The organism is Tolypothrix sp. FACHB-123 (genome assembly GCF_014697075.1).
GTDB lineage: Bacteria > Cyanobacteriota > Cyanobacteriia > Cyanobacteriales > Nostocaceae > Aulosira.
Map to the genome: position 1 here is coordinate 173,014 of NZ_JACJRE010000004.1, position 57,671 is coordinate 230,684.

48 protein-coding genes, 1 tRNA gene and 1 riboswitch (2 of these 50 only partly in view) are annotated in these 57,671 nt (G+C 39.8%); of the genes, 23 read left to right on the forward strand and 26 right to left on the reverse strand.

Annotated elements, in window-relative coordinates; genetic code table 11:
- Both cruG and cruF read right to left on the reverse strand, forming a co-directional pair.
- Nucleotides 1-643, reverse strand: the 5' portion of a protein-coding gene (cruG, locus tag H6G41_RS04550; protein WP_190743974.1) for a 2'-O-glycosyltransferase CruG. Its footprint begins 599 nt before the window's first position; only the first 643 of its 1,242 coding nucleotides appear in the window; its start codon is at nucleotides 641-643; the stop codon falls past the left edge of the window.
- 73 nt (nucleotides 644-716) lie between these two features.
- Complete coding sequence (gene cruF / locus H6G41_RS04555; RefSeq protein ID WP_190743977.1) at nucleotides 717-1,622, reverse strand: gamma-carotene 1'-hydroxylase CruF; 906 nt, start codon at nucleotides 1,620-1,622, stop codon at nucleotides 717-719.
- Between the two features lie 397 nt (nucleotides 1,623-2,019).
- Here cruF and H6G41_RS04560 point away from each other — a divergent pair, with 397 nt between their 5' ends.
- Nucleotides 2,020-2,466: a hypothetical protein gene (locus tag H6G41_RS04560; protein ID WP_190743979.1), complete on the forward strand. Its 447-nt coding sequence runs from the start codon at nucleotides 2,020-2,022 to the stop codon at nucleotides 2,464-2,466.
- Between the two features lie 66 nt (nucleotides 2,467-2,532).
- Here H6G41_RS04560 and rpmA read toward each other — a convergent pair whose 3' ends face one another.
- Entirely contained in the window at nucleotides 2,533-2,811 is a 279-nt protein-coding gene (gene rpmA, locus H6G41_RS04565) for a 50S ribosomal protein L27 (protein ID WP_190743981.1), read from the reverse strand.
- A 30-nt stretch (nucleotides 2,812-2,841) separates the two neighbouring features.
- Nucleotides 2,842-3,225 carry a 50S ribosomal protein L21 gene (gene rplU, locus H6G41_RS04570; RefSeq protein ID WP_190743983.1) on the reverse strand — a complete coding sequence of 128 codons (384 nt, stop codon included), beginning with the start codon at nucleotides 3,223-3,225 and terminating at the stop codon, nucleotides 2,842-2,844.
- A gap of 149 nt (nucleotides 3,226-3,374) precedes the next feature.
- Between rplU and H6G41_RS35650 the strand changes: the two genes are divergently transcribed.
- The 3 genes from H6G41_RS35650 (at nucleotide 3,375) to hetR (ending at nucleotide 6,717) form a co-directional block, all read left to right on the forward strand.
- Nucleotides 3,375-3,509, forward strand: a complete 135-nt coding sequence (locus H6G41_RS35650) for a hypothetical protein (RefSeq protein ID WP_277878024.1) — start codon at nucleotides 3,375-3,377, stop codon at nucleotides 3,507-3,509.
- Nucleotides 3,510-3,758: 249 nt separating this feature from the next.
- Entirely contained in the window at nucleotides 3,759-4,847 is a 1,089-nt protein-coding gene (locus tag H6G41_RS04575; RefSeq protein WP_190743985.1) for a DNA polymerase beta superfamily protein, read from the forward strand.
- Nucleotides 4,848-5,817: 970 nt separating this feature from the next.
- Nucleotides 5,818-6,717: a heterocyst differentiation master regulator HetR gene (gene hetR / locus H6G41_RS04580; protein ID WP_096642223.1), complete on the forward strand. Its 900-nt coding sequence runs from the start codon at nucleotides 5,818-5,820 to the stop codon at nucleotides 6,715-6,717.
- An 89-nt stretch (nucleotides 6,718-6,806) separates the two neighbouring features.
- Here hetR and H6G41_RS04585 read toward each other — a convergent pair whose 3' ends face one another.
- Nucleotides 6,807-7,406: a hypothetical protein gene (locus H6G41_RS04585; RefSeq protein WP_190743986.1), complete on the reverse strand. Its 600-nt coding sequence runs from the start codon at nucleotides 7,404-7,406 to the stop codon at nucleotides 6,807-6,809.
- Nucleotides 7,407-8,081: 675 nt separating this feature from the next.
- Here H6G41_RS04585 and rpsD point away from each other — a divergent pair.
- Nucleotides 8,082-8,690 carry a 30S ribosomal protein S4 gene (rpsD, locus tag H6G41_RS04590; RefSeq protein ID WP_190743988.1) on the forward strand — a complete coding sequence of 203 codons (609 nt, stop codon included), beginning with the start codon at nucleotides 8,082-8,084 and terminating at the stop codon, nucleotides 8,688-8,690.
- A 59-nt stretch (nucleotides 8,691-8,749) separates the two neighbouring features.
- On the opposite strand, the gene moaA is transcribed toward rpsD, so the two are convergent.
- Entirely contained in the window at nucleotides 8,750-9,736 is a 987-nt protein-coding gene (moaA, locus tag H6G41_RS04595; protein ID WP_190743990.1) for a GTP 3',8-cyclase MoaA, read from the reverse strand.
- 295 nt (nucleotides 9,737-10,031) lie between these two features.
- Between moaA and H6G41_RS04600 the strand changes: the two genes are divergently transcribed.
- A complete protein-coding gene (locus tag H6G41_RS04600) occupies nucleotides 10,032-10,817 on the forward strand; it encodes an ABC transporter permease (protein WP_190743992.1) in 786 nt (261 codons plus the stop codon).
- A gap of 108 nt (nucleotides 10,818-10,925) precedes the next feature.
- Here H6G41_RS04600 and H6G41_RS04605 read toward each other — a convergent pair whose 3' ends face one another.
- Together H6G41_RS04605 and hetF are read right to left on the reverse strand one after the other, a co-directional pair.
- Complete coding sequence (locus tag H6G41_RS04605; RefSeq protein ID WP_190743994.1) at nucleotides 10,926-11,720, reverse strand: DUF2993 domain-containing protein; 795 nt, start codon at nucleotides 11,718-11,720, stop codon at nucleotides 10,926-10,928.
- A gap of 272 nt (nucleotides 11,721-11,992) precedes the next feature.
- On the reverse strand, nucleotides 11,993-14,485 hold the full coding sequence (gene hetF, locus H6G41_RS04610) for a cell division protein HetF (RefSeq protein ID WP_190743996.1): 2,493 nt from the start codon (nucleotides 14,483-14,485) through the stop codon (nucleotides 11,993-11,995).
- 2,310 nt (nucleotides 14,486-16,795) lie between these two features.
- On the opposite strand from hetF, the gene H6G41_RS04615 reads away from it, so the two are divergent.
- Nucleotides 16,796-17,119 carry a thioredoxin family protein gene (locus tag H6G41_RS04615; RefSeq protein ID WP_190547382.1) on the forward strand — a complete coding sequence of 108 codons (324 nt, stop codon included), beginning with the start codon at nucleotides 16,796-16,798 and terminating at the stop codon, nucleotides 17,117-17,119.
- Here the strand turns inward: H6G41_RS04615 and H6G41_RS04620 are convergent.
- Together H6G41_RS04620 and H6G41_RS04625 are read right to left on the reverse strand one after the other, a co-directional pair.
- Nucleotides 17,106-17,339 carry a hypothetical protein gene (locus H6G41_RS04620; RefSeq protein WP_190743998.1) on the reverse strand — a complete coding sequence of 78 codons (234 nt, stop codon included), beginning with the start codon at nucleotides 17,337-17,339 and terminating at the stop codon, nucleotides 17,106-17,108. The two genes, H6G41_RS04615 and H6G41_RS04620, sit on opposite strands and share 14 nt — an antisense overlap.
- A 79-nt stretch (nucleotides 17,340-17,418) precedes the next feature.
- The gene (locus H6G41_RS04625; RefSeq protein WP_190743999.1) at nucleotides 17,419-19,272 is read right to left on the reverse strand and encodes a S8 family peptidase; all 1,854 of its coding nucleotides are present in this window, start codon (nucleotides 19,270-19,272) and stop codon (nucleotides 17,419-17,421) included.
- A gap of 109 nt (nucleotides 19,273-19,381) precedes the next feature.
- Here H6G41_RS04625 and H6G41_RS04630 point away from each other — a divergent pair, with 109 nt between their 5' ends.
- Nucleotides 19,382-19,789 carry a hypothetical protein gene (locus H6G41_RS04630; protein WP_190744001.1) on the forward strand — a complete coding sequence of 136 codons (408 nt, stop codon included), beginning with the start codon at nucleotides 19,382-19,384 and terminating at the stop codon, nucleotides 19,787-19,789.
- Nucleotides 19,790-19,873: 84 nt separating this feature from the next.
- Here H6G41_RS04630 and H6G41_RS04635 read toward each other — a convergent pair whose 3' ends face one another.
- Nucleotides 19,874-22,102 carry a PAS domain S-box protein gene (locus H6G41_RS04635; protein ID WP_190744003.1) on the reverse strand — a complete coding sequence of 743 codons (2,229 nt, stop codon included), beginning with the start codon at nucleotides 22,100-22,102 and terminating at the stop codon, nucleotides 19,874-19,876.
- A 293-nt stretch (nucleotides 22,103-22,395) separates the two neighbouring features.
- Between H6G41_RS04635 and thiD the strand changes: the two genes are divergently transcribed.
- From thiD to H6G41_RS04650, 3 genes are all read left to right on the forward strand, one after another.
- Nucleotides 22,396-23,223, forward strand: coding sequence for a bifunctional hydroxymethylpyrimidine kinase/phosphomethylpyrimidine kinase (gene thiD / locus H6G41_RS04640; protein ID WP_190744005.1), 828 nt, complete (start codon nucleotides 22,396-22,398; stop codon nucleotides 23,221-23,223).
- A gap of 213 nt (nucleotides 23,224-23,436) precedes the next feature.
- Complete coding sequence (locus tag H6G41_RS04645) at nucleotides 23,437-24,051, forward strand: hypothetical protein (protein ID WP_190744007.1); 615 nt, start codon at nucleotides 23,437-23,439, stop codon at nucleotides 24,049-24,051.
- 336 nt (nucleotides 24,052-24,387) lie between these two features.
- Nucleotides 24,388-24,726, forward strand: coding sequence for a P-II family nitrogen regulator (locus H6G41_RS04650; protein WP_017749852.1), 339 nt, complete (start codon nucleotides 24,388-24,390; stop codon nucleotides 24,724-24,726).
- A 169-nt stretch (nucleotides 24,727-24,895) separates the two neighbouring features.
- Here H6G41_RS04650 and rdgB read toward each other — a convergent pair whose 3' ends face one another.
- The 6 genes from rdgB to H6G41_RS04680 form a co-directional block, all read right to left on the reverse strand.
- Nucleotides 24,896-25,480 (reverse strand): RdgB/HAM1 family non-canonical purine NTP pyrophosphatase, encoded by a 585-nt coding sequence (rdgB, locus tag H6G41_RS04655; protein WP_190744009.1) that lies wholly within the window; start codon nucleotides 25,478-25,480, stop codon nucleotides 24,896-24,898.
- Nucleotides 25,481-25,713: 233 nt separating this feature from the next.
- On the reverse strand, nucleotides 25,714-27,150 hold the full coding sequence (locus H6G41_RS04660; protein ID WP_190744011.1) for a phosphoglucomutase/phosphomannomutase family protein: 1,437 nt from the start codon (nucleotides 27,148-27,150) through the stop codon (nucleotides 25,714-25,716).
- Between the two features lie 227 nt (nucleotides 27,151-27,377).
- The gene (locus H6G41_RS04665; protein WP_190744013.1) at nucleotides 27,378-27,878 is read right to left on the reverse strand and encodes a plasmid segregation centromere-binding protein ParR; all 501 of its coding nucleotides are present in this window, start codon (nucleotides 27,876-27,878) and stop codon (nucleotides 27,378-27,380) included.
- A 5-nt stretch (nucleotides 27,879-27,883) separates the two neighbouring features.
- Nucleotides 27,884-29,035: a ParM/StbA family protein gene (locus H6G41_RS04670; RefSeq protein ID WP_190744015.1), complete on the reverse strand. Its 1,152-nt coding sequence runs from the start codon at nucleotides 29,033-29,035 to the stop codon at nucleotides 27,884-27,886.
- Nucleotides 29,036-29,244: 209 nt separating this feature from the next.
- Nucleotides 29,245-29,868 (reverse strand): DedA family protein, encoded by a 624-nt coding sequence (locus H6G41_RS04675; RefSeq protein ID WP_190744017.1) that lies wholly within the window; start codon nucleotides 29,866-29,868, stop codon nucleotides 29,245-29,247.
- A gap of 207 nt (nucleotides 29,869-30,075) precedes the next feature.
- On the reverse strand, nucleotides 30,076-31,158 hold the full coding sequence (locus H6G41_RS04680; protein WP_190744019.1) for a Gfo/Idh/MocA family oxidoreductase: 1,083 nt from the start codon (nucleotides 31,156-31,158) through the stop codon (nucleotides 30,076-30,078).
- Between the two features lie 618 nt (nucleotides 31,159-31,776).
- On the opposite strand from H6G41_RS04680, the gene queC reads away from it, so the two are divergent.
- On the forward strand, nucleotides 31,777-32,451 hold the full coding sequence (queC, locus tag H6G41_RS04685) for a 7-cyano-7-deazaguanine synthase QueC (RefSeq protein WP_190744021.1): 675 nt from the start codon (nucleotides 31,777-31,779) through the stop codon (nucleotides 32,449-32,451).
- Between the two features lie 169 nt (nucleotides 32,452-32,620).
- Here queC and H6G41_RS04690 read toward each other — a convergent pair whose 3' ends face one another.
- Nucleotides 32,621-33,979 carry a hemolysin family protein gene (locus H6G41_RS04690; RefSeq protein ID WP_190744023.1) on the reverse strand — a complete coding sequence of 453 codons (1,359 nt, stop codon included), beginning with the start codon at nucleotides 33,977-33,979 and terminating at the stop codon, nucleotides 32,621-32,623.
- Between the two features lie 205 nt (nucleotides 33,980-34,184).
- Nucleotides 34,185-34,886, reverse strand: a complete 702-nt coding sequence (locus H6G41_RS04695; protein WP_190744025.1) for a hypothetical protein — start codon at nucleotides 34,884-34,886, stop codon at nucleotides 34,185-34,187.
- A gap of 350 nt (nucleotides 34,887-35,236) precedes the next feature.
- Between H6G41_RS04695 and H6G41_RS04700 the strand changes: the two genes are divergently transcribed.
- Nucleotides 35,237-35,309 (forward strand) — tRNA-Ile (locus H6G41_RS04700).
- A gap of 91 nt (nucleotides 35,310-35,400) precedes the next feature.
- Here H6G41_RS04700 and H6G41_RS04705 read toward each other — a convergent pair.
- Nucleotides 35,401-35,814 carry a hypothetical protein gene (locus tag H6G41_RS04705; protein ID WP_190744027.1) on the reverse strand — a complete coding sequence of 138 codons (414 nt, stop codon included), beginning with the start codon at nucleotides 35,812-35,814 and terminating at the stop codon, nucleotides 35,401-35,403.
- 101 nt (nucleotides 35,815-35,915) lie between these two features.
- On the opposite strand from H6G41_RS04705, the gene pyrE reads away from it, so the two are divergent.
- Nucleotides 35,916-36,536, forward strand: coding sequence for an orotate phosphoribosyltransferase (gene pyrE, locus H6G41_RS04710; protein WP_190744029.1), 621 nt, complete (start codon nucleotides 35,916-35,918; stop codon nucleotides 36,534-36,536).
- A 108-nt stretch (nucleotides 36,537-36,644) separates the two neighbouring features.
- Complete coding sequence (locus tag H6G41_RS04715) at nucleotides 36,645-37,490, forward strand: Rpn family recombination-promoting nuclease/putative transposase (protein WP_190744031.1); 846 nt, start codon at nucleotides 36,645-36,647, stop codon at nucleotides 37,488-37,490.
- A 45-nt stretch (nucleotides 37,491-37,535) separates the two neighbouring features.
- Here the strand turns inward: H6G41_RS04715 and H6G41_RS04720 are convergent, their stop codons facing one another.
- From H6G41_RS04720 to thiC, 3 genes are all read right to left on the reverse strand, one after another.
- Entirely contained in the window at nucleotides 37,536-38,240 is a 705-nt protein-coding gene (locus H6G41_RS04720) for a DUF4058 family protein (protein WP_190744033.1), read from the reverse strand.
- A gap of 245 nt (nucleotides 38,241-38,485) precedes the next feature.
- On the reverse strand, nucleotides 38,486-38,665 hold the full coding sequence (locus H6G41_RS04725; protein WP_190744035.1) for a PCP reductase family protein: 180 nt from the start codon (nucleotides 38,663-38,665) through the stop codon (nucleotides 38,486-38,488).
- Nucleotides 38,666-38,802: 137 nt separating this feature from the next.
- Nucleotides 38,803-40,176, reverse strand: coding sequence for a phosphomethylpyrimidine synthase (gene thiC / locus H6G41_RS04730; RefSeq protein ID WP_190744037.1), 1,374 nt, complete (start codon nucleotides 40,174-40,176; stop codon nucleotides 38,803-38,805).
- A gap of 6 nt (nucleotides 40,177-40,182) precedes the next feature.
- Nucleotides 40,183-40,280, reverse strand: a riboswitch (TPP riboswitch).
- Between the two features lie 559 nt (nucleotides 40,281-40,839).
- Between thiC and H6G41_RS04735 the strand changes: the two genes are divergently transcribed.
- From H6G41_RS04735 to H6G41_RS04755, 5 genes are all read left to right on the forward strand, one after another.
- A complete protein-coding gene (locus H6G41_RS04735) occupies nucleotides 40,840-41,424 on the forward strand; it encodes an rRNA large subunit pseudouridine synthase E (RefSeq protein WP_190744039.1) in 585 nt (194 codons plus the stop codon).
- A 375-nt stretch (nucleotides 41,425-41,799) separates the two neighbouring features.
- Nucleotides 41,800-43,530, forward strand: coding sequence for a PAS domain-containing sensor histidine kinase (locus H6G41_RS04740; RefSeq protein ID WP_190744041.1), 1,731 nt, complete (start codon nucleotides 41,800-41,802; stop codon nucleotides 43,528-43,530).
- 263 nt (nucleotides 43,531-43,793) lie between these two features.
- Nucleotides 43,794-45,797 (forward strand): serine/threonine phosphatase, encoded by a 2,004-nt coding sequence (locus tag H6G41_RS04745; protein ID WP_190744042.1) that lies wholly within the window; start codon nucleotides 43,794-43,796, stop codon nucleotides 45,795-45,797.
- 53 nt (nucleotides 45,798-45,850) lie between these two features.
- A complete protein-coding gene (locus H6G41_RS04750; RefSeq protein ID WP_190744043.1) occupies nucleotides 45,851-46,063 on the forward strand; it encodes a hypothetical protein in 213 nt (70 codons plus the stop codon).
- Nucleotides 46,002-47,255: a protein kinase gene (locus H6G41_RS04755; protein ID WP_190744044.1), complete on the forward strand. Its 1,254-nt coding sequence runs from the start codon at nucleotides 46,002-46,004 to the stop codon at nucleotides 47,253-47,255. The genes H6G41_RS04750 and H6G41_RS04755 overlap by 62 nt, the downstream gene beginning before the upstream one ends.
- Before the next feature lie 53 nt (nucleotides 47,256-47,308).
- On the opposite strand, the gene H6G41_RS04760 is transcribed toward H6G41_RS04755, so the two are convergent.
- Nucleotides 47,309-47,527, reverse strand: coding sequence for a DUF4327 family protein (locus H6G41_RS04760; protein WP_096642191.1), 219 nt, complete (start codon nucleotides 47,525-47,527; stop codon nucleotides 47,309-47,311).
- A 1,122-nt stretch (nucleotides 47,528-48,649) separates the two neighbouring features.
- Between H6G41_RS04760 and H6G41_RS04765 the strand changes: the two genes are divergently transcribed.
- Together H6G41_RS04765 and H6G41_RS04770 are read left to right on the forward strand one after the other, a co-directional pair.
- Nucleotides 48,650-49,039: a M48 family metallopeptidase gene (locus H6G41_RS04765; RefSeq protein WP_190744045.1), complete on the forward strand. Its 390-nt coding sequence runs from the start codon at nucleotides 48,650-48,652 to the stop codon at nucleotides 49,037-49,039.
- 314 nt (nucleotides 49,040-49,353) lie between these two features.
- A complete protein-coding gene (locus tag H6G41_RS04770) occupies nucleotides 49,354-53,382 on the forward strand; it encodes a glycosyltransferase (RefSeq protein ID WP_190744046.1) in 4,029 nt (1,342 codons plus the stop codon).
- A gap of 145 nt (nucleotides 53,383-53,527) precedes the next feature.
- On the opposite strand, the gene H6G41_RS04775 is transcribed toward H6G41_RS04770, so the two are convergent.
- Complete coding sequence (locus H6G41_RS04775) at nucleotides 53,528-55,750, reverse strand: O-linked N-acetylglucosamine transferase, SPINDLY family protein (RefSeq protein ID WP_190744047.1); 2,223 nt, start codon at nucleotides 55,748-55,750, stop codon at nucleotides 53,528-53,530.
- 336 nt (nucleotides 55,751-56,086) lie between these two features.
- Nucleotides 56,087-56,623: a type IV pilin-like G/H family protein gene (locus tag H6G41_RS04780; protein WP_190744049.1), complete on the reverse strand. Its 537-nt coding sequence runs from the start codon at nucleotides 56,621-56,623 to the stop codon at nucleotides 56,087-56,089.
- Nucleotides 56,624-56,909: 286 nt separating this feature from the next.
- On the opposite strand from H6G41_RS04780, the gene trxB reads away from it, so the two are divergent.
- A protein-coding gene (trxB, locus tag H6G41_RS04785) for a thioredoxin-disulfide reductase (RefSeq protein ID WP_190744051.1) crosses the window boundary here: on the forward strand, nucleotides 56,910-57,671 show its 5' portion. The gene runs 612 nt beyond the window's last position; 762 of the gene's 1,374 nt are visible here — the first part of the coding sequence; its start codon is at nucleotides 56,910-56,912; its stop codon lies off the right edge, out of view.

Here is a 57,671-nt window from a genome sequence, read left to right on the forward strand (position 1 = left end):
CAAATCGATACAGCAAAGTCATCAACAAAGCCGGTTGTAGCCAACATTCCCCTGGATACTTCAGAATAAATTGAGGTGACAAAGATACCAAATCATAGCCTTCTGTTTGGGCTGTCTGTACTAAACCTGCAATTAAACCAGGATGGGGTAAAGTATCTGCATCCATCCCTAAAAACCACTCACTATCTGGGGAAATCTGCAAAAAGCCATTATGTAAAGCCCAAGGACGACCCACCCATCCAGCGGGTAAGGGGTCATCTGTAAATACGCGAAAGCGAGGATCTTTTTGTTGTGCAGCCTTTACCAAATCAGGTGTACCATCTTGCGACCTGCTGTCTACAACAATTGCTTCCCGCATTTCATAACTTTGCTGGCTTAAGCCTTGCAAAAGTGGGCTAATCCGCAAAGCTTCATTTAATGTTGGCACCACCACGCTGACACTACCTAAAATTTCCGGTGTCGGTTGTTGGGGTTGAATCGGCCGTTGGCGTGTTGGCCCCTTAAATAGCCTGGAAAGTAAAATCGCTGTTGCTGGTATTTGCAGTAATAGTAATAAAAGCGATAAGCTGCTAGCTAATATCAAAGCATCATCCACTGTAATAAAAATATTATTTTCTTGAATTGGGCATTGGGCATTGGGCATTGGGCATTGGGCAATTATTATTTGTCCCTAGTCCCGTTCGGCTTCGCTCAGCCTAGCCCCTAGCCCCTAACCCCTACTTCAAAGCCACCTTGACTTTTGCTACGGAAATTTCCCCAGTTCCAGCATCGACAGCTACAGCTTGTCCATTTGTACCTTGCCACCACAGTGCAACAGCAGGAGCCACACCTAGCAACAAACCCAGTAATACAGGGATAGAGAAGCCAGCAGCCAAACTCATAACAGTAGCGAAACCAAAGTTGCTTAAGTAAACTATCAAAGGTAAATTGAGCTGCGATCGCTCTAATTTAATAGGGTTATTTTTCCACAACAATGCAGCCACAGTCATAAATACTGATCCGGTACCCATCCAGCCAGCAAAATTTTGATAAGGCATACCAAAGAAAGCACCAGGCTGTTGCCAATACCAGAAGGGGAGGGATGTTTGACTCATCGCTGGGTCAAGTACAAAATCCCAAGAAGTTAATAATAAAGCACCTAGGGCGATCGCACCTACATGACGCCATAAGCTGGGTTTTTTGTCTACTTCTAAACCAGCACGGGCCAAGAGGTAAGAAACACATCCCACGTAAAACCACGACAAAGGAATTGTAAACGGAACTAAACCAGCAATTTTATAGCCCAGTCCACTTAGATAACTATAGTGACCAAAAGGAAAGCCAGTGCTGGTTCCCGACAGTTCACTTCCTAAGGAGATAAACACTGAGGGTAGCATAAATGCCAAAGCGCGACCCAATCCCAAAGTCCGGTAGGCATACAAAAATACAGCCGTCGCACCCAAAATCATATAAACCACACCGCCTCCAGCCATACTCCACTGCATGGCGGTTTGTCCAACCTCAGTCAGGTTCATAATGATTTCCGCATTTGGCACGACTAGTAGTATACCTACAAGTCCAAATACCATCGACACGATATGACCAATCAGGCATACGCGCTCAGCAATAACAAGTTGTCTCATGATCATTCCTTAACAAGATGTGACACTCGGCTACTCGGCTGCTAACAGTTTACAAATGTTTAAGAAAAAATTTAACTAGTTATCTACAAATTCTCTGTAAACTTGTTGAACTGTTTCGCCAAGAGCATAATCAACGATTGCAAGAACCTAGAAAATATAAGATGATAAAGTAATAGTCTAAGGCATGAAATGAAAAATCTATACCTCTGACTCAGACCTGACAAAACGCAGCCATCAGCTCCTAGCTATAGTAAAATCAAGTCCTAGCATCAAGGAGCAAATATACAGGTCATAAGGGTTATGTATAAAAAACATTGAACAACCCCATTCACTAATGCCTTTATTTACCCTATATAGTTGGGGAATCACAGTTTAAATTGCTACAAAAATCTAACCCATGTCGATTTGGCAACGCATTCCTTGGGTTTCTCTCACACTGCTACTACTAAGCTACACTACCCTAGGCTGGGTAATATCCGAGACAAAAGCCCCTTTATTTGTCTGGGGAATTACTGTACTTGCTATCTTGCTGTTTGTAGGCAGTTTAACTGTCCCTTGGACGCGGATGACACAAGTATCTAGTACCGTTTTTAAATCAAGTACTAGGACTTTTTTGTTTTCAGTTTTTGCAGCTTTCTTATTTTTTGTAATGCTTGCTTGGTTTCGGATGTTTCTTGACGCCTTGCTAATTGTAGCAGCCGCCATTTTAGCGAGAATAGACTTTCAAGCCGCGGGTTTTAAGGAAGGACAAGCTTTTTGGATTACATCTGCACTTTCATTAGCTGGTGTAGGCTTAGGTGCAATAATGCAAATGCTATTTCTGGGCTACTTCTTTATCGGTTAATTTGGCTTTGCTTCTTCAAAACCAAAAAATAGGGTGGTATTGTCCACCCCATTTTTTAGCTATTTTTTAGCTAGCAGCTGACTCAGCCGCAGCAGGTGCGTAAACACTAACTTTTTTACGAGTTTTACCCTTTCTTTCAAAGGTAACAACACCGTCGATTAAAGCAAATAAAGTGTCATCACTACCAATACCAACATTGTTACCTGGGTGAAATTTGGTACCGCGCTGACGCACAAGAATATTTCCTGCGCGCACAACTTGACCGCCATAGCGTTTTACACCTAGACGTTGAGCGTTAGAGTCACGACCGTTACGTGTACTACCTGTTCCTTTCTTATGAGCCATAATTTCCTTTTTTGACCTATCTTTTATTGATTATTCAGCAGCAGTTTCTTCAGGGGAAGCTTCAGCGGTTGCTACTTCTTCCACAGCTAGGACTGAACCATTGAGGTTAATAGAATTAATCAACAGTCTAGTGATTTCCTGGCGATGTCCGCGTTTTTTGCGGGTTTTCTTCTTTGGCTTCATCTTGTATACCAGGACTTTACGACCTCTCAAATGCCGTAACACAGTCCCTTCTACAGTCGCCCCTGCAACTAGCGGCTGTCCAATGTTGACTTCGCCGTCGTGCTGTATTAATAAGACCTTGTCTATTGTAACTTTCTCATCTGGTTGAGCAGTCAATAGCTCAATATCGTAAAAGCGACCAGCTTCAACTTTTATTTGTTTGCCGCCAGTTTCAATAATTGCGTAAGTCATGAAATTGTCCTTGAGGTTGCCGTACAGGTAGCTGGCCTTGCTTACTTTGGGATAAGCGGTTTTTACGCTTTTGCCAGCTTTTGCGGTATGTCTACCTGATCCGAGCAGGAATAAGACAGACAATCTAAAATCATATTGGATTAACTGCTATGGAGTCAACACCAAATAGCAGTTTAATTGTGAAAAGTCTTAACGATCAAGGACTGCGGGCGATCGCAATTGAGATTGACAAAAATTTTTGCTTGTTTAACGAAATGGATATCTTTGCTGATGTAGATAACTAAGACACAGAACAGCACCGAAAAGTCTGAGCAGCAGATCTCGTTGCTCAGATTTTCTCTATTTCTCCTGTGGTAGCGGTACAAACAAGGGAGAACTTTCGCTAAACTTTGCAAAAATTTAAAATAATTAAATTTTCTCGACTAATTGAGCATTGCGATCGCATATAAAAATTATTAAATAAATAATGGGGCTGCCATTTGCCTGAATTTTTTCTAAAATTAACGATATTAGCTCATATTTAATGTTTAAGAATGAAAAGAATAGAAGTTGAACACAGAACAATTCTCATTGGTTTAGCAGGTAGTCACGGCTATGGATTAAACCGTCCTGATTCGGATTTTGACTACCGAGGAATTTTTATCGCTCCTAAAAGGTATTATTTGGGATTCGACCGCATAGAACAAAAAGAAAATGGTTGGGATGAACCGGGAATTTTTTCTTTTTTAGATAACAATAAAGATACGGTTATTTATGAATTAAGGAAAATTATTCAGCTATTAGCTGGAGCTAATCCTAATGTTTTAGAATTACTTTGGTTAAATAATTATCCTGTATTAACTGAAATTGGGCAACAATTAATTAAACATAAACAGCTATTTTTAAGTAAGAAAGTTAAACATACTTATTCAGGTTATGCTTTTGCACAAATTAAAAAGATGGAAACCCATCGTAAATGGTTATTAAACCCTCCACAAAAGAAACCACTACCATCAGATTTTGGTATAGAAGATGAATTACCACTAATTAAAGACGATCTCAATGCTTTTTTGGAGTATCTTTATCTGTTAATTCGCGGAAGAATTGAATTTCTAGAAGAAGCCGAACAATTATATAAACTGTTGACAGCAGATATTGATTTTAAAGGAGTACTCAAACAATACACCCTACCTGAAGAAACACTAGAATATACACAAAAGCTAACTAATAGCCGCAAAGATTTTATTCGCTTACTCCAAAAGAGTCAAAATTATCAGGTAGCTTTAAGAGAATGGAAAGCTTACCTATCATGGCAAGAAAATAGAAATCCAGCTAGAGCCGAAATGGAAAGAAAGTCTGGTTTCGATCTAAAACATGGTATGCATTGCATTAGACTTTTACGTAGCGGTATCGAAATTTTACAACAAGGAGAAATTACTGTTGATAGACGAATAGCTGGTGATGCAGATGATTTAAAAGCTATTCTTCAAGGTACATATTCTTACGAGCAGGTGATGCAAATGGCAGAAGAATTAGTTGCTCAAATGGAAAGTGCTTACTCACAGTCAACTCTTCCCCATAAACCTAATTTAGAGAAAATTAACAAGTTGTGTATGGAACTAGTAGAGATGCAAGGATGGTAATTAATTACTGATATATTGCATTAATTCTACAGGGAAGTTGATTACGTAATCAGGACTTCAATTCTGGTTTTTAAAGCACTATAAATATGGCATACAGTATGAGGCAAGATAAAGATAGCACAGTGAAATAATTAATGAGTCTTGCCTTATATCCTATTTTTACGTAATATTTGGGATAAAAATCTCAACAAGAATTAATTTAATTTTTGTACAAAAAAATCTTGCAATGGACTAAAATAAATGTTGAAATACACCAATACTTGCAAATTGGTGTCAAAAAATGGTATGATTTAAGAGTAATTATATCCAACAACTAAAAAATTTATTTATTAATCAAAATAATGGATTTTATTTCATGTTGAGCTAAGTTGAGCATTGCCTCTAACTCAACAATCACCCTAGAGATGATATTTGGCACTGGCTATTTTTTAGTAGGGAGTCCAAGCATGTAAAGTTTGGAGCTATTTAATATCAGTTCTCAAAATAAAAGACAGATTTTGCAGCCTGAGCGATGGTAAAGATTTACTGCGATCGCAGGTTTATCAACAAACGTGAGTAGTAGTTAATTATATTGAATTCTTATTTTCAAATATTTATTGTCTCAATTAAGAGAGTATAAAATACGTCCTACAAGAGATTCAGAATTTAATGAAGCAACGTAAGATACTTCTGACACAATCTATAAAAACAGAGTTTTGGATTTATGCCACCTAATCTAAACCAAGCACAGAAAAGACGTATTCTTATTTAAGTAATTCCACTTAAATAAGATATATAAATTACATCAAAATGCCTTTTTATAACTATGTGCCAGAAAATACGCGGAAATTCATAATTATGACTAGCAACAACTTCATAGTTGAAGCATAATAAATAATCTGAAGTGACAATATTGCCTTCGGTCGGGTGTATACTACTTACTTTCCTACGGCTAATAAATTTGTAAACGTGCTATTTAACTGTCTGTTATATGAGTAACGACATAGATCTGATCAAACGTCTCGGCCCCAGTGCGATGGATCAGATCATGCTTTATCTGGCTTTTAGTGCCATGCGGACTAGTGGGCACAGGCATGGGGCATTTTTGGATGCAGCGGCTACAGCAGCCAAATGCGCAATCTATATGACCTACTTGGAGCAAGGGCAAAACCTGCGAATGACAGGGCATTTGCATCACTTGGAACCGAAGCGGGTCAAAATAATTGTGGAGGAGGTCAGACAAGCCCTGACTGAAGGGAAATTGTTGAAAATGCTGGGTTCTCAAGAGCCTCGCTATTTGATTCAATTGCCTTATGTCTGGATGGAGAAATATCCTTGGCGACCAGGAAAATCGCGCATTCCTGGTACAAGTCTAACAACCGAGGAGAAAAGGCAAATTGAGCAGAAATTACCCAGTAATCTGCCTGATGCCCAATTAATTACCTCTTTTGAGTTTTTAGAGTTAATAGAATTTTTGCATAAGCGATCGCAAGAAGACATGCCCGTTGAGCATCAAATGCCTTTGAGCGAAGCTTTAGCGGAGCATATCAAGCGCCGCCTGCTTTACTCTGGCACGGTAACCCGGATTGATTCTCCTTGGGGTATGCCTTTCTATGCGCTAACTCGTCCTTTCTACGCGCCAGCAGACGACCAAGAGCGCACCTATATCATGGTTGAAGATACTGCAAGGTATTTCCGGCTGATGAAAGATTGGGCAGAACGGCGACCAAATTCCATGCGCGCCCTAGAAGAACTGGACATTCCACCAGAACGCTTTGAGCAAGCGATGGAAGAATTGGATGAAGTACTGCGTGCTTGGGCAGATAGGTATCACCAAGAAGGGGGCATCCCAATGATTTTACAGTTAGCTTTTGGCAAAAAAGAAGACTGATAAATCAACTTCAGGAGCGAGAGCCATTTACGGCCTTTGTCTTTTCGATCGCCCTGCTCCCCCTAGTCTCTAGATGGGAGCCTTAATTGCTACCTAGCTGCTGGAGCCGGTTCCACATTAGGAAGAGGTTCTGTAGCTCTAGGAACTTGCGGAATCACTACAGATGTAGAAGTACTAACGGTATCGCTACCACTAATACAAGTATTTAATGCCTGATTCAGCACTAATTTAAATTCACTCCGCAAGCCAACCACACACTGACCAAAGCGGACGGGTAACAAGCTCCGACCGCAGTAATTGAGAATCTCTAGGTTAGGTGCTTCCTGAGTGGGAATGCGACTAATACCAACTACACAGCTTGCTAACTCCTCAGGGCGTCGTACCTGCCTACAGGTATTGAGAGCGTCAACAGCATTAATTTTTGTCTGCCTGCTAATGGAAACTACGCAGGAAGACAAATCTCGCGGACGTAGCGCGCCAGCACAAGCTTGTGATGCAGCATCCGCATTGACGTTGACGCGCAATAGCTGACCAGCACAAGCGCGGAAATCATTGTTACTATAGGAAGCATTGATAGCCATAGCGGGAACCATCGTTGCCATCCATCCGGCGATCGCTAAAACTGGTGCTGTCACCTTGACTGTTTTAGCAGACAAAATTTTATAGTCAGAACCGCCTTTTCTGCTCATCGATTTTTACTCCTTAAGATTCCCATTCTCCAAACACCCAAGGCTATGCTAACTCAATCAGCGCGATCGCTCCTGTAGTTCTGGGTAATTTTCGCAGCATTTTCGAGCATAACTCAGTAACATAAAATTCTACAAGGGGCGCGGGGCATTTGTGATTTTTCCGCCTCATTACGTCTTTTTGCCAATCAGCTTTTTTCGCCTAAACAGTACTAGATTTAGGGATCGAACCTCTGGCAAGAGGATTTCTCTTGATTCAATGTGCTAATATATTTTGATCGAAGATAAGTAGGCAACATAAAAAGTATTTCTTGTAGGAAATACTACGTGAATCAATCTAGTGATTGAGTAGTCTACGAAACTAGCAAACAAAAAACAATGGGTCTGAGTACCCAGGGGCACTGGGGAGTTTAAGCTTGGAAACTAGTGCTTTAGGAAAGTATCGCTTTGCTTGCTAAAGTGGAAGCGATTACTGTCGGTTGTACCGAACTCAAGCAACTGGTGCAGAAAATACTTTGATTCTGGTGGAATTGATTCTGCTAGAGGAAAGATTTTCATCAAACCACGAATTCCCCGACTTAACGAAACAAATCAGCGATCGCTTTATTTGTTTCGTTGGGGAAGTGTCAAAATAAAATGTCTGGGTAAAGTTGAAACAGGATTAGATTAAGGAAACACATGTCCCGATATAGAGGGCCTCGCCTCAGAATTGTACGTCGCTTAGGTGACTTACCAGGATTAACTCGTAAAAGTGCTAGACGCGCTTATCCCCCTGGTCAGCATGGTCAGAACCGCAAAAAGCGTTCTGAATATGCCATCCGTCTAGAAGAAAAACAAAAGCTGCGCTTAAACTACGGTTTGACCGAAAAGCAATTGTTACGCTATGTACGCAAAGCCAGACGTGTTACTGGCTCTACCGGACAAGTGTTATTACAACTGCTAGAAATGCGCTTAGATAATACCGTTTTTCGCTTGGGTTTAGCTCCAACTATTCCCGCAGCGCGTCAGTTGGTAAATCACGGTCATATCACTGTCAATGGACGTGTAGTTAATATTGCTAGCTATCAGTGCCGTGCTGGCGAAGAAATTGCTGTCAGAAATAAAGAAGCATCCCGAAAGTTGGTAGAAACCAACCTCCAATATCCTGGCTTAGCCAACCTTCCCAGTCATCTGGAGTTTGATAAAACCAAACTGGTTGGTAAAGTTAACGGTGTTATTGAAAGAGAATGGGTGGCGCTACAGGTTAACGAACTGCTGGTTGTGGAATACTACTCCCGCCAAGCGTAATAGTCATTTGTCTTTGGTCATTTGTCCTGAGTTATTTGCAAAGGACAAATGACTATTGACTAGCCGCCAATTTGTGACATAGTACGAGTATAAGTACCCACAGCGCCTGATTCCCGCTGTTTAAAGTTAATTTCAGGCTTAATTCCTAATAATTGTCTGACTTGCTCTTGTAATTGTGCGGTGCTAATACCAGCCCGGAGAGCAGTTTTTAAATCAATTTGACCAGTTTCATTTAACAAACAAGGACGCAGCCAACCGTCTGCACTCAAGCGCATTCGGTTACAGCGATCGCAAAAACACTCGGACATCTGACTGATGAATCCCAATGTTCCTTTCGCTCCAGGAATTTGAAACACATCAGCAGGGCCAGCCCCACGAACTTGCGATTCTGTCAAGCCCCAGCGATCGCGGATTTGTTGCCGTAATTCAGCAGAAGAAACCCATCCGCGATCGCCAAATAATTGCCAGTTCCCAATTGGCATAAACTCAATAAATCGGATATGCCAATTGCGCTCAAGAGTCAGCGCAGCTAAATTCAAGACTTCATGGTCATTTACCCCAGGAATCACCACTACATTTAGCTTCAAGGGGTCAAAACCAACACTATGAGCAGCTTGAATACCCTGCCAAACTTGCTCCCACTTTCCCCGTCCGCGATTCCCGATAATGTGGTCAAAAATTTCTGGTTCTAGGGAATCGAGGCTAATATTAATGCGCCGCAAACCAGCATCGTAGAGATTTTGGGCGATGGGGGCGAGGAGAAAGCCGTTTGTTGTCATCGACAAATCTTGGGTTTGGGGAAAAGAAGCGATCGCCCTGACTAATTCCACCACACGGGGACGAAGTAAAGGTTCCCCCCCAGTCAAACGAAATCGGGTAAAACCCACAGGGATAAATACCTCTTGAATCAGAGTCAGGAGTTCTACATCAGTTAAAAGTTGCTGCTGGAGAATATAGTCTATTTCTGCACCTTCCGGCATACAGTACTGACACCGGAAATTGCAGCGGTCGATTAAGCTAATTCTGAGGTAATCTACCTGGTTCATTGTTACTGTGTTTATTTCTATTCTATTTCTGTAAGTAAGATGCAACTCGAACTTAAGCTTTCATCTGCTGATTCTCTATTGTCAAAATAGAATCTCATTAACTTTCACCTATATCCAAAAATATCCACAAGCAACTAGAATGGGTTATTCTTTTAACGTCCTCAGCAATTTGTAGATGATTTTGTTAATTGATTGCCTTAAATGCATACAGTCAATATCTCTCCCTCAATCGCCTACATTCAGCAAATTTTTCAGTAATAGCGCACTTTGAACAATCATTTTGAGGGATGAAAAGATGGTATTAAAAGTACAAACTAGAAAAAATATCCAGCAGTTTTCGGTTTCGCGCTGTTTTTCCGTTATGTTTCTATTGGGACAAGTCTTATTACGTTTACTCCAAGGAAAAACTTATCACCATAAGATTATCGAACATATGGTGACTGCTGGCCCGGCTTCACTTTCTCCCGTGCTTTTAGTCAGTGGCTTTGCTGGGATGATTTTTACTATTCAAACAGCCAGAGAACTAGTACAATTTGGCGCATTAAATGCTGTAGGTGGTGCATTTGCCTTAGCCTTTTGTCGAGAATTGGCTCCCATACTGTCTGCTAGTATTATTGCCGGTCAAGTGGGTTCAGCATTTGCCGCGGAGATAGGTGCTATGCGGGTTACAGACCAAATTGATGCACTACACATGCTCAGAACCGATCCCATTGATTATTTAGTACTGCCTAGAGTAATTGCTTGCTGCTTGATGACTCCATTATTAACAATTTTCGGTTTAGTTACAGGCATCATGGGCGGAATTTTTGCCGCGTCACAGTTTTATCAAATTACTCCAGAAGTATTTTTAGAGTCAGTTAGAAGTTTTTTAGAGCCATTAGATTTGTGGATTGTTTTGCTTAAAGGGTTTATTTTTGGAGCTATAGTTGCTGTTAATGGTTGTAGTTGGGGGCTAACCACCAGAGGTGGAGCGAAGGAAGTCGGAGAATCAGCTACAACAGCAGTTGTTACCACTTGGGTGGCAATTTTTATGATGGATTTCTTTTTGTCTTTAGTATTTTTTGAAAAGCCAAATCTTTAAAATAATTTGTAAAGGCATGAGTTGGAAATTAAACTCCAAATCATGCCAGAGCAAAATATGATGATATGCGTGCCACTTGAGATTCTGAGTTACCTTGAAAAGATTAGTTCAAGAAGTACTAGGTATACGTTCAATCTCAGCATATCCACTGAAAATTAATTTTTGTCCTTCAGTTTCTAAGCGGTTAAGTCGCATTTTCACCCCATCAAGGTCAAAGCGATCCAAATCGACCATGTTATCTAAAATTTCTACCAGTGCTAAGCTCAAGGTGCGCGAGGTTTCTCTTTGTGCTTCTGGAACAGACTCTAGTTCCAGTTGAGGATCTTTGAAGGAAACCCGTCGCCGCCTTTCCACAGCCAAGCTGACAGTCATATTTAAGGGTACGAGTTCGCCATTATCTAAATCTGCTTTTGCCAAAATTCGTAGGCGATTTTCTGGCAAAAGTCGTACTTGAATTTCTGGAAAAGATACTGGTTTACCGCCAGATAAAGCAGTTAAAGTAGGTAAAGAAAGGTTAACTAAACGTTTTTTTACCAGTTCAGCATTAAAGGCTTGATTAATACCAACTTCTGATAAAACTACTTGAGCGATCGCTTGAGTGGGTTGTTTAAGAGTTAATTTACCACCTAAAACCGAGCTGAAATCAATAGCCACTGCATCCGTTTCAAAAGACATCTCCTCTACCGCAAATTCTCTACGGATGACTAAGCCACGTCCACTCATTTTGAAACTATCAATGCTGCCTTGCAACAGTTTGCTGGAGGGATAGCAGCGCACAAAGACTTCTACTGACTCGCTTTGGGTAAACAGGTGGCGAATCGTTTGGCTAGCGACTGTGTTGAGCATCCGCTCGCCCCAATCTGTGCCTTTAGAATCTGTTAAACCAGTAAGTCCGCCGAACATGAGGTTTTGGCTCTCTAGAAGTTCTTTGTACTTTTGTAACAAAATGTGAACAATACAGCAAGCGATCCCCGATTAATTGTGCTGATAGGTAGGAGGGAAATAACTGATGAAACGGTCAATAATGTATCTTATGATACATAAAATTGATTTAGCAATAGGGCGATCACAGAATACATAGAAATGATATTTCCTGATTAATTTACATAATCATGGAATTTGACCATAAAAATTGATGGCAGCATTAGCCAACATCAATTTTTCGGTATTTATTGTTACTGACGTTTTTCTTGAAGGAGCGATCGCCAATCGTCAATTGCCTTTTCTGTCCACAACCAATTATGACTTAATTTATCTACTTGAAAATTTATGGGATCGTCTTTAATCACCATTTGGCGTAGTTTAATTGCTTCATTAAGATATTGAGATTGTTTATTAGATGGTTGCTTATAGGCAGATTTATAAAGTCCTAAAGCCAAGCCTGCATAGGAAGTTAACGCATCCTTAGGTGTGGTTGTAGTTGTGATGGCTACTGATGTAGTACTAGCAATATTTTGTTTTCTCAAAGCTAAATTTAAAGCCTTAAACCAAGAATCATTAGCTCGATTTAAATTTTCTTCGGCGTAATAAGCAAATCCCAAAGCATTGTTATATAAAAAAGAATCAGGATCGGCTTTCACCGCACTTTCCCAATAACGCCGAGCATCATCAACACTGTATTTTTGATCTCGTTGATCTGGAAGTTGAACAGATTGCCAAGCTAAGCGTCCTTTAAGAAAATTTACAGATGGATTATTAGCTTGCTGTTTTGGCACTAGATTTAAGGCTGCTTGTGCAGGTGGAAGCACGCCACGGTTAAGTAATTCTTCCACAGCCTCTAGTCCACCTTGTAAGTCGCCTTGGCTTAATTTTTCTGTAGCAGTAGTGGTAACAATACTGGTTGTAGCTGTCTTTAAATCGATGGGAGGATAATTTTCAGTAGTAAGTGGCTGGGTAGGGATGGGGGGAATGTCAGGTAACTTAGATAATTGGTAATTTTGCCACCAAAAAAGACCGGCGACAACTGCGATCGCACTTGCTCCCAGCATCCCGACAACAGGCCAAATTTGGCGTTTTTGGCGGCGGTTTAATGAGACTTGATCTGCACCTCCCACAGCAGAGTTCTGCCAATTTCTAGCATAATTTGGCGTGGTTTCAGTAGATGCGATCGGTTCTTCTTCCCAAAAACTCGCTTCTTGTTCTGATTCATCCATCTCCTGAGGAACTTGTCGCGATCGCACGCTACTATCGTTTATCTGTTGCACGAGTTCCGCCGTCATCGGTGATTGCTCAGAGATGCCATTTTGCCGATCTAGTTGGCGAAACAAATCGGAAACCAGCGCTGAATCCTCTGCGTAGGATGGATCGTCATACTCAATTTCATCAACGAGATCGCCCCAAGTTTCTTCTCCTAACCAATCCAGCCCCGAAGATTCCCTTGCCAAACTGTTGGGGATCATCTCCTCTATTGCCAAAGGCAAATCGGGTTCATCTACAGCAGAGTACATAGCCGTAGGATTTGCTCTTAAAGGCGGATTATACTCATTCACAACTTCTGAGCTTTCCAGAATTTCCGGGCTAAGAAAACCGTCAAATTCCGGTTGCTGATAGAGAATAGGTAGCGCCCAGTACATTTGGTGAGAACCATAGGCAGAAATTAATCCCTGGCGCACTCGACTCACGCACAAATCCACAGGATATCCCTGATTCAAATTCCGGTAGAACAATTGGGTGAGTGTTAGTGCTACTTCATCAGGAATCCGCTCTGACATAGCTAATACACTACTAAGACCGCGTTTCACCAAACTTTCTGTGAGGTTACGTTCTCCTGTTTCTTCAGTATTATCCGCATTAGCACTGTATGCTCCTAAACAGGAGTTAAACACAGCCATTTGAATATTATTATTGACCAGTAAACCTGCTAGATCGTCACCAGTTAAAGTTTCTGTTAAACCAGTTCTGCCACTGACTAGATAAATTTCACCACCACTGGCACCTAAATTACTATGACCAGAGTAGTGCAGGACATGATATCGTCCTTGTTCTAGAGCCTGTGTTAATTCTTCCCTTCCTGGTTGGTTGAGCAGCGTTAATTCTATTTCCGGAACATAATTGCCACTCTCAGCAACTCTTGGTACATGTCGGTTCAGTTCCGTTTGTAGTTTGATGGCTTCATGTTTGAGTAAATCGAGACGAGCTTGATCTGTGGGAGAAGCAATCACCATCAAGACTTTGATTCCACCTTCTTCTAGTGGTTGTGGAATGTTTTTCCCTGGCAAGCGAGATGCTGGCAAAATTCCAGTTTGGTAACGAGAAAAAGCGACATAAGGCCCAGTAGCTAGAGGCCGATCCCCTGCGTGCATTACTTCCCAAGGTAGACGAGCTAACTTCGTATCTTTTAGCCCTAAGCGTAAACGCAATACCTGTTGCTGGTTCTGGGCAATACCTTGTGCTGTAATCCAACTATCCCTGAGAGTGCCTTGAAACAGTGCATTATAAAGTTGTTGACCCAAAGCTACCAGGTTGACAGAGTTTCTTGCAAACGCATCCCCCTGCAACACTGACTTCAAAGGGTCATTCATTAGATGCCCAGCAGCTGCTAACCAATCAGCTACAGGCCAAGTCACCAGTTCTTCTGCCAATGGCACCCCAGGCGCAACTTGTTCCGTGCGCACCAAGTAGTCATTTTGCCCTACTGGGGTTACGGAAATTTGAAATTCCTGGGTCACAACTTCTCCTATTCGCCTCCTAAATCAGGTTTGAAACGCGAAAGTTTCAAGTCGATTTTTCGCTTTTTCTGATACCTTAGATGCATCTTTTCACTGAGATGTTTCTGAATCCTCGTGATTTTACGTTTTTGGCTTTTATAACTTTATCCGGATTAGCTGGCATGGAAAGAGAACACTTTATTGGTAGATGCACCTTGATCTTCGACTCCCCTGGTTGGCGAATGCTAACTTGGGGATTTTTTTGGGATTTTTTGATGTTGGCAAATAGCAACAAACTCTAAAGCAGGCATGATTTCACAGGAGTGGGGTGCATAAATCCGCATCCGGTTTCTTTGTTAGCTAGCATCCACTAATTTTTGGGACACCTAACTTAAAATAAACATTTTAGTAAATTTATCCGGATTGTGGTGGTTTATCTGGGAACAATGAAATGGTAGATGCACCCTGATAACTAACTCCCCTAGTTGGCTCACGCCTTCTGGGGGTTTTTTATGCTTGGCAACCACAATAAAATTAATACACGAGAAATTTTGTCCGGATGATGGCAGTTATCTGGAGAACAATGAAATGGTAGATGCACCCTGATAACTAACTCCCCTAGTCGGCTCCAACCTTCTGGGGGATTTTTTTAGTTTGACACAACCAATAGTTCTGATTGTGACAATTTCATCCGGAGCTTACTTATTTCTTTGAGAAAAATAAAATGGTAGATGCACCCTGATAACTAATTCCCCTAGTCGGCTCCAACCTTCTAGGGGATTTTTTAGTTTGACACAACCAATAGTTATGATTGTGGCCATTTCATCCGGAGCTTACTTATTTTTTTGAGAAAAATAAAATGGTAGATGCACCCTGATAACTAACTCCCCTAGTCGGCTCCAACCTTCTGGGGGATTTTTTAATTTGACACAACCAATAGTTATGATTGTGGCCATTCCATCCGGAGCTTACTTATTTCTTTAAGAAAAATAAAATGGTAGATGCACCCTGATAATTAACTCCCCTAGCTGGTTAGTACCCATTAGGGGATTTTTTTATTGTTACTAGTAATACACATTTATGAAAATCTTTCCGGATTGTAGTAGTTGCACTGAGAAGAATTAAGAGGTAGATGCACCCTGATAATCCACTCCCCTAGTTGACTCAAACCCACTGGGGGTTTTATTTTGCTTATTCACTAGTTTCACAGGCTGTATCGTTATTTTATTCCGGATTGTAGTAGTTGCACTGAGAAGAATTAAGAGGTAGATGCACCCTGATAATTAACTCCCCTAGTCGGCTCAAACCCATTAGGGGTTTTATTTTGATTATTCAATAATTACTTATTGGTGTCTATTTTCTCCGGATTCTATCTCAAAGTTAAGAATATATAAGCTAGTAGATGCACCCTGATAACTAACTCCCCTCATTGGCTGCCACCATTGGGGGGTTTTTTCTGGTAGATCCCTAGCTACTCCCTTTGTGACAATTTTATCCGGATTGGATAGGTTTATCGAGAAGAAGTAATTGGTAGATGCACCCTGATAACTAACTCCTCTAGTAAGTTTGTACTTTCTAGAGGTTTTTTATTGTTAAAAAACCGCAAAATCCTTTATCAAGATTTATCCGGAGGATTGCGCCTAACTGAAGAACAGTGAAATGGTAGATGCACACTGATAACTAACTCCCCTAGTCGGCTCATACCTACTGGGGATTTTTTGAGGAGATAGTTCGCTTTTAGCTGCCCATTATTTAGATAGTGAGGGCAATAATATAGCACAATAACTGCGCTTTTATCTTTCTTGCCACTGCCCAACTAAATACTTAATTTTTTCCAGCTTTAGTGCCAGTTGCGCGTTCTCTTACCTGGTGTTAACTGTCAAGTGAATCTATTTTATCATTGTTTTTGCTAGCTCTTGATGTCAATTCTTGACTAAATTTTTCACCTTTTATTGGCTAGAAGGTTGATGCAATAGATATTCCATTAAATATAGGGTGCAAAATTTTTAATTATTTTTTTAGAATTTTGCCTTTTGAACTCACCTGACATAGCTGGGCTTACCGTTGGAATCAACTTCCAGTTTAATCAGACGTTCCCTTGTTAGGTATGTTCCACTTTTAATAAAGGGTAGTAAATCCACTATCAGTCTTACACAACTTTCTCGGACTGGCAACTTTTATCTTCTTAAATTTGTGAGGATTTGCGGACTTTAGTCCAAAAATTACAATAATCTACTAGTAGGCTGAGTCTTCACTGCTACAGTAAGATGCTAATCTTGAATGTTTTATACTGGAGTTGCTTGCTTATATCTTCAAGAGTCTCAAAGTCAGATGAATTTAGCGGTAATTAAATTTTCCTCAGAAGAATGTGGTATTTGTCACAAAATGTCTTTCTATGACAAAAAAGTCGCTGAGGAGTTGAATTTGCAATTTATTGATGTCAAGATGCAGGATACAGCTACTTACCGCAAGTATCGCAAGATTTTATTAACTCAGTATCCTGATAAATCAGAAATGGGATGGCCTACTTACATTGTTTGTGATTCTCCCGAAGGAGAGTTTCAAATCATCGGTGAGGTGAAAGGAGGTCATCCCAAAGGGGAATTTAGAAGTCGTTTACAAGAAGTACTCAATTCCACAGCTAGTCAGAATTAATTACCTCAAAGGATTTTACTTCCAGGACAGGGCCAATCATGGCGGCCGTCATGATATCGTCACGCACCTTTCCTGTAACTTTGGCTATTTGTCCTGACTTGAGTAGCTTTTTGTCTGTACTTCTAGGTAATTCATAGGTTACGCCATCATCGGTAACTAAGGCCCATGCGCCAGTACCAATATCACGGTGTTGGATTGTGCCTGTAACTGTAGTACTCATAAAATTGCTGAATGTTGAGAGAATAAAAACATGAGGGAGAGTAATATTTTGAATTACTCTCCCTGCATTCCCTCTTAAGTTAAGCTACTTGCCTTTCATTTTTCAACGATAACTGCGCTAATCCATAACAGAGTAGGGCATTAGCAATCAGAAATATTCTTGCTAAGTAACTACTTCCCAATCCCCAAACTGTAGGGTCGTAAACTGCACTGATGGTTAAACATGCAGCTACACCTAAAGTTGAACCAATTGCAAACCATTTACCGCTAGGATGTCCCAACAATAAGGCGATAAGCACAAAGGGAATTAAAACGCTAGCAAATAAGGGATTTAAAGCATCGGTTCCTTGAATAGCATTACCTAATTCAGGAATCGAACTGCCTAACAGGCGGAACGGCCATTGAGGCAGGTCGAAGATATAAAATCCTTTGAGGAAGAATAATCCAGAACTGCCAAAAATTAAACCACTTGATAATGACCAACTCCAGGAGAAGGGAAAGTAAACTCGTAAAAACCAAGCTAATAGATAGGAACCAAGTACCATCAAAATCTTGGGTAGGAGTGCAACAGCACCGCCATCAATCCAAAAGCCGGGGTTAAGATAGCCGTTATCCCGCAACCAACGGAAGAAATCGGAGAAACTAATTTGACCTTCAGTAGCGAGTTTAACTGCGGCGTCAGCATTGAGTTGTCCAGCGCCGTAATAATTTAAACCATCATCTTGGATAACTCTTGATGACTGTTTGAGGATTTGCAAAATCTCATCGGGATTCTGAATACCTTTAGCTTTGATAAGTGCAGCTACACCAGCTACATGGGGAGATGCCATACTTGTTCCTTGGAAACCAAGAAACACGCCTTCGCCATTTTCGTTGATTGTCTCTTGGAGAATCTTCCCTGCATCACTACCACCAGGGGCGGAGATATCTACCCCTGCACCAAAGTTAGAATAGGGGGCTTTTTCACCATCGGGGCCATATGCTGAAACGCCGATAACATGGGGATAACGGGCGGGATAGCTGGCTCCGTTTGCATTTTCGTTACCAGCTGCGGCGATAATGACAACGCCTTTGTTGTGGGCGTAGTCAATGGCTTGTTTCATTAACTGACTTTCACCGCCACCACCCAAGCTCATATTAATGACATCTGCGCCTTTATCAGCAGCAAACTTAATTGCTTCGGCAATATCGGCTACTGTACCACCACCATAATCATTAAGTACCTTTAAAGGCATGAGATTGGCTTCGTAGGCAATACCAGCTACACCATATTTGTTGTTAGTGGCTTGAGCAATGGTACCTGCTACATGGGTACCATGTCCGTTATCGTCTTTGGCGTCTTCTCTATCGTTGACGAAATCGTAACCTTTGACAAATTTTGTCTCATACAAGTCGCGGACGCGAGTAATACCTGTGTCGATAACGGCGACTGTAACACCACTACCTTTAGTTTGATTCCACGCCGCTTCAATACCAATTTGGTGCAAGTTCCACTGCTTGCTGTAATACTGGTCATTAGGGCCAGTTAAGGCAGGACTAACATCGTCTTCCTCTTCGTTGGGTTTTAAAAATTCGCCCAAGAAAGCAGCTTCACCCGGTTGGGGAATCTTTTTGTAAATATAATTTGGCTCGATAAATTCTGTAGCCGATTTGAATTGAGATTTTTGCAGTTCTTTCAGCCGTTGGCGATCGCCTTTGATAATATACACATTATCTTTTGCTGAAAATTTATTATCCAATTGGGGTGTAACCTGGTATTGTTGAGCGATCGCTTGCAGATCTTTCTCTACTACCTCTTTAGGTATATCTTCGCGAAAATCTAGCAAAATCGTCTCAAACTCGCCTTTAGCTGCTAGTCCCTGAAAATTGAGAAACCCAAATACAGCAGCTACCAACCCAATGACAAACAAGCAAAATAATATAAGCCTTCTCATATAAACTCATCACCGCTTTTTGCCAGTTGCTCACTAACATAACTTATCTCTGGCTCGGATTGGTGTATTTTGCACGTAAGTTAAAATTTGTACTCAGGATTTTTCAACAATGGAACGCGGTCTTTTGTGGTTACCCTTATTATTCATGTTTTTCTGGTTGGCTTGGCAAGGCTCAAAAGAGTATCAAAAAGTTGAGGCTTACCGCGCTTGGGCAGAGCAATTTGAACGAGCTAAATATGATATTTATGCCGTATTAGGTCAAAAGGGTCAGGATATAACTTGGGGAAAACCAACACCGAAAGGGCCGATTAAACTGGAAACTTTTTCTTTAATTGATGTACAAAAAATCCAACTTTTAGTGGATGACAAAATCGTAGAGATAGACAATCCACCAGAGAAAGGTCGTCAAATTGAGTTGGAATTTATTTTTGTAGAAAAACCTCAATCAGTGCGCGTTCCGTTTACAGAAATTCCTTTAGCTGCGGAATGGGGAAAGTTTTTACAAGGGGTATTGTAAATTGGGCATGGGGCATTGGGCATTGGGCATATGAAGGAGGAAAAATAACAAATGACAATTGTACAGACAAGGGTTATCGCGTCTCTATTGACCATTGACTATTGACTGTTCAATCGGAATTTCAATGACGAACTCAGCACCTTGTCCTGGTGATGAGATGCATTTGATTGAGCCGCTGTGACGCTCGGTGATAATTTGGTAACTAATAGATAGACCCATACCTGTACCTTTACCTACAGGCTTGGTTGTATAGAAGGGGTCAAATAACCGATTTAGTACTTGTTCTGTGATTCCAGGGCCGTTGTCAGCAATTCGGATAGTAATATGTTGAGCGTTGGTTTTCTCTGTACAAATGCGGATGGTAAGACAATCACAATCTAACTTTTGTGACTCATAACTTTCTTCGAGAGCATCGATAGCATTAGCTAAGATGTTCATAAATACTTGGTTTAGTTGTCCAGCGTAGCACTGAATTAAAGGTAAATCGCTGTAGTCTTTGATTACTTGAATGGTGGGGCGGTTAGGTTTGGCTTTTAAACGGTAATCTAAAATCATTAAGGTACTATCTATACCTTCATGAATATCCGCAAATTTTAAATCGGCTTCATCAAAACGGGAGAAGGTACGTAAAGAAGCGACAATTTTACGGATACGGTCAGCACCAACTTTCATAGATAACAGGAGGTGTGGTAAGTCTTGCAAGAGGAAATCGAGGTCAATGGCTTCAGCTTCGTCTTGAATTTCTAATGGAGGATTGGGATAGTGTTTTTGGTAAAGTTTGAGGAAATTTAATAGGTCATGAGTATAATTGTCAGCGTGGCCTAGGTTACCGTAAATAAAATTCACTGGATTATTAATTTCATGGGCAACTCCAGCTACTAGTTGACCAATAGAAGACATTTTTTCACTTTGGATCAGCTGAGACTGGATGCGTTGATATTCCTGGAGTGTTTGCTCTAATTCAGAGGTTCGCTGTTTAAGTTGAGTTTGCGATCGCACTAAATCTGCTTCTGTAATTTTTCTCTCAGTAATATCTCGCATATTACCCTGAAAACCTACTACTTTACTAGCAGCATTTTTTATCGGTGAAGCGTTAAAAACAATCCAGCAATCACTACCATCTGCACGTTTAACTCTCACTTCTATTCCAGGTTGCTTTTTACCAATTTCGAGAATTTTTTGCAGAATTGTTTCATAATTGGTGATATATTCAGGATTAATTATCGAAGCAAACGATTTGTCGATAAATTCTGAGATTTCATAGCCAAACATCTCAGTGAAGCTAGGGGAAAGGTAAGTAAACTGACCAGACAAAGATAAAGTATAAATTACATCATCTAAATTTTCGACTAAACTGCGAAACATGGCTTCACTTTGTGCGGGGAAAATAGTTGTTGGTGCTTCTGTGAATGCTGTTTTGCGATTAGTGATATCAATCAATAATCCATCCCAAAGAATTTTACCTGTTGATTGTACCTCTGGCTGGGAAAGACCTTGTACCCACTTCCACTGACCGCAACTAGATAAAATCCTTCCTTCCCAATGCCAAGTTTGTAATGTTTGGGCAGAAATAGCGATAGAGTCTAAAAAAGATTGGCGATCGCTAGGATGGACTGCTTCTGTAAATAATTGGCGATTTTGTTGTGCGGCTTCTGGTTCTATGCCATAAATTTCTTGACAACCAGAAAATACATTAACAAAAGCAGCGCCATCTGGTTCCAGTTGAAACTGGTAAAACATACCAGGTATATTTGCAATTAGCTGTTTATAATCTCCCTTAGAGGAACCTTTAGTATCTACTGTTACTGAAGGGGAGCTAACATTTTCTACTATTGATAATAAACCAATCAAGTTGCCATGCAAATCAGTCAAAGGAGTGTGGTACCACTTACAAATAATGATTCTGCCGTCCTTGGTACAATTTTGGCTGGTAGTGGGTATTAGCTGTTTTTGGCAGATGAATTGGGCGAGATATGTATTTATTGCTTGTTTAGTACTTCCAGCTATGATAATTTCTGCCGCATGTCGTCCTAGTACTTCGCGCTGACTATAGCCAAAAATTTTTTCCGCAGCAGGATTCCAATCTGTTACCTCAAAAGCCATATTCCACGAAATGACGCCTAAGGGATGGCGTTGTGTCATAAATGACAATCTGTGCCGCAATTCGGTGAGTGTTTCTCCTACGCGCTGAGAATCTATCCATAGCCGATACTGCTGTTTAACGGCACGACTGGCTGAGGCAAAAGCCTTTTCTAGCTGCTCAGTGCGTTGGCGTAAAGTTGTTAGCTCTTCGTATATTGCTTCAGTGGACATACTGGTTGGGGATTTTAGCTGTATATTTATATATCTGCCTTTACAATACTTTTTGCGCCTAGCAGAGCTGATTTTAGGAGTTTCTGTAGTTAGAATGCCCAAAAATACCCAGGATTACACAAGCTATCGTGAAAATAATTATCTATTCAGGGTTTGAGTACTGACTCAGAAATGATTCTCCCTAGACAATTCAGGATATGTTCTCCTAGAACTGCGGAATTTACTATCCATATCTCCAGATAACTGTTGATTGTGGTAATTATTAACAATCAGCCCCGGTAAAAATTAATCAGATGAATGCTGTTAAAAAATCAAGGACACCTGTTGCTTTAACCATTGCTGGCTCAGATAGCGGCGGTGGTGCGGGAATTCAAACTGATTTACGTACTTTTGCGTTTCACTGTGTTCACGGTACTAGTGCTATTACCTGCATTACAGCCCAAAATACTTTGGGTGTCAGGCGCGTTGATGCGATACCTAGTGAGGCTGTAGTGGCGCAAATGCAAGCAGTGGTTGAAGATATTGGCGTGCAAGCTGCGAAAACAGGAATGTTACTCAACCAGGAAATTATTTTGGCTGTGGCGCAGCAAGTAGAAGCTTTGCAAATTCTGAATTTGGTAGTAGATCCAGTTATGGTGTCACGTACTGGGGCACAATTAATTGATGATGATGCAGTAAACACTCTTTGCCATGCTTTAATCCCCCAAGCGGCTATTGTGACGCCAAACCGTTATGAAGCGCAAATTATGAGTGGGTTAACTATTAATAGCCTGGATGATATGCAAGCAGCAGCGCAAATCATTCACCAAAAATTAGGGGCGAAAGCGGTTTTAGTCAAGGGAGGCGGGATGGAGGGAAAAGCACATGGTGTTGATATCTGGTTTGATGGCGAAAAATTATCAACTTTGTCAACTCAGTTGATAGATACAAAAAATACTCATGGTACTGGTTGTACTTTATCGGCTGCGATCGCAGCTAATCTAGCTCAAAACCACGACCTATTTACAGCAGTACAACAGGCAAAAAACTATGTTACAACTGCCCTAACTTACTCTCTTGATATTGGTAAAGGACAAGGCCCTGTAGGACATTTTTTCCCTTTGCTGCAAAATACCAATTAGTCTGGTACTTGCTGTAATTCAGATTGCTGAGCGCTAAACTCAAATGGCAATGCAGCTTTAGAGCACTTATATGTAGTTATTTCATAATCTCCAGCAAAAATCTTTGCCCTGTTATCATTTTTCTATTATTCTTGGGCATAGTTTCAGTTTTGACTATCTCTGATAGTATCTCTAAAACAATGAACTACTCTAATTTTTCATGCTAAGTTACCTATGCAAGCGACAAATTCCATTTATAACCATCCACCTACACCAACAACTCCAACCTATCCCCCATCTGTACCCTTGTCTGTGTATCGGGAATTGGCAGACGAGTTACAAGTAGCACAAGCACAGTTAAAGACTCTAGGTGTTAAAAATCAGCAACTAACACAAGAAAATCAATTGCTACGTCAAGAAATGACTAAATTGATTCAATCTTGTCTGCGATTACAAAAGTTGGTAGATTTTCCCGGACAACAGCCTAATCAGCCTCATAGTCAAGCACCTTCCACTAGTAATGAGGGGAAAAATACAACGCCGCCAAAAGCAGGGACAAAAACACGTCCTCGTCAGCAAGTCCCTCGTCCTCGTCCACCTGTATCGGAAGTCCCAGGTAAAAAAAGTCAACCTGCTTCTGTCTCTACACCTGTAATGGAAATGATGCAGCCGAAATCCCAGCCTGTATTTATCGAAGAGCAAGAAGTTAGATATTATGCTGCTAATGAGCCGGAAACTAAGGAAATTAGTGGATGGTGGTTAATTATTAGTATTTTATTAATTATGCTGACGGCTTTTAGTGCTGGGTATTTGGTCGTGCGTCCTCTGTTTGAACACCAAAGTCGTTAGTTACAACTGTCGGTGTTGTGGCTGTAACTTGATATTTTTTTTAAAATTTCGCTCTCACAATTATAAATTAATATTTCAGGAAATTTACCTATTTTTTGTTAACAAAAAATACATATTTTCATGGAAAAATATGACCATATTTTTGATATCATAATTATAAAAAATAGTTAAATATGAGATACATTGCCATAGTTAATTTAACAACTATTCCCATAGGTCATTGAAAGCCGTAAATTATTAAATATATTTTTAAGATAGTTCTACTAGTTAAAGTGTTAGACAAAGAATCTGGTTAGATATATAAACAAAGCTAGTAGAAACAAGGAGTCCAAATAAATGAAAAAAGTAGAAGCAATTATCCGCCCATTTAAGCTGGATGAAGTCAAAATCGCCTTGGTAAATGCTGGTATCGTCGGTATGACTGTTTCTGAAGTGCGCGGATTCGGCAGACAAAAAGGTCAAACTGAACGCTATCGCGGTTCTGAGTACACCGTCGAGTTTCTGCAAAAACTCAAAGTAGAAATCGTTGTAGAAGACAACCAAGTTGATATGGTAGTAGACAAAATTATTGCTGCTGCCCGCACTGGTGAAATTGGTGATGGTAAAATCTTCATTTCACCTGTTGAGCAAGTTGTTCGGATTCGTACAGGAGAAAAGAATACGGAAGCAGTTTAAAATTTGATGGCTGAGTTGTGAGTTCTGAGCGCTTAAATCAAAGAGTTTATCGAGTCAAGTTTTGGGTATTTAGCAGATGCTTAATGGCTAATATAATAAATTTTTCAAGAAACGGTGACATATCATCTTTTCACCATTATTAACTCAAAACTTACTCTTAACTTTCAACTTAGAACTCAGGACTCAGCTTTGTCAGTTGAGGAAGTAAAGCTGTAAAAGCTTTACCGCGATGGCTAAGCGATCGCTTCAACTGCGGCGTCATCTCAGCAAAAGTCAATTGTTTCTCTGGAACATAAAAAATCGGGTCGTACCCAAAACCACGAGTACCGCGAGGTGCATGAAGAATTACACCCCGACAAGTACCTTCAGATTGCAGGACGATCGCACCATCAGGACTAGCGATCGCAATTACACAGACAAATTGTGCTTGTCGGTTGATTTCCGCCCCTAATTCGCTTAATACCCTAGCAATGCGTTCGGAGTCGTTTCTAGCGTAACGTGCAGAATAGACTCCTGGCGCGCCATCTAAAGCATCTACTTGTAAGCCAGAATCATCGGCTATTGCCCATTTTCCCGTGGCTTTGGCAATTTGGGAGGCTTTTAAACAAGCATTGGCGGCAAAAGTATCGCCGGTTTCTTCAATTTCTAATTCTTCTGGTTTGAGGGATAATTCCCAACCAGAATCAGCCAGATAAGCTTGCATTTCTCGTAACTTACCGGGGTTACCTGTGGCTACTACAAGTGTTTTAGTCATTAGTCAATAGTCATTGGTCATTGATCAATAGTCATTGGTAAACCAGTGTGGTCTTGGGGAAACCCCATGAACAACTGGTGTTAGCGTAGCGTAAAGCCTTTGGCATAGTTTCTCTACGAGAGGCTGCGCCAACGCTTAGAGCGACGTTCGCGTCAGCGTCACCCGAAAGGTCAACAGTCAATAGTTCTGATATTTGGAATTACTGACTGTGGACTTTGGACTATTGACTAATTTTACGCTGCCCAGTGTTTCGCCCACGCAAGAGTTTCATGTACGCGATCAAGTGTGGCGGCTTCGCAGTATAAGCGTAAAACTGGTTCAGTCCCGCTAAAGCGAATCATTAACCAGCTATTGTCAGCTAGGCGGTATTTATAGCCGTCAATGGTTTGACAATCAATTACGGCTTGTCCAGCTATTTCTGTTAATGGTTGGGTTTGCAGTTGTTGTAAAAGCCGCGATCGCACTTCCATACTCGCTAAAGGTAAATCAATGCGATCGTAGGCGGAATTGAAGCCTGTTTGCTGTTGTAAACTCTGGTAATATTCGCCTAAATCTTGCCCTGATTCCACAATTGCTTCCAGCACATATAACGCTGATAGCAATGCATCTCGTTCGGGAATATGGCTACCATAGCCAATTCCTCCTGACTCTTCACCACCTAACAAGACTTCAGCGGCTAACATTCTGTCAGCAATATATTTATAACCAACGGGCGTCTCGAATACAGAGAGATGATGTAGTGCAGCTACCAGGGGAATTAAGTCAGAACCGCTGACTGTTTTGACAATTTCACCTGTAAAACCACGCCGTAAGGTTAAATGGTCAATTAATATCGGAATTAAGACTTGGGAACTTAAAAAGTTAGCTTCCCCATCGACGGCGGCGATGCGATCGCAGTCGCCATCAAATACTAACCCCACAGTTAAATTATTTGAATTGCTGGCGCGGTGATTTTTGATGACTGTAAATAGCTGGGATAAATATTTAGGTAAGGGTTCAGGCGCACCACCACCAAATAAAGGATCGCGATTGCTGTTGATTTCCTGGACGCGATCGCCTAATAATCTGGCTAATCCTCCCGCCGCCGCCCCATGCATCACATCAGCAAAGACAGTTAATTTACCATCAGCTAGAGCCGCGCGAATTTTGGCAATATCAACTTTACCTTCTAAACCTGCGGTATAACTCGGCCAAGGGTCAAATTTCTCCACCTCGCCAGGTGTAGCTGCTTGGGGTAATCCTTTGACTACGAGTGCTTCTATTTCTTTGGTAAATTCTGGCGATACTGAACCACCAAAATAGCCCTTGACTTTTAATCCTAGATATGCACCAGGATTATGACTAGCGGTAATTACCAAAGCACCCAAAGCATTCAGTTGTTTCGCCGCCCAGCTAAAAGCCGGAGTAGGAGCATAGCTATCACTGAGTAGCACATCAAATCCGATAGCGGTGACAGCATCAGCGACAGCAAGGGCAAAATCTTCGGCCATAAATCGGCGATCGTAACCAACTACGATTTTCTTAGTACCTACAACAGAAAAATAAGTATCATATAATACTTTTGCGGCTACTGGTGCAACCAAGGCTAGGCGTTCAAAGGTGAATTCATCACCAATCACACCTCGCCAGCCGTCTGTACCAAATTTGATAGAGTTTGCTACAACTGGCATGAAGGTATCCTAAATTTTTACCTGAGGATTTTATCATTTAGACTGTAGGCTTTGTAAAAAAAGAATATAGTACTAATGAATAAATTCTCCTCAGTAGTTGCGAAATTCAGATGAGCTAAGAATAAGCCCAAGAGTCGCGATAGATAAAAATATTAATAATCCTTAATAGCAACTACTATTAAGGATTGTATATAGGAGCAGCAAACTGCTCAACACCCTGATTGTCTTTAAAAATCATCGAGAAACTGGCTAAGCCTGCTGATCACCGGGTCAACCTCTTGAGGAGGCGGAGGTGGAACATATGTATTATTAACTACCTCCCCTACTGATGCTGCTGAAGCTGATGCTGGAGCCGCATACTGAATCACAGGTCGTTCAGCAACCATGATAGCCAAGTGAGCAACTTGTTGAGTCAGGTGCAGAATTTGGCTTTCCATTGACTCCAAACGATGAGATTCCTTGGCAAAAAAGCGTTCCTCAAGGTCAGCCAGTTGATGTTGCAGTCTACCGATTTCTTGTTCAACCGCCGTTGTGGATGGTGTTTGCGTACCAGGTTTGACTGATTCTGGTACACATAAAGATTGCCATAGAGCTTCTTTACAGAGGTCGCTGAAAGTTTTATCGACTTGTTTCTCCAAATAGCTTTCTACAAGAGCCAACAAGCTTTCATCAGCGACCCCTGGATTGAACGTGACCGATTTAACTACTTTTTTTGACCATTGGAACATCAGTTTTAAGCCCTAGAAGAGCGAACAGCAGATAATTGCGCCTCTCCATAAATATACTGCCCCAAGGCATTAGCTTGTCGGGAAGGTGCAGCTAAATAAGCGTTAATTTTAGCCTCCTTCAGTAGCCGTTGTACATCTTCCCAGAAAAATTGACCACCACCTCCGGTGATAATCACATCAGTCACCCGTTCTGGTAACCAGGCGAGAACACGACTACAAATTTCTCGAGAAAACATCTCTATAAGATTGGGCAGAAAATCATCAAGATTGGTTGGCTTGCTGGCACCTTTAGGACGGTAGAATCTTTCGCCCTTGGGTTTATTCACAGCAGAAATCAAGGCTAAAGATTGGCTATCAGCGCCTTCAATTTCAGCCGCAACAAGTTCATAAAACTTATTCATCCCGAAATCTTCACTCTTAGAAGCTCCTCGAGCAAAGCGGAAGTTATCTACCATCAACAGATCAATGGTTTGATGGCCAATATCAACGATAGCAACTGAGATTTTTGTAAAATCAGGAACTGTCGCACCTTTTTGAGGTTGAGCTTCTGTCCATAAAAGGCTGCCGTAGCCTTCTGGCATTACCCAAACTTTACTAATATTGAGATTTACAGATTCACCTCGGAAGTTTAAAACATGAGGGCCACTTACCGAGCTAATTAACTGTGCTTTTTCTTTTTCAAACTGTTCTAAAGAAAGGAAAGGCAGACCCAGTACGACAGAAATATCGTCTTTGAGTTTAAAGTAGCCTGCACAGGCTAATACTTTTACTAGTGCATCCTCTACCTTAGATTGACCCACTCCCAAATTAGCCCCAAAGTCCGCGGCCAGTTGACCGACAGCGTAGCCACTACCTTGATACTCTAGCCACAAATCCATTAAAGGATCGGTCGCCCGGGCTTCAAACACACCCCCGCGTACTTGTTCTATAGACATTTGCTTGACGTTTGCTGGTACGAACACCACATTATTTGGTTCGCGGCTGACGCAAGTTTTGGTAGAAGTTCTGCCTAAATCAACACTGAGAATTGCCTTATTACCCGAAAAGGTACTTGGCTTGGGTGTAGTAGTTGCGTTAATAGGGGTGGACGCAGACACCCGATTCATGGGTATAGCGGCGGCATTTATTGGGGTAGCGGCGGAAGGTTGGTCTGTCATAAAGCTCCTAGTCCTAACTTAACTGTAAAAACTAATCCTGCTCAATCTTACAAAAATGGGAATTACCAAAAATTCCTGGCTGCGTCAAGTGTAGCTAGAAATACGCAAAAAATTAAGTCAGGCGATCGCGAATCTAGCATTATTGGGGATAGTTTAGGCCAATATCAAGTATATTTAACACCCATTTTGATAACAAAAACTTTTATATTTCATTTTCTGGTGCTTTTACGCTTGCGTTTGAACACCCAAATAGCAAAGGCGACAACCAAGCTCCCAAGCACGATTTTTGATACAGGAGCAAGGTACTGATCCACAAGTTCATACTGACTACCCAAAAGGTATCCTGAGTATGTTAGCAAACCTACCCAGGCAGCGCTACCCACAGTTGTGTAAAACAAGAAAGGTAACAAGGGCATATTGCTCATACCTGCCGGTACAGAGATTAAAGTCCGAATTCCTGGTACCAAACGACCAATTAATACAGCTTTACTACCTTTTCGATTAAACCATTGCGTTGCTTTCGTAATATCGTGACTGGATATAGCAATCCATTTACCATATTTGTCAGCTAATCGTTTTAAACGTTTTTCACCCAATAACTGTCCTGGATAGTACCAAATCAACGCACCCACGACTGAACCAAACAGTCCTGCGAGAAATACGCCAATAATACTAAGTTTTGCCCCTCCTGGCTGATTTGGACTAGCTGTAAACCCTGCCAGTGGCATAATCAGCTCTGAAGGAATCGGGGGAAAAAGATTTTCTAAAAACATCAGTAGAGCAATACCCCAGTATCCTAAAGAGTTGATCGTATTAGTTATCCATTCAAGCATTAATTTAATTCCTGAAATTACTATATTTTGGTTACTAAATTTAATTATTTCTCCTGCTGGGAAACCCGATTATTTAGGTTAATAAAACCTGCTAATGAAACTTAGTAAATTAAAATCAAAAGATTTAGCTTAGCAGAAAAGGCAAAAATCAAAAATGCTTTTGGCATTTGATTTTTGCCTTTTGATTGTTATCCTCTCTCAGCTTGTTTAGACTGTTGGAGTTAGCGATTGCACTCTTGGTTCAGATTGCCAATCTAATGGATTCCAAACCCTATCTTCTAAGGCCATTTGCTCAATTAAACTGGCTAATCTTAAAGCTTTTAAAGCTTGTTCCCCACCAACTGAAGGTTGATTTCCACCATGTACGCAGTTCACAAAATGTTCTAGTTCTGCACTTAGAGGTTGAACATTAGTAGTATAAACTTTCTCAATTACACCATCCTGGCGATAAAGTACTTGCCGAGGATCGTTGAGAGAATTGTGATTTGTTTGGCGGTGAATCAAAATTTCATTTTTGAGAAAATCCGCTTCAGTAAAGGAATTTTTGCAATGGGCAACAATCCGCCGGATTTTACGATGAGTGACTTTGCTTGCAGTTAAAGTTGCTACAATACCATTAGCGAATCCTAAGGTGGCAGTCACGTAATCTAAATAACCAGAGTCTAATGCACGGGTTCCACTAGCAGTTAACTTGACAACTGGAGAGGCAGCTAATTCCAGAAGTAGGTCAATGTCATGGATCATTAAATCCAGCACCACAGATACATCATTTGCCCGATCTGAATAAGGACTCATGCGATGGGCTTCGAGCGCTAATAAATCCTCAGTTTTCAGCACTTTGCTCAGTTCCCTAAATGCGGGATTGAAGCGTTCAATGTGACCTACTTGGAGAATACACTGAGATTCAGCAGCGGCATTCACGAGGGATTCTGCCTCAGAAATACTGGCAGCAATTGGTTTTTCAATTAAAACGTGAATTCCTGCTAACAAACAGTTAATGCCCACAGCGTAATGCAAGCGGGTAGGAACGGCAATGCAAACCGCTTCTACATGGGGTAGTAAGTCACAGTAATCTTCAAAAAATTTGACTTTGTATTTGCTAGCGGTTTCTAATCCTCGCTCGACGTTAATATCGGAAACCCCCACCAGTTCAACATCTTTCATTGAACTCAGGACTCGGGTATGATGTTGCCCCATGTTACCCACTCCAATTACGCCTATGCGAATTGGTCGTGGTTGGTTGCGCTGTGTGTATGGATTTGGTTCTGCCACTGACATGCTATCTTGCACTATGATTCTCTCCTCAACCACCAAATTTAGAGACGCTACGGTCGTTGGCCTTTATACTTAACTGCCTGTTACGATCCGTCTAAAACCATCCAGATGGTAACATAGAGGTTCTCTTTATGAAGAATTTCAAAGTTTGTTATGGGTTCCCGCAATCTGAGTGTCTTTTGTATATTCAGTCGATCTTTGATTAATTTTTTACACTTTACACAAAATCCAATATGTCTTTTTATTAACTTTATAATCTAAGTAATACCTAAAACTAAATTACTCAATAGGAATTAGGTAATTAATTATCTTGATCGATATCTGATTGACACGATCAGAAGTTAATCATTTTTTGTCGGGAAATTTACAAAAAAATCAAAATCACATACTGAGATTAGGTTGGCAATAAAATTGAAATCATCGGGCGATCGCGAATAGTAATGAGTAATTTAATAATTTTTACATAATTCTCTGTAATACTGACAGATTGTGCAGTGAGATTTTTTGGAGAATCTATTGTAGAGAATGACCTATGAATAGTTGAGGTCGTAATTGGAAATGCGATCGCTAACATAGGTGCAAAGGTTTGAGTAGTAAAATTTAGCGATTTGAAATCCCAAATTAATAATCCTGATGAAAGCTGTAATTCTGTTGTCTGGAGGATTAGACTCTTCCACAATTCTGTACCAAGCTAAGGCTGATGGCTATGAGTGTCACGCCCTTTCTTTTGATTATCGCCAGCGACATCAGCGAGAGTTACAGTCTGCCCTATTGGTAGCACAAAAAGCTGGGGTGGCGACTCATCAGATAGTCAACTTTGATTTACGTCAATGGGGTGGTTCAGCACTGACAGACGATGACATAGATTTACCGCAGGAACGTTCCCTGAGTGAAATGTCGCAAAACATTCCTGTAACTTATGTCCCTGCCAGAAATACGATCTTTTTAAGTTTTGCCCTCGCTTATGCAGAAACAATCGCCGCAGAACGTGTCTATATAGGTGTTAACGCTTTAGATTACTCTGGTTATCCTGATTGTCGCCCCGACTATATTCAGGCGATGCAGGAAGTTTTCCGCTTAGGAACTAAGCAAGGACGAGAGGGAGAAGCGATTACTATTGTTGCGCCCTTGATTAACCTGAAAAAAACCGAAATTATCCAGCTTGGTAATCAACTGGGCGTACCTTGGGAACTCACATGGTCTTGTTACGCTGGTGCCGATGTCGCCTGTGGTGTCTGTGATTCCTGCCGCCTCAGGCTAGCCGCATTTGCGGAATTAGGCTTAAATGACCCTGTGGCTTATGCTTAGTGGTAGGTTGGGGGAATAAGGCAAGTGGGAGGAAGCAGAGGGGAAAAGTAGACTTGGGGCGTGACGCAGAGAAATAAATAATTCTCAATGCCCAATACCCAATACTTCGACTTCTCCCAAGGGGAGACGCTGCGCGAACGCTCAGTACAAGTGCCCAATGCCCAACTCATTAAGTTCCTGTCTCTTCTTTTAGCCGTCGTAGTTGGACTTGGTGCAACCGAGGCCCAACTACTGAAACGACGGTAAATTCCAGATTTTGAAAACAGAAAGTTTCACCTTTAGCAGGTAGTTTTTGCAGATGGTACAGCAGAAAACCCCCTAAGGTTTGATATTCCTTAGCCAAAGGCAAATTTAAATTCAAAATTTCGTTGAGGTCTTCTAAATTAATTTGTGCTTGAACAAGAAATGTTTGCTCATCTAACATTTGGATGAGTAGATCTTCAGTGCTATCAAGTACACCTGCATCGCCAATAATTTCGGCAATGACATCTTGAAGTGTCACCAAGCCGACAATTCCGCCAAATTCATTCACTACCATCACCATAGCGGGTTTCTCCTGCTGCATCATCGGCAAGAGTTCGCTTAAGGGGGTGTGTTCTGGAACAAAGCTAGCTGGACGCATCCAAGGTTGAATCGATGATTTTAAAGTTAGCTTACCTACAGCTAAAGGCTGCGCCATGTCTTTGAAGTAAGCAATCCCGCGAATATCATCTAAAGAGTCGCCGATGATAGGGTAGCGGGAATGACCAGTATCAACCATTTCTTGAAGGAATTGCTCAAAGGTAGCGTCTTTAGGTAAAGCGACGATGCTGGTGCGGGGAATCATTACTTCTTGCACCATAACATCGCCAAATTCAAAGATGTTATTCAGTAATTCTCGCTCGGAACGCTGTAAACCAGTGGATTCTCGTTCTGTAGAGATAATTAGCTGCAATTCTTCAGGGGTGACAGGTGGTCTCCAGCCTTGACCAGTGTATTCAATGCCGAACAATCTTAACAGCCAGCGATTTGATTGGTTAAGAATCCAGATGAAGGGGCTGAAAAAACGCACGATCGCTTTTACAGAAGGCCCTAAAAATCTGGCTAGCTGTTCTGAGTACAGCATTGCTACTGATTTAGGACACAGTTCTCCTAAAACAATTTGTAAATAGGCAATCAAAAAGAAAGCGATGGGGATAGAGAGAGAATGAGCGATAAACAGACTCATTTCTTCAGGTAAAGGCCAGGATTTCAACCATGCATCTACCAACAGCACAATTGTGTTTTCGCCAATCCAGCCTAATGCCAAACTAGAAAGGGTAATGCCTAACTGGGTGGTAGATAGCAGGCGATCGATACTACGCTGTAACATTTCTACAGCGATCGCGGGAATGTCACCAGCTTGGACTAACTGATGGATACGCGATCGCCTCACTGTCACCATTGAAAACTCGGCTGTGACAAAAAAAGCATTGATGGTAATCAGTAGCAAAACTGATAACAATCGCAGCCCCACATCTGTCCAAATTAAACTAGGAAAACCACTCACCGCTACAGCTCGTGTACAACTTATGCACCCACTCTTGGATTGGCAATTTGAGATTTGGGAATTAGGGATGGTGGTTGCGATCGTTCCCCAGTTCCCAATACTACAAAACAACAGTTACTTGACCAAGGAACTTGCTCACTCTAATAGCTTTAACATCGCCATACCAATCTCAAATTTCCCATCCCTATATTCACAATTGCCTGGTTTATTTTTCTACAGGAATATTCGACACTTCCAACTTTAATTCTTGAGCAGGATAGTCTGTCAACGACAGAGAAATCTTACTGACATCATCAAGTAAAGCTGTGGGAATGCTCACTGTACCAGAAAACGTTGGCCCGTTAGCTGGTAATTCTGCTGGTAAACCCTCAGTACTCGCGCTGAGAGTACGTCCTTTATCATCGGTAACATCCAAGAAACTATAAAGGAACCTCACAGAATCAGCACCTTTATTCTGCATTTTCACTCTCAAGAGTAAATCTCCCCCAGAATAGCGTGCAGATTGGACAGCGAAAGTTACACCTTTATTTTCAGCCGTAACGGGAAATCCTTTTTGGGGTTTTTCCTCAGCTACTTCTGAAGGCTTTTCTTCTGGCTTCTGCTGACTATTATTAGTCTCCTCTTCATCTTCATCTAGTTTTTCGGATTTAGCAGCTTTGGTTTTACCTTCAATCCGTGCCTTGACAATTTTCAGTATTTCTTCTTCTCTTAATAGTACTAAACTACCGGGTTGGGAGTTCGAGGATTTACTGCTAGTAAATTTACTTGTGGGACGACCATCTGGGGTTGTTACACCTTTAAGTGCTGAACTCCCTAAGGTGAACCCCCAAAATGCACTAACAGATCCTGCTCCCAACATCAGGGTTAACAAAATTAACGTAAGAAGTACAGTGGAATTTAGTTTCATCGCTCTTGCGCTGTTGCCCAATCAGGCTAGTTTATTTAAAAAACGTTTTTAGGCTGTTGACCTTGCCAATTTTAGACTCTAGATTACCAATTTGAGATTTTTTTGCTTGATACCTCATTAAAGCCGGAGTGCCATTAACCTGCACATCAGCGTATTCACCAAGTTTCAAGCTCTATCCATTCATCGGCAGGGTCAATCCAAAATCCAAAATCAGTTGACATCAATCCTTATAAGAACTTAATCAATATTAGTCTGGACTATTTCATAATTAAATTATGTAGTAAAAAAATCTGCTAAACTATTCTCAATGGTACAAAAGCTAGTATAATCAGGCTACAATAAAAATCCGCCCAGGGTTGGCCGAGCGGTTGAGGCAGCGAACTCATAATTCGCCCAAGGCAGGTTCAACTCCTGCACCCTGGATTTAAAAATTAATAAAATTTGAGTGCTGAGCTAGTATCAGCAGTCAGCACTAAGCAATCCTACCGCGGCAATCTAACCGTACAATTAAATTTTAAAAGCGGAACTCCGTGCCGACTTTTAAACGTTCAGCATTGCTGCGGGGAGACATGAGAATTGATGTACCGTAAGGATTAGGTAAATCTGGGGTACGCAGATAGGGATCGTTGGTAGCTTGCTGTGTCAGCATATCCCGATAAATACCATTTACCAATTCGCCATCACGGGCAATTTCGTTTTCTGGAAAAGTGTTGGAAAATGACCCAGCACCGAGAAAAGAGTCTAACTGCCGTTTTAAACTACGATTATCATAGAAATTCGGGTTATGGCGAAAATAAGCTCGCTCCATCGCATCACTGTTTGTTTCATAATTGGATGTTGTGGTTTGAGCTTTGCTAACTGAAGGAAAAGCAATAGTAGTAGCTACCAGTACTAGAAAAATACTAGAAGGTCGAAGTTTTATACCCATATTCATGACTCCTCAAATTTTGGGCGAATCTTAATTTATGCTTAAATTCAGAACCCCGATTGGTTCAACCTTTGGTGTAGCACAATAATTAACCTCTTGTAATGACTTATTCTACTGAAACCGACAACTTATCCAATATTTGGGCGGCTACTGCTGACTTGACTACGCTGCGCCAAAATTTACTAGATTTATTCTGTCAACTGGCTTATCAAGAGGGTGATTTTATTCTTTCTTCTGGGTTACGTAGTACTTACTACGTCAACAAGACACAAGTAACGCTACATCCCCAAGGCGCTTTAGCTGTAGGTAGACTACTTTTTCCTTTATTACCGGGCGATACCCAAGCCGTAGCTGGTTTAACATTGGGTGCTGACCCAATTGTGACAGCAGTTAGTGTAGTTTCTGTGTATGAAAATCGACCAATTCCGGCACTGATTATTCGTAAAGAAGCCAAAGGTTATGGAACCAAGGCTTATATTGAAGGGCCGAGTTTGCCAGAAGGTGCAAAAGTTGTAGTGTTGGAAGATGTGGTGACAACTGGACAATCTGCTTTGAAAGCTGTTAATCGTCTCCAAGAAGCAGGTTATACCGTAGAGCAAGTAATTGCACTAGTAGACAGATTGCAAGGAGGCGCAGAGTTATATCAGTCAGCAGGGTTAAAGTTTACAACGTTATTTTCGATTGAGGAAATTCAGAAGCGGTATCGGGAATTAGGAAGTTAGTTGACTGATGCAAGATGCGATCGCAATTTTACTTTGTTGGTAATTAGCCGATCAAGAGTGCGATCGCATTTTTGATATTGTGAATAATTTCTCTGCATCTACAAATCAATGACAAAATCCGCAGACGTTAGCACAAAACGCTTAATTAGCCTCGCACCAGATAACTGGGTAAAGTGGGTTACAGGAATTCCTGATATTATCGCAGGTGAAATACTCAATTCAGAATTTCAATGTATTAGTCGAGAAAGTGACGTTTTAATTCGGGCGAAAAATCCCCAGTATGGTAATTTTTTAGTTCTCAATGAACTACAACTGCGTCCCACGCCAGAAATGCCTAGAAGAATGCGTGCTTATGCCGCACTTGCAGAAGAAAAATATAAATTACTAACATATCCTGTATTAATTAATATTCTGAAAACTGGCGATGCAGAAATACCTACAAGTTATGAAACCAATATTGCAGGTTTGCGAGCAATTCAAGATTATCGCGTCATCAATTTGTGGGAAGTTGATGTAAATATTGCTTTTGAACAGCCTTTACCATCTTTACTACCTTTTGTGCCAATTCTTAAAGGTGGTGAAAACGAATCAATCATTAGAGAAGCCTTAAGAATTCTCCGGGATGACGAACAGCTAAACCAACTTGAGACGGTTTTAGCATTTTTTGCTACGTTTGTATTAGAAAGCGCCCTAGTTCAAGAAATCATGAGGTGGGATATGGCTGTATTACGCGAATCGCCTTGGTATCAAGAAATTGAGCAGCGTGGAGTCGAACGCGGACGACGGGAAGAGTTATTTTCCAGTATTGAATTACTATTAGAGATGAAGTTTGGTAGCGAAGGTTTAGAATTGATGCCAATAATATCTCACATTAATGATTTAGAAAGATTAAAATCAATTCAACAAGCAATTAAAACTGCTAATTCAGTTGAGGATTTACGACAAATTATTTAGTCTTGGATCAGTTAATTTATAATAACTTCACCAACGAATGTATAACTAAGCAGTATGCATCGGAATTCGTTGTTCTCGGCAAGTCCGTTCATAAATACTATCTAGTTCTACTGGTAAACAAATTTCACCATGCAACCACAATGGTAAAGTAGGTAGCATACCGCCGATATTCAGTTTTTCTTGCCAAATATCTAGTTTATACTGCCCATTTTGTTGGATAGGTCGATAAGCAGTAGCATAAAGTTCAGCATTAAAAAGCAATGCATTATTTTCTGCGACACGGGTTAATAATTCATTGTGTAGATTTGTCTTCCTTTCTGTTACAACATCAACAATTACTAAACCAATACCCTGTCGTAAATAGGTTTCACATTTAGAAACAAAAGCATTTCGATGACTAGAACGGTCTTTATTAGCAGGACTGACTAATTCTATTGCTCCGGCTAAAATTGGGCCAGCCTCAGTATTAAAAATATTTACTTCTACTGTTTCATCTGTCGGTAGAAAAGCTATTGTTTGCGCAGGTGGTGGCGGACTCCAAATATTATAAATATTTTTTGATTCCTGCCATGACTCTTCAAACGCTGCTATATCAATTTCAATGCCAAATTGTACATTTGGTTCAGCAAAATAACCTTCTGGCAATTTAGCATTTAAATCAGATGCAATATAAGTCGCCCAAGCATTATGAAATGCGTGCCAGTGACGGCGAATTGAGAGTGGTGGACGAAAATGGTCTTGCAGCATCATGTTTGATAAAATGGGTTGCGAAAAGGTTTAAATAAATATTGAGTCGTCGCCGTTTTTTAATAAACATAAAGGTAAATTATCCTGAGATTGAGAAGTAAATGGTTCAAAGCAAAGATCAATTTATTGAACTTCACTTTTGACTTTTTCGCTTTTTTAATAGTTCCTATAAGTGCTAATAATTCTTCTAAATATTCTTTAACAAATTAGTCGTGAGATTGAGAGTCATTAAGATTTAAGCAGATACGTTAATTAAAATTTTTATTGAATAATTGTTTAGCCTGTTCATAAACTTCAAGAGTAATTACAGATATACTATTCTCCTGATCATAATTTTCAATCTTTTTACGTGCAAAAGGACGAACAAAAAAAGGAATTTCTTTAATTTTCACTTCTGCTTCAGCAGTCCATTTAATTGGTTCACTCATAAATTTTGACAATTTTAAATATTATTTTGCGAATTGGTCATGAAATTGGCGAGTCATTGAAGTAAAAATATTTTCATCTCATTTTATATTTGAGATCCCCAAATTATTCAAAAATTGGGGATCTTATTGTTTAGGTTTTAAACCTGAGCTACCTTATCTTTCGCTAAGAACTTCTCCAACTCAGTCAACGCATCAGCATCAACTTTGGTTTGCATAGGACAGAACTTAGGCCCGCACATAGAACAAAACTCAGCAGTTTTATAAATATCTGCTGGTAAAGTTTCATCGTGATATTCTTTAGCTCTTTCTGGATCGAGTGATAATTCAAATTGACGATTCCAGTCAAAGTTATAACGGGCTTTAGACAATTCATCATCTCTATCTCTAGCACCTTGGCGATGTCTAGCAATATCGGCTGCATGTGCGGCAATTTTATAAGCGATTAAGCCATTGCGCACATCTTCAGCATTGGGTAAACCCAAGTGTTCTTTAGGCGTGACATAGCACAACATTGCTGTACCATACCAACCAGCCATTGCAGCACCAATCGCTGAGGTAATATGGTCATAACCAGGAGCAATATCTGTCACCAATGGCCCCAACACATAGAAAGGCGCTTCTGAACACTCTTCCATTTGCTTGCGGACATTAAACTCAATTTGATCCATTGGTACATGTCCAGGCCCTTCTACCATCACCTGAACATTATCTTCCCAAGCTCTACGGGTTAGCTGTCCGAGGGTTTTCAATTCGGCTAATTGGGCGGCATCTGAGGCATCATGGGTACAGCCAGGGCGGAGAGAATCACCTAAACTAAAGGAAACATCGTATTTTTTGAAAATTTCAACGATGTCCTGGAAGTGTGTGTATAGCGGATTTTGTTTGTGGTGATGCAGCATCCACCGCGCCAAAATACCGCCACCACGAGAGACAATTCCTGTAATCCGGCTTCTGACTAAAGGTAAATGTTCTAGCAAAATTCCCGCATGGATAGTTTGATAATCTACCCCTTGCTGGGCGTGTTTTTCGATGACATGGAGAAAGTCATCGGGAGTGAGTTTTTCAATTGTGCCGTGAACACTTTCTAAAGCTTGATAAACGGGGACTGTGCCAATAGGAACAGGTGAAGCTTGAATAATCGCGGTACGAATTTCATCTAAGTTACCGCCGCCTGTGGACAAGTCCATCACGGTATCAGCACCATACTTCACTGCTAGTTGCAGCTTATCCACTTCTTCTTGAAGATTAGACGAGTTGGGAGAAGCACCGATATTAGCATTTACTTTACATTTAGAGGCAATACCAATAGCCATTGGCTCTAAATTGGTGTGATTAATATTAGCCGGGATAATCATTCGCCCCCGCGCCACTTCCTCGCGAATAAGATCCGCAGGGAGATTTTCCCGCTGGGCGACGTAGTGCATTTCTTCTGTGATGACACCCTGACGCGCGTAGTGCATTTGAGTTACATTGCTCTGCCCATGACGCTTGGCAACCCATTCTGTCCGCATATTGAATTCCTCGATAAACAGCTTCCCTCCGCTGGTATTACCCAGACTCAGGTGTTAAGGGTGTGATCTCAGCCTAGATTATTCAGGCACCCCTAGCATGGATGTAGATTGTACCATTTTGCTTATAGCTGGAAGCAAGGCTGTTAACAATTCCTGAGGTGAAATAAAAAGCTGTTAACCATCAACTACCATAGAGCGATCGCTTTTTTCAAACTCTAAGTATATGAATTGTCAACCAGCAGATGGATGATTTTTCTAGCCAATCCTCATTTTTTCCTCATTTTTAATTGCTAGAAACAACATTAGGTATACATTGAACCTATACAGTATTCCCCGACTGTTGCGTCGGGGTTTTTTCTTATAGCTTGATGCGATCGCTTTTTTGACACTTCACCCATACTTGTTGTAAACCGTAGGTGCAGGATTATCCGCATCATAAACAATCATGATATTTGTTAGCGGCTGTCTATCAACAATAAAGACCGCCGACATATTTTAGAACTTGGCATAATTGATTTTTGAATATATTCTTTTTCTTAGAATGCCCAAAATCGTGCTTTATTCTAGTAAGCCAGTGGAGGGTGTGTCAGGATGATGGGAATGTGGTAAAGGTGAGGAGAATATGAAAAAGCTGCCTTCCCAATGCCCAATGCCCCATGCCCAATGCCCAATAACAGATATATTATTTTTCACAAACCCTATGGCGTTCTTAGCCAGTTTACCCAAGAAACAGCTAAACACCGCACCCTGAAAGAGTATATTTCAGTTCCTGATGTTTATCCTGTTGGGCGTTTAGATTGGGATAGTGAGGGGTTACTGCTGCTGACGAACAATGGACAATTGCAACATCGTCTTGCCAATCCTCGATTTGGGCATGAACGTACTTATTGGGTGCAGGTAGAACGCATCCCCGATGCAGATGCGATCGCTAAGTTGCAAACTGGGGTAAAAATTCAAGATTACCGTACTCGCCCAGCCAAAGTACAGTTATTACCAGAAGAACCAGCCGTAAGCGATCGCAATCCACCAATTAGATTTCGCAAAAATATACCCACAGCTTGGCTAGAAATGACTTTAACTGAGGGGAAAAATCGGCAAGTGCGACGGATGACTGCGGCTGTAGGATTTCCGACTTTGCGACTAATTAGGGTAAGTATTGCTCACTTACAATTAGATGGTTTAGAACTCGGTCAATGGCGCGATTTGACATCTTCTGAAGTTAAAATGTTTTCCGAGTTAAGGGTTTAACTGATTAAATTCTCCCAAAACATCATTTATTATTTTTCTGATAAGTTACTGTAGCTAATTAATAAGTATTATTGCTTATTATTTATTTAAATAAAAATTTTTTAGTCAAATTTTGGAGATTTGGCTGCCTTTGAGACTGTTTTTACAAGGTTAATTTTTTATTTGGAATTAACCAGCAAAAAAATGTAGTTTACTAAACATAATTTAGCTTCTAACTTGAGCTAAAAATTCACAAACGATAAAACAGTGTAGACCTTTGTTACATAAGTTATTATTTATATAATTTGACAAAAATCTCATTAAAAGCTTTATAATATTCTTTTTTTATTCCTGCCCATATCTCCGTCAACCTTTGGGTGCAAGTAATTAAGTCTTATGAACCGCAATCAGCAATCGATCTGGCATGAAACTCGCCAAAAACAAGATATCTTGGCTGCAACACCTACACGCTTAGAACTTGTGCCCGAACGACCCTGCGATTTAGAACTTTGCACAGCAGAAACCTTGCATTGTATCCAAGAGGAACTTAACTTGTATCGTAGGCTTTATGAAAATATTCCTTCCGTATATTTTAGTTTAGACGCAACAGGAGTAATTCTGTCAGTAAATCAGTTTGGTGCCAACTGTCTTGGATACACTGTAGAAGAATTACTCAATCAGTCTGTTTTTAACTTATTTAAACAGTCAGATAAACAAAGATTATCTGATGCATTTCAGGAAGTTTTAAATAATTTCTTTGAGAAGGAAGTTACCAATTGGGAGTATCGCTTAGATTGTCCCGCCAGCAAGATTTTATGGGTAAAAGTTGTAGCTCGGTTATTGCCTGAGGCAGAGAAAAATTATTTGCTAGATGCAAGCATAACTGATAAATCTCCGCCGAGAAACCCACAAATTCTCATGGTATTAGAAGATATTTCTACTCATAAACAAGCAGAAGATGCATTAAGAGAAAGCGAACAACGCTTTCAGACTATGGCTAATACCGCACCAGTAATGTTATGGATGGCGGGAACTGACGGACTGTTTAATTTTTTTAATCAATCTTGGTTAAAATTTACTGGCAGGACTATGGAGCAGCAGCAAGGTTTAGGCTGGCTGGAAGGAGTATATTCACAAGACCAAAAATTCTGTCAAGAAACTTATGATTCTGCCTTTCATGCCAGAGGTAAATTTGAGATGGAATACCGACTTATGCGTCATGATGGCGAATATCGTTGGATCTTAGATACTGGCGTACCTAGGTTTACACCTCATGGCAAATTTGTTGGTTACATTGGATGTTGCATAGATATTACAGAACGTAAATTAGCAGAAGTTGCCCTCAAACATAGTCAAGAATCTGTACAGGCGCAATTAGAGGAAATGGAAAGTCTCAATCGCCTCAAAGATGAATTTCTCAGTACAGTTTCCCACGAATTACGCACACCACTAACTAATATGAAAATGGCGATTCAAATGCTGGGAATCGCGCTCAATCAAGAGCAAAACTTTATGACAGAAATGGCGAAGCCACAAGCAGAACGCTCAAAGGCGGCTCGATATTATGGAATTTTAGACAATGAATGCGATCGCGAAATTAATCTCATTAGTAACTTTCTAGATCTACAAAGATTGGATACAAGTACTAAACCCTTAGTTCTAGAAACTATTCAAGTACAACAATGGCTGTGGCGGGTTGTCGAACTCTTTAAAGCACGCAATCGCAACTCTTGTCAGCAAAAGTTGCGCCTTAGCGTTGCTGCTAATCTTCCAGTATTAGTATGCGATCCATTTAGTCTAGAACGTATTTTGATGGAACTACTCACCAATGCTTGTAAATTCAGCCCTCCAGATGCAGAAATTACTATTTCCGCCCAATTAAAATCTCCTAATCTCCAATTTCAAGTAATTAATTCCGGTGTAGAAATTCCTAGTTCAGAATTACCGCGTATTTTCGATAAATTTTATCGCATTCCTAGTAACGATCCCTGGAAACAGGGTGGTACGGGATTAGGTTTAGCATTAGTACAGAAACTTATCAAGTATTTGGGAGGAACAATCGAGGTAGAAAGTGGGTCAAACCTTACCTGTTTTGCAATTCAACTACCGCTAAATAGTGAGGTGTGAAGGAAATTTTCCAGAGTCAATAGTCAGTTATTTCTCCTCTGCTCTCCTGCTTCCTTGTCACCCTACACCCCCTTGTGGGAAAAATTAGCTTGCGAATATCGGAAATATTTAGCTAATATGCGTCACAATTAATACTGCTACCAAAATTCAACGTGAAACCACAATTTTTTATGAAGTCTACTGTAGGCAGGGGTAGTCAATTGTGGCACCTTGAATTTTAAGTGGCTAGAAGCACCTTGGAACGGGAATGAGGAAATTCCACTATGCTGATTTGCCCTCAGTGTAAATTTGAAAACTCTAATACCAATAAATTCTGCCAAAACTGTGGTGCATCCTTAACACAGAAATTTTGTCCTGAATGCAGTACCTCAGTACCTATAAACGCGCAAAATTGTCCTAACTGTGGCGCAGATTGTGGAACAGTCTGGTGGGCAATAATTGCCAAACAACCAAGTTTTTTTAGGGAAATAGGAACTGGGGGCGATGGGAGAAATGAGGAAGTAGAAACAGATGAGGGTGCAATATCATCTCCATCTGCTGTGCCTTTGTCTACAACCTCTCACCTAGTGGTAGGCTCTTATTTAGACCCAGAGCAACGCTATCAGTTACTAGAGCCACTACCCACCTTAGAAGAACTTATCCCTAATACTGAAGTATGTATTAAAGTTTTAGACTGCCACCCATATCAGATTGCACCACTGGCGGCGATGTTAGAAAATCACCAAAAGGGACTGGTAACACCATCAGTAGCAGCAAGTGGCATTCCCTTACTTGCTAAACCTTATATCGCTTTACAAGCATACGGGCATCCAGGAATACCAGAAATTCATGATGCATGGCAACAAGGTGATATACAAGTAGTACTCATTCAGGACAGGTCGAATTGGCCGCGTTTACTTGAGCGATGGCAAGAAAACACAACAAGTTCATTGCAAATTTTACATTGGTGTTATCAGATGACCCAATTGTGGACATTGCTAGAACCTGTAAATTGTTGTCCAAGTCTTTTGGATTTATCGAATTTACTTTTGGATGAAGACCAAACATTAACTTTAGGACGCTTATATACAGAACCGTTAACTAGTCCGATAACTGCTGATGTATCGCTAGATATCAGCGAGCAAACAGATGCAGAAAAACAACAGCCTTTAACAATCCAAGCCTTGGGGAGGGTTTGGCAGGCACTATTTAGACAGTCTCAACGGACTCAATTTGGTTCTATAGTCCAGATGTTAGGGGATTTAGAACTCGGTAAAATTGAGACGATGGCACAGTTGCGATCGCGTTTAGAAGAAATGTCTACGGAAATAGTCGCACCCACAGTGGAAACTTTACCGCCTACCCAGGAGCAGTACGCCACCGCACCAACTATGCTGCAAGTAGATGAGCTAGAAAATCTCAATATGAAAGATGATATGCCCACAGTTGTCTTGCCAATGCAGCTAAGTAGCTTGCAAGATGCTGGACAAACTGATGTGGGTCGTCAACGTCATCATAATGAAGACTTCTTTGGCATTGAAAGTTATATTAACAAAATAGAGTTACCCAAAACTCGTGTCCTGCAAGCGCGTGGCTTATATATTCTCTGCGACGGTATGGGCGGTCATGCTGGCGGTGAAGTAGCCAGTGAGTTGGCAGTCAATACCATACGGCAATATTTTCAACAACAATGGACTGCTAACCAACTACCAACAGAAGATGAAATTCGCCAAGCGGTATATCTTGCCAATCAGGCAATTTACGATCTCAATCAAAAAGATGCTCGTTCTGGAGTGGGACGCATGGGTACTACCCTAGTGATGTTGCTAATTCAAGATAGCCACGTCGCAGTCGCCCATGTGGGAGATAGTCGTCTTTATTGCGTTACTCATAAACGAGGACTGGAACAAATCACCATCGACCACGAAGTCGGTCAACGAGAAATTTCTCGGGGAGTAGAAGCCAGCATAGCTTACGCCCGTCCCGATGCTTACCAGCTTACCCAAGCTTTAGGGCCGCGTGACGAAAACTCAATTAATCCTGATGTAGATTTTTTTGAGATTAATGAAGATACTCTCTTCCTACTGGCCTCGGACGGTTTATCGGATAATGATTTATTAGAAAGTCATTGGCAGTCGCACTTAGTACCCCTGCTTGGTTCTGGGACTAACCTAGAAGCAGGCGTCACAGACCTAATTGATTTAGCAAATCAATACAATGGTCATGACAATATTACTGCTATCCTGATCAGGGCAAAGGTGCGTCCCAATCTCGATAGCCAAAGATAAACGGGGACTAGGGATGAGGGACTAGAAAAGATTTTTTCCATGCCCTATGCCTTATGATGCCAGTTGCTACCCTGCGGGAAGCCGCTCCGCGTCTACAACGCGGCGGCACTTCCTTCAAGTCGGCAAAGCCGCCCAACGGAGTGCCTTGGAAACCCACGCAACGCACTGGCTCCCCTATGCCCAATTACCTTATTAGTTTGTATTGTGGTTACTCTGACCCTGCTAGAACCGCAACAAAAAACACCGCTCAAGCAATGGTATTTTGAAAACTCTTCCCTAATTAAAATTGGACGAGCGGCCGATAATCACGTTGTTTTGAGTGATAGTTTAGTATCTCGTTATCATTTAGAACTGAAACAAATCAATTCTGCCAAAAATGGCGGTTTATGGCAGGTAATTAATCACGGCACCAATGGCACTTTCCTCAATGGCGTTCTGGTCACTCAAAGCCAACTACCAGATAATTCTCTGCTGCAATTAGCACAGGGAGGCCCCATACTCAAATTCCAATTGCAAGAGGTAACAGCACCAGATTCTTGGTTGCTGCAATCAGAAATTCCTGGCTCAACGGAAAAAACAATTGCACCTTCATCCTTTCGTTGTACCCATGAAGGAAACTCTCCAAAAAATCTGTTTTGCATCCACTGCGGTCAACCTCTTTTAGTAGAAAAGAAGATTCGTCAGTATCAAGTACTACGAACTTTGGGACAAGGAGGTATGGGTACTACTTATCTGGCGTGGGATACAGCAGGTTTAATTGTCGGACACCCACAATTACTGGTGTTAAAACAGATGAATGCTGACATGGCAAAAATTGCCAAGGCTCAAGAGTTATTTGAACGGGAAGCCCATACTCTCAGATCCCTGAACCATCTAGGAATACCCAAATATTATGATTTTTTTGTTGAAGGTGGCAAAAAATATTTGGCTATGGAATTAGTCCACGGACAGGACTTAGAAAAGCGGATCTATACCACAGGGCCAGTTACGCCTAGCCAGGCGATCGCCTGGATGATCCAGACCTGTGATATTTTAGACTATCTCCACAGCCAAAAACCGCCACTGATTCACCGGGATATTAAACCCGCTAATCTAATGGTGCGAAATTCTAATAATCGTATAGTAGTGTTAGATTTTGGTGCAGTTAAGGAAATAGGGACAGCACCAGGGACTCGGATTGGTGCAGAGGGCTACTGCGCTCCCGAACAAGAACGAGGACAACCCCTGACACAATCAGATTTATACGCTATTGGCCCAACTTTAATTTTTTTGCTGACTGGAGAAAACCCTTTTAAGTTTTACCATCAACGCGGGCGACATTTTCGCTTTGATGTCAGTAGTATTCCGACAATTACTCCGCAATTAAGAGAAGTAATTGACCGGGTAACAGAGCCGTTACCACGCGATCGCTATCAGACATCTAAAGAACTATCTATGGCATTAGCTAATTGTCAATGACAGAATTAGGCAAGAGTGAATGCTGAAAAATTTCAGTCTTCACCCTTGAGAGTTTATTCTTCATCCCAAGCTTCTACTGCCAACAATTCACTAATTGGATCTTGCATACTAAAGCCAAAATCTAACAGTTCTTGTTTCCAGTGTTGCCATTCATTGCCATAGAGCAATGCAATTTTCCAAATACTATCATTTGGCTTGATAATGTTGGATTCTACGAGTGATTGCACGTTACGCTGCAATTTCACCATTGGGTGAATTACTTGCTGAGTCATAACCTCGATTCAATTCAGATTTTGTTTAGTAAAGACTTAATCAAAACTGCTTTCCGTTTTGCAAATGTTACCTATGCGTAGAGGGCTGTAATTTGGGTAAAGCTAGTCTTAACTTTTTAAATATACCATAACTAACCCTACTATGTTGCTGCATAAGTCGGTTTTGTACGGTAATTACCACCAAGAAAACGCAGTTCATAGAATACTGACTGTAGCCACCAAATGCAAAAATTAGCCATCCTCATAAATGCATCAATAGCATAGGCAAGCACGACTAGTGAAACTGTATTTGTTTTCGTCAACGGAATGTGTGCAGATTTTAGAAAACCCATGTCATACGGGCTAAGAGGAAGTTGATTAGTTAACGGTGAAATGATTGACCGTCTTTGAATCCTATATACAATATCGCAAACATTGGACAATAAACAATGTTCTTGCAAATCTTTATATAAATTTTATCTTGATAGTAAATAACTATAATATAAAGTATATATTTTTACTTTTATTTGAATATAAAAATCAAGCCTCTGGTAGATGGAGGAGCTAGAAAATTTCATCAGATTATAAATTAATGCGGAGATACATCAATTTAATTTGATTGCTACAAAAAAATCTCCGTATCTGTAGGGGCAACAGTGACCGTTAGGCAGATGATATAGTGTCGGCTAGACAGAAGAAAGTTAGACAGGTAAAAAATCAGATATTTATGGTGAGTTGTGAGTGCGATCGTCTTACTCTCACGAATAAACAAGCTAGCTAGAGAGAGCGATCGCACTAGAAGAAGATCTTGCTAAAAGAAATTAGCTAGAATATTGACCCAAAAAGGTAAAGAGATACTTTTTACAATAGTACTATTGTACTATAAAATTTTTAAATATTTCCTGTTCTCAGCTTAACAAGGTTGCTTCTTCAGAAAAGCGTAATTATTTAGTACAGGCTTGCATGACAGAATTTTTGCCGTAGCATTGCCATAGCACAAGATTGTGGTTATCATCCAGACTTAGCCTTTAAAGTTTGTGTAAAAAATTTCTATCTCAGATGTTAGTTTCTTGAAAGCAGTGGGTATCCTCATAGCAGAGGATTGCTATTACCTAAGTAATTACCACAGCATATAAAGAAAATATGGGAGCAGGAGAAGAATACTTAATAAATCGCAAAAAGCAAATTCAGCGGCGACAAAAATTTTTAACAATAGTGTCACTTGTCTCTTTCTTCGGTTCCATAGTATTTTCAGCAGTTCCTGTCATACAACAGGCTTTGCAACCACCACAACCAAAGGAAGCAATTAAATCTCCTGATTCTTTATTACAGGAACAGGTAAAGGGTTGGGAGATGGTTTTACAAAGAGAACCAAATAACCAATTAGCCTTGGAAGGGCTGGTAAATGTGCGGATAAAGTTGAAAGACACTCAAGGTGCTATTCAAACTTTAGAAAAGTTAGTTAAATTACACCCAGACCGCCAAGATTACAAGGTTGTTTTAGAGAAAATGAAGAAAGAATCAGGTAAGTAAGCGAGAAATATAATTGCTAATTTGTTAATTGCTTTAGCTTATTCTTCACACGCTTAACTTAATTGATTTAATCATTTTCAAAGAAATAAGTTAAAACAAAATTTAGATAATGCTGAAGTTAATACTTTAATCATCTATCTTATACCGCCTTATTGATCAGATGCTTATATATAAGAGGTGCCTAAAAATTAGAAAATCAATAGTTATCCAATTACAGCGGATATATCTAAGTGAATACTTAGTTGAACCATTGGTAAACATCTCCATAAAACAGAAACAAAAAAGTTATTCAATTTTTATTAAAGTATTAAAATATGACTTTATTAAATCCTTTAATTAGTGTAATTTTGACTACCTATAACCATGAAAAATATATAGGTGAAGCAATAGAAAGTATTCTTAATCAGACTTTAAAAAATTTTGAATTAATTATTATTAATGATGGCTCTACTGATAGAACTGAGGAAATTATAAACATATTTAAAGATGCTCGTATTCATTATATTTATCAAAAAAATCAAGGGACAAGTACTGCTATTAATCAGGGTGTATTAGCCGCTAAAGGTAAGTACATAGCTTTCATGTCTGGGGATGATGTTTGCTATCCCCAGAGGCTGGAAAGACAATACAATTATTGTTCAGAAACAGAACAAAATGTTTTAGTTTTTTCTTGGGTAGATTTTATCAATGAAAATAGTGAAATTTTTTCAGGTGAACCTTATATACCAGCAGACTGGTTTAATAGAAATAATCAAAGTAGCGCCAAAATTTTAAGATACTTCTTTGAAAATGGCAATTATGTCAATGCTCCTACTGCTTTTGTAGAGAAAAAAGCATTTATAAACAGCAATTTATTCCACTTAACTTCTATTCAAGCTCAGGATTTTTATATGTGGATTGAATTACTTGGAAAAGGCTATGAAATATTTATATTGCCGGAAAAATTACTAAAGTATAGAGTTACAGGAAAAACTTTAAGTCAATCACATAATTATAAAATTAGAGAAAGTTTTGAGTATGAACTGTTGCTAAAGAATTTTTTTAAAAATATCCCAGCAACCTTATTTAAAGAAGCATTTAGCAACTTAATCAAGAATAATAACTTCAATAGTGAAATAGAATATGAGCTAGAGAAAGCATTTATTTATTTAAACTACAATTCGCAATTATTTTATAAAATTAGTTATGAGAAACTGTTTGAACTTTTACAAAATCCATATATATTGACCATAAGTAAAGAAAAATACAATTTTGATTTACCTAATTTATATAATTTAATCACAAATTTTCTTAGAATGAATGAAAATGAAAGTAAAAAAGCTTTAGTATCTATAATTATTCCGTGTTATAATCAGGCTCGCTTTTTGAAAGAAGCTGTTGACAGTATCATCAACCAAGTATATCAAAATTGGGAATGTATCATTGTTAATGATGGTAGCCCTGATGATACTAGTGAGGTTGCCAAATTTATTATTGATTTATATAAGAACAGAAAAATATATCTTCTTGAAAAGCCTAATGGTGGTCTTCCAGATGCTAGAAATAAGGGAATAAAGCAATCTTCTGGTCAATATATATTGTGTTTGGATGCTGATGATAAAATCGGTGCTAATTTTCTTGAAGATTCTGTAGCAATTTTACAAGCCCATTCGGCAGTTGGTTTTGTTTATACAGATGTGCAGTACTTTGGAGCTAAAAACGATAAAATTAGCTACGGAGACTTTAATCCTAATATCTTTATAAGAAATAATCAAGCGACCGCCACATCTCTATTTCGCAGGGAAATCTTTGATCAGGTTGGTGGATTCAAAACAATCATGGATGGAGGATTAGAAGATTGGGAATTTTGGATTTCTGCTTATGAAAATGGTTGGCAAGGGTATCGTTTAGCAAAGGCCTCTTTTTACTATAGACAACACGCTACAGGCTCTATGCTGCAAAATCTTGTGAATCAGAAATCCAAGCTGCAAATTCTATTTGCTAGAATTATTAGCCTTCATCCCAAACTGTATACTGAGCAAGAAATACTGTGGGCAGAGCAGACATTATATCAAAATCAAAATAGTGCTGCTACCTCTAAAGCTTTGGATAATTATGAACTGTTACTAACTCAATTATGCAGACAAATTACAGAATATCAGCAGGAAACTCAAAATTATGAATTGGCTAATGTTGCTCAAATTCGGCAACAAATTGCCAAATTATGGCTTAGTGTTGAAACACAACAATTGGCCACTGAATATTTTGGAACTTTAGGCACATTACATTCTACTATCCAAAATATTGGAATTAAAGAAGAAATACTGACTCAAGAGGAACAATCTTTTATAGATGAGGTTCAAGCATATTTGGCTCAAGGTTTAAATCAGCAAAATACCATACAATATCTGCTTGCTGCTCAGGTTTACTGTCGTGCTGACCAGTTACAATTACAGCATGATTTTTCTCATATACCTCATTGGTTTATTCAAGACTATTTGCGTTTCTTATTTGCTTCTCCAGTCCACTTTTACAAACTGGGAGAAGCAGATAATTATAATAATTATCTGCAAGAATTGCTAAATTTTTTACACACATTAATTATCAGTGATACCGATAATAAATTATCGCGGGAAATAATTAATAATTTTGCTCAAAATGGTAATTTTATCCCGTTGTATTTTAATGAAAAAAATCTCAAAAATATTTATATAAAACGTGCAGGAATACTAGAGTTGTTTCTTAAAAATAATGGGTTTGAAGTCAATTATGAGTTTACGGAGCAGCCTGTAAATAGAAAAAAAATTAGGCTTGGTATTTTAGCAACACATTTCACGCCAGGTTCGGAAACATTTGCTTACCTTCCTGTTTATGAATATATAAGTAGAGATTTTGAAGTAATTCTGTATTCTCTTAATCAAACTAGTCATCCCCTAGAACAATATTGTAAAACCTGTGCAAACTTATTTACCTTGTTACCAGCAAATTTATCAGAGCAAGTCAATATTATTCGTGCTGATGATTTAGATATACTATTTATTGCTACTAATGTGACGGCAGTAACCAATCAAATTTGCCTTTTGGCAATGCATAGGTTGGCAAGAATACAAGTTACTAGTGGCGGATCAGTTGTCACTACTGGAATGCGGCACATTGATTATTATATTTCTGGAACGTTAACCGATCCATCACCAACAGCGGCAGAACAGTATCGAGAAAAGTTATTAAAAATAGAAGGAACAGCTCATTGTTTTAGTTATGGTAACGAACAAGAACAGGTAAATATTGAAGTTAAGAGAGAAAATTTAGGAATTGCCAAAGATACTGTAGTTTTTATCTCTGCTGCTAATTTATTTAAAATTACTCCAGAGTTAATTAATACATGGGCTAAAATTATTCTAGAAGTGCCAAATTCAGTTTTGGTATTGTTGCCGTATGGGCCGAATTGGTCAAACATTTACCCAAAAAAATATTTTGAATCTTATTTGATTGTAGTATTTGCAAAATATGGTTTATTAGAAGATAGATTTATAGTTTTAGATCCTCAACCAGTGCCAAATCGGGAAGAGGTTAAAGAATACTTGAAAATTGCTGATGTTTATCTTGATTCTTATCCATTTGCAGGTACAACTTCTTTAATCGAACCACTACAAATAAATTTACCAGTAATAGCTAGGCAAGGTCATAGTTTCCGTTCGGCAATGGGTGCTGCAATGATTCAATCACTAGATGTTTCTGATTTAGTTGCTGATAGTGAAGAGTCGTATATAAAGTTAGCGACTACCCTCGGTAATGACTCTGAATTACGTCATCATAAAAGAAAGCAAATTCAGGAAAAAATGCAAGCTAATCCTAGTTTTTTGGATAGCCGCTCCTATTCAGCTAAGATTGAACGCTTATTTAAGCAACTCTTCAGTAATTATCTTGTAGAGACTCTCCGCCAAAATCTACCCTTGAGAGATATCAATCTGATCATTTTCCCAGATTGGACTCAATCAGAAGAATCCATAGGTTCAGAATTGGAACGAGTCATCAAATTTTTTGCTACTTATCCAGACAGTCAAACAACTACCTTGTTGATTGATACGAATAATATTGCAGTAGAAGATGCAGAAATATTTTTATCGAGCGTAGCTATGAATCTGATGATGAACGAAGATTTAGATATAACGGAGGGATTAGACATTTCTTTGCTAGAACCATTAAGCAATCATCAGTGGCAAGCTTTATTACCTAGCCTGACAGCAAGAATTACTTTGGAGTTTGAAAATAAGCTAGCATTGGCGCAATTACCAATTGCAGAACTTTCTGTTTGGGATTGGGATAAACTTATGAATTCAACTTTAGAAATCACTACTGTTTAGTTATCAAAGTTGAATTAACTGTTTTCTTGAATATTATTCAATAAACCAGAGATTTGAATCTCTGGTATTTTTTTCATGCATAAAAAAAGCTCGCACAAGCAAGCTTTTCATCTACTATTGGTTATGGGTTTTATATTTGATATCATTACCCATCAACATACCGTTGCCACATTTGCTCGTAAGCTTTTTCCATATCACGAGTAAATTGCTTTGCATTCCACAAAGGTGCTGTATGCCTTGATTGACGAAGTTTCCATGAAATTTGTTGTCGTAATTTTTCATCTTTACCCAAGCGTACACCCCATTCTACATACTCATCTTCAGTCCAAGCGATGCCTTCTGTAATACCTGCATTAATCATCATTGTGTAGCTATTACGTGCTGCAAATTGTTGCCCAACTCTGGTGACTACAGGTATACACATCCACAAAGTTTCTAATGTTGTTGTAGCGCCATTGTAAGGATAGGTATCAAGAACAACATCAGCAATTGCTAAATTAGCACGATGGATTGCTTCGGTAGGCGCACCAGGTAAAAATCTGAGCCGGGAAAAATCAACTCCCTCTTCTTCTGCCATACATTCAAAAAATTCTTTTGATGATTCTAGATCTGCATCACCTTTAATCAGAAGATAACTATTAGGCACTTCTCCAATAATTTTTAACTGTAATTGCAGGTGTTCTTGATGTCTTTTATATCCTTTTTGAGTCATGAAATAAACTATGGCATCACTAGGAATATCTAGATGTTCCCTTCGTAAGTTAGGTACATCTACTTCAAAACCATCAACAGCTATATAAGTTTGGGGTAATCTCCAAATTGTTTCGCTGTAATAATCCTGTGCTGATTCAGGTAACACATAAGGATCAGCAATAAAATAATCGATTGATGGCAATCCAGAAGCATCCCAACCTAACCAAGTCACTTGAATGGGCGCAGATTTTATAGACATTAACTCACATGAATGATCTAATGTAATACTATCTAAATCAACTAGAATATCAATTTCATCTGATTGGATTTGATCCCAAATGCCATAATCACGTAACCCAAATTTATGAAATTTTTCAGATTTGTTAATAAAATATTTTTTTGTGAACTGTTCTACAATTTCTGAATCGAATATAAAATAGCTATGAATTTTAAATTTTTCCGGATCGTGATGTTGAAAAAGCCATCGGCAGAGCCATCCTACAGAATGTCTTTTTAAACAGTGAGAAATATAACCTATATTAAGAGCTTTTTTATTTTTATTAATATTTTTTTTACGGGAAGCTAATAACTCATTTTGACGTGTGGACATCTCGCTATGATGTTGAATTATATTAGCTTGGCATAAACTAGAAATTCTATGTTGAAACCAGTGATTATTTTTAGGATCGTCATAAATATATGGCAGGAAAAATAAGGAATTAAAAAGCCTAGCAGCAGTCACTTTTTCCAGATTATCAGGGTTTTCTTTGATTACTTGTTTTGCTAGTAATACTTGCTGCTGCAAGCTAGTACATACTTCTTCCCAATAACTACCAGATGTCATTAAACCTCTTAATATTATGGAGTATGCACAAACTTTTTCAGATGCTGTGGTTGCTAATTCGTAATAGAGTTTAGCTGTTTCTATACCCTGTAAATACTTTTGAGCATTTTGGTAAAAATATGATAACTGTATAATGACTCCTCGATGATTGGGGACTCGTTGTAAACATAATTCTCCAAAGCGTGATGCTAATTCAGGCATTTGTTTGAAAAATGCTATGTTTATAATCTCCAGCATTGCTGTATCAATAATATTAAATGGTTCTGGAAAATATTTTAGACAAGCTTCAAAGAAAGTGAGTAATGCATCTTCTTTGGGCGTATATATTAAAAGGTTTACAATTACATTCAACAATAAATCAGTATCGCAACTATCTATTTGTATTGGTAATAAAATAGTGATTGCTTCTAGTAAGTTAGTAATGTCATCACTAAAATTATTCAATAAAATAGCAAGCTTGACAATATGTAATAAATTATTTATATTTTCTGGGTCAATTTCCTTTATATGTTGACGAATTGCCCATGCAACTTGATAATCATTAATAGTTGCTCGACGTTTAGCTTCGGTTAGCAAAACTTCTAGCAAATCTGCTGTATACATTTCATCAGTATCTGATAATGCCATAAACCAAGTCATTTGTGCTTCGGTTTCTTGACCTTGCAGAAGCAACATTAATCCTAAATTCCAGTAGTGAGACTTGATATCTGGCTCTATTTCAATTGCTTGTTCGTAAAGACTAGCTGCCGCACTATAGTTTTCTTCAATTAGGTATTTTTCTGCTTGCTGTTGCCAAATATTTTTGTTAGCAAGAGGCTGGATAGCAGTCATATTAAAATCTCAGTTCATTTACTGTTCTGTTATATCTTAATATTGGATTTTCAGTAAAGTTATAAAGCTAATTTTATTTCTTGAAAACAAGTCTCAATATTATATTTTGATTTACAATTTCTTTACAAAAATTTGCTTTTATGATTAAAAATATTTGCGCAAAAAGACATGCAAGAGGATTTTACAAACTTAAATTGTAATTATATTCTCAAAAATAAACATAACTTTTAAACTCATTAAATATTAAAAAATATTCACCCCCTGCAAAATTCTTAGGAGGTGAATATATATATGTCTCTTACTTGCATATAGTAAGAGTAGATAATTGATTGATATTTATTTAATAAACTTGCCGCTACCGTTGCAAGTAGTACTGCCTGCACCATCTATCAAAGCAGCCCCACTGGTTCCTACATTGTTGCCTTCACAAAGGAAAGCAATACTGGTTAATTCAGAGTTGGCACCTACGGATTCTAAGTAAACTCTACCACCATAGTTTTTCAGTCCACTGGCAATTGCTGTTGAGTAGCTCGTTGCATAAGCAGCAGTAGCAGTTCCTGTTACTGCTGATGTAAAGTATGAATAGTTGCTAGTTGTGGTTTTAATACCAATCCCTGTGTCATTCACAGTAGATGCAAAAGTGTCATTTTCTGTGTAGTAAGCTTGTTGACCTTTGTTCATAGAACCAACATAGGTCTTAGATTCTGATTGTTTAGCTTTCTTGGCTTGGTTGAGGAATGAAGGTAGAGCGATCGCAGACAGAATACCGATAATAATGATTACTACCAACAGTTCAATAAGTGTAAAACCTTGTTCGTCTTTCTTTTTACCGAGAATGTGCTGAAGGAATTTTGCTTTAAGTTCGGTTTTCATAAGTGTTTTCCCTGCGGTCTGGGTGAGTTGTTTGTTCTAGAAAGAACTTACCCATTTCATTACAGTTTCATATCACTAGTACTAAAAATATTTTTTTAGTTGTATTTTAGACTTTCATAATACTGAAGGTAATCAAACAAGACTTTCCTGATGGGATTGAGGCTGATTAATGTTGCGCATATCTACTTGTAACCTGCGATCGCTCTCAATTCGCTAGTCTTCCCAATTGCGATCGCAGTTTGTTATGCTATATTAAGCGTAGTCGTTATGAGTTTGTATAACTGTTATGACCAACCCGACAGTAGAAAATTTGGTAATTATCGGTTCTGGGCCAGCAGGATACACGGCGGCGATATATGCCGGGCGAGCTAACTTGAAACCTGTGGTATTTGAAGGCTTCCAAGCAGGGGGTTTGCCTGGTGGGCAATTGATGACAACGACGGAAGTTGAAAACTTTCCTGGGTTTCCCCAAGGGATTACCGGGCCGGAATTGATGGATAGGATGAAGGCGCAAGCTGAACGCTGGGGGGCTGAGTTATATACAGAAGATGTAATATCAGTTGATTTGACTCAGCGTCCGTTTACTGTGCGCTCAGAGGAAAGGGAAGTTAAAGCCAACAGTATTATTATTGCCACTGGTGCAACCGCCAAGCGTTTAGGTTTACCCAGCGAACATGAATTTTGGAGTCGAGGAATTTCTGCTTGTGCGATTTGCGATGGTGCGACGCCGATTTTCCACGGTGCGGAACTGGCTGTGATTGGTGCTGGTGACTCGGCGGCGGAAGAGTCAATTTACTTAACCAAGTATGGCTCTAAAGTCAATCTGCTGGTGCGTTCTGATAAAATGCGGGCTTCTAAAGCTATGCAAGACAGGGTTTTGAGCAATCCCAAAATCCAGGTACATTGGAACACAGAAGCCGTAGATATCTTTGGTAACGGCCACATGGACGGGGTGAAAATCCGCAATACCAAAACTGGCGAAGAAAGCAAACTACACGTAAAGGGTTTGTTCTACGCTATTGGTCACACTCCGAATACTTCTTTATTT

What these genes read in the sequence shown, in the direction of transcription:
- H6G41_RS04585 (WP_190743986.1), bottom strand. Translation starts at nt 7,406, where the DNA reads ATGAGCAGAAAAGGCGGTTCTGACTATAAAATTTTGTCTGCTAAAACA.
- H6G41_RS04600 (WP_190743992.1), top strand. Translation starts at nt 10,032, where the DNA reads ATGGTATTAAAAGTACAAACTAGAAAAAATATCCAGCAGTTTTCGGTT.
- H6G41_RS04650 (WP_017749852.1), top strand. Translation starts at nt 24,388, where the DNA reads ATGAAAAAAGTAGAAGCAATTATCCGCCCATTTAAGCTGGATGAAGTC.
- rpsD (WP_190743988.1), top strand. Translation starts at nt 8,082, where the DNA reads ATGTCCCGATATAGAGGGCCTCGCCTCAGAATTGTACGTCGCTTAGGT.
- thiC (WP_190744037.1), bottom strand. Translation starts at nt 40,176, where the DNA reads ATGCGGACAGAATGGGTTGCCAAGCGTCATGGGCAGAGCAATGTAACT.
- H6G41_RS04660 (WP_190744011.1), bottom strand. Translation starts at nt 27,150, where the DNA reads ATGCCAGTTGTAGCAAACTCTATCAAATTTGGTACAGACGGCTGGCGA.
- H6G41_RS04615 (WP_190547382.1), top strand. Translation starts at nt 16,796, where the DNA reads ATGAATTTAGCGGTAATTAAATTTTCCTCAGAAGAATGTGGTATTTGT.
- H6G41_RS04620 (WP_190743998.1), bottom strand. Translation starts at nt 17,339, where the DNA reads ATGAGTACTACAGTTACAGGCACAATCCAACACCGTGATATTGGTACT.
- H6G41_RS04630 (WP_190744001.1), top strand. Translation starts at nt 19,382, where the DNA reads ATGGAACGCGGTCTTTTGTGGTTACCCTTATTATTCATGTTTTTCTGG.
- rdgB (WP_190744009.1), bottom strand. Translation starts at nt 25,480, where the DNA reads ATGACTAAAACACTTGTAGTAGCCACAGGTAACCCCGGTAAGTTACGA.
- H6G41_RS04605 (WP_190743994.1), bottom strand. Translation starts at nt 11,720, where the DNA reads ATGTTCGGCGGACTTACTGGTTTAACAGATTCTAAAGGCACAGATTGG.
- cruF (WP_190743977.1), bottom strand. Translation starts at nt 1,622, where the DNA reads ATGAGACAACTTGTTATTGCTGAGCGCGTATGCCTGATTGGTCATATC.
- H6G41_RS04735 (WP_190744039.1), top strand. Translation starts at nt 40,840, where the DNA reads ATGCCCAATAACAGATATATTATTTTTCACAAACCCTATGGCGTTCTT.
- H6G41_RS35650 (WP_277878024.1), top strand. Translation starts at nt 3,375, where the DNA reads ATGGAGTCAACACCAAATAGCAGTTTAATTGTGAAAAGTCTTAACGAT.
- H6G41_RS04625 (WP_190743999.1), bottom strand. Translation starts at nt 19,272, where the DNA reads ATGAGAAGGCTTATATTATTTTGCTTGTTTGTCATTGGGTTGGTAGCT.
- moaA (WP_190743990.1), bottom strand. Translation starts at nt 9,736, where the DNA reads ATGAACCAGGTAGATTACCTCAGAATTAGCTTAATCGACCGCTGCAAT.
- pyrE (WP_190744029.1), top strand. Translation starts at nt 35,916, where the DNA reads ATGACTTATTCTACTGAAACCGACAACTTATCCAATATTTGGGCGGCT.
- rplU (WP_190743983.1), bottom strand. Translation starts at nt 3,225, where the DNA reads ATGACTTACGCAATTATTGAAACTGGCGGCAAACAAATAAAAGTTGAA.
- rpmA (WP_190743981.1), bottom strand. Translation starts at nt 2,811, where the DNA reads ATGGCTCATAAGAAAGGAACAGGTAGTACACGTAACGGTCGTGACTCT.
- H6G41_RS04675 (WP_190744017.1), bottom strand. Translation starts at nt 29,868, where the DNA reads ATGCTTGAATGGATAACTAATACGATCAACTCTTTAGGATACTGGGGT.
- H6G41_RS04720 (WP_190744033.1), bottom strand. Translation starts at nt 38,240, where the DNA reads ATGATGCTGCAAGACCATTTTCGTCCACCACTCTCAATTCGCCGTCAC.
- H6G41_RS04575 (WP_190743985.1), top strand. Translation starts at nt 3,759, where the DNA reads ATGAAAAGAATAGAAGTTGAACACAGAACAATTCTCATTGGTTTAGCA.
- H6G41_RS04695 (WP_190744025.1), bottom strand. Translation starts at nt 34,886, where the DNA reads ATGAAACTAAATTCCACTGTACTTCTTACGTTAATTTTGTTAACCCTG.
- H6G41_RS04725 (WP_190744035.1), bottom strand. Translation starts at nt 38,665, where the DNA reads ATGAGTGAACCAATTAAATGGACTGCTGAAGCAGAAGTGAAAATTAAA.
- H6G41_RS04765 (WP_190744045.1), top strand. Translation starts at nt 48,650, where the DNA reads ATGGGAGCAGGAGAAGAATACTTAATAAATCGCAAAAAGCAAATTCAG.
- H6G41_RS04750 (WP_190744043.1), top strand. Translation starts at nt 45,851, where the DNA reads ATGATGCCAGTTGCTACCCTGCGGGAAGCCGCTCCGCGTCTACAACGC.
- H6G41_RS04635 (WP_190744003.1), bottom strand. Translation starts at nt 22,102, where the DNA reads ATGTCCACTGAAGCAATATACGAAGAGCTAACAACTTTACGCCAACGC.
- H6G41_RS04560 (WP_190743979.1), top strand. Translation starts at nt 2,020, where the DNA reads ATGTCGATTTGGCAACGCATTCCTTGGGTTTCTCTCACACTGCTACTA.
- H6G41_RS04645 (WP_190744007.1), top strand. Translation starts at nt 23,437, where the DNA reads ATGCAAGCGACAAATTCCATTTATAACCATCCACCTACACCAACAACT.
- H6G41_RS04775 (WP_190744047.1), bottom strand. Translation starts at nt 55,750, where the DNA reads ATGACTGCTATCCAGCCTCTTGCTAACAAAAATATTTGGCAACAGCAA.
- H6G41_RS04715 (WP_190744031.1), top strand. Translation starts at nt 36,645, where the DNA reads ATGACAAAATCCGCAGACGTTAGCACAAAACGCTTAATTAGCCTCGCA.
- H6G41_RS04665 (WP_190744013.1), bottom strand. Translation starts at nt 27,878, where the DNA reads ATGTTCCAATGGTCAAAAAAAGTAGTTAAATCGGTCACGTTCAATCCA.
- H6G41_RS04745 (WP_190744042.1), top strand. Translation starts at nt 43,794, where the DNA reads ATGCTGATTTGCCCTCAGTGTAAATTTGAAAACTCTAATACCAATAAA.
- thiD (WP_190744005.1), top strand. Translation starts at nt 22,396, where the DNA reads ATGAATGCTGTTAAAAAATCAAGGACACCTGTTGCTTTAACCATTGCT.
- H6G41_RS04780 (WP_190744049.1), bottom strand. Translation starts at nt 56,623, where the DNA reads ATGAAAACCGAACTTAAAGCAAAATTCCTTCAGCACATTCTCGGTAAA.
- H6G41_RS04740 (WP_190744041.1), top strand. Translation starts at nt 41,800, where the DNA reads ATGAACCGCAATCAGCAATCGATCTGGCATGAAACTCGCCAAAAACAA.
- H6G41_RS04670 (WP_190744015.1), bottom strand. Translation starts at nt 29,035, where the DNA reads ATGACAGACCAACCTTCCGCCGCTACCCCAATAAATGCCGCCGCTATA.
- H6G41_RS04770 (WP_190744046.1), top strand. Translation starts at nt 49,354, where the DNA reads ATGACTTTATTAAATCCTTTAATTAGTGTAATTTTGACTACCTATAAC.
- hetR (WP_096642223.1), top strand. Translation starts at nt 5,818, where the DNA reads ATGAGTAACGACATAGATCTGATCAAACGTCTCGGCCCCAGTGCGATG.
- queC (WP_190744021.1), top strand. Translation starts at nt 31,777, where the DNA reads ATGAAAGCTGTAATTCTGTTGTCTGGAGGATTAGACTCTTCCACAATT.
- H6G41_RS04705 (WP_190744027.1), bottom strand. Translation starts at nt 35,814, where the DNA reads ATGGGTATAAAACTTCGACCTTCTAGTATTTTTCTAGTACTGGTAGCT.
- H6G41_RS04760 (WP_096642191.1), bottom strand. Translation starts at nt 47,527, where the DNA reads ATGACTCAGCAAGTAATTCACCCAATGGTGAAATTGCAGCGTAACGTG.